The sequence below is a fragment of the Kitasatospora sp. NPDC090091 genome (assembly GCF_044747365.1).
Taxonomy (GTDB): Bacteria; Actinomycetota; Actinomycetes; order Streptomycetales; family Streptomycetaceae; genus Kitasatospora.
Window position 1 is genome coordinate 172,870 of sequence record NZ_JBIVDY010000003.1, and the last position, 57,671, is coordinate 230,540.

The window sequence follows — 57,671 nt, forward strand, 5'->3', positions numbered from 1 at the left end:
CGGTGCGCGATCGTGCCGGACGGCACGCCGAGGCGGCGCAGCTGTGCCCGGGTGACGATGTGCTGCTGGTCGGCGCCGAGCAGCAGCAGTGGGGCGATCGGATCGGCTCGGCTCATGCCCGGGTGCTTCCCGTCCGGGTCGGGAGTATGCGAAACATCGCCCGCCGGGGGAGCGGGCCGGTATCGAGGTTGACGCGGAGCAGCCCGCCCGCTGAGCTTGGGCGCGATGACGACTTCTCACTCCGGCCCCGCGCTCGACGCGCTCAACGGCCTCTCCGTCGGTGACGCCCTCGGCGCCCAGTTCTTCGTTCCCGCCACCGCCGCGGCCCACTTCGCCGCCCGTACCGTTCCGCCCGGCCCCTGGCCGTGGACCGACGACACCGAGATGGCCTGCTCGGTGTACGCGGTGCAGGCCGAGCGCGGCGCGGTCGACACCTTCGACCTCACGCACTCCTTCGCCCGCCGCCACGACTTCGACCGCGGCTACGGCCCGGCCGCCAACCGCCTGCTCCGGCTGGTCCGCGAGGGCGGCGACGCCAGGGCGCTCGCCGCCGAGCTCTTCGACGGCCAGGGCTCGTACGGCAACGGCGCCGCGATGCGGGTGGCCCCGCTGGGCGCGCTGTACTACGCCGATCCCACCAAGGCGATCCGGCCGGCCGCCGAGACGGCGCTGATCACCCACACCCACCCGCAGGCCGTGGACGGCGCGATCGCCGTCGCGGTGGCCGCCGCCTTCGCGGTGCAGGTGGGCAGGCAGGTCCGGATGACCCCGACCACGTTCCTGGACCGGGTCCGGGCCCTCACGCCGGCCGGCGCCGTAAGGGACGGCCTGACCGAGGCGATCGCCCTGCTGGGCGAGCCCGATCCCGCGGTCGCCGCGCGGGTGCTCGGCAACGGCAGCCGGACCAGCGCCGCCGACACCGTGCCGTACGCGCTGTGGTGCGCGGCCCGCCGGCTCACCGACTACCCGGCGGCGATCTGGGAGGCGATCGGCGCGGGCGGGGACATGGACACCGTCGCGGCCATCACCGGCGGCGTGGTCGCCGCGTGCACCGGCACCGCCGGCATCCCGGCCGCCTGGACGGCCGCCCGTGAGCCGCTCCCGGCCTGGGCGTTCCCGGAGCCGCAGAGCGTCCCCGGCGGCCGGGGCCGGGCGGAGATGCTGGTGCCGCGCCCCCACCCCGTCCCCGACCTGCGGTGGAGCGACGAGGAGTGGCAGCGGATCCGGAGCGGGCCGCAGGAGATCGGGCCGGACCGCCGGTGGTCCGTGCACACCCACGAGGGCACGGTCCGGATCTGCCGCTCGGGCACGCCGGTCTGGGAGCTGACGGTCGTCCACGGGCGGGACGGCCGGCGCGCGGTCTCCGCGGTGGCCGAGACGATCGACCGCCGGTGGTCGCTGTCCGACGGGGGCGAGCGCGATCCCGCCGTCCTCGTGCAGGTCCTGCGGGCGGCCGCCACCGGCGGGCGGCCCTGACCCCGGCCGGTGGGCCGGGGCGCGGGCCCGGGCCCACCGGCCGAACGGAACCCGGTCGGGACGGGGGCGCCCGGTGCGGACCAGCCGGTGGCCCCCACCCGGAGGCCCACCCGTCCGCCGCGGCCGTCAGGCCGTGATCAGCTGCCCGGCGCCGCCGCCGTGTCTAAGGCACTCCTGGTTGATCGCCCGGTCCGGGGCGCTCGGCGAAGTGGCGGCGGCGATCCGCAGCTCGATGATGTCCCGCACGGCGGGCCACTCGGCGTCGAGGATCGAGTAGAACGCGGTCGAGCGCACCACCCCGTCCAGGCCGCGCGAGTGCGCCCGGCGGACGCCCTCGGAGGTCGCGCCGAGCCGTTCGATCGCCGCCCGGGACCGCATGTTCCGGGCGTCCGCGCGCATCGAGATCCGCTGCACGCCCCACTCCTCGAAGGCGTACCGCAGCATCAGCAGCTTCGCCTCGGTGTTGATGCCGGTGCCCTGGGCGCGCGGGGAGAGCCAGGAGTTGCCGATCTCGGCGGCGTCCGGCACGGCCGTGGCAGGGTCGCCGAACGGCACGCCGGGCACCGGCGGCCAGACGACCGGGCCCTGCCAGTAGTCCAGTTCCAGGAACCGGGTGGAGCCGACCACCCGGCCGTCCGCGACGTTCACCGTCGCGAACGGCATCGACCGGCCCGCGGCCTGGTCGGCGAGGGCGCGCGCGATGTAGTCGCGGGCCGCTTCCAGGCCGTGCGGGACGGGGGTGAAGGCGTAGGTCGTACGGTCCTCGGCGCCGGCCTCGGCGATGGCCTCGGCGTGGTGCGCGGCAAGGGGCTCCAGCCGCACGGTGCGGCCGGTGAGGATGACAGGTACGGGCACGGAACCTTCGGTCCTTCATCGGTCGTAGGGCGCGCCCCGCGCCGGGGTGCGGCACAGGACACGGTGGACGTTCGCCCCGGTCCGGGGTCCGCCCGCCGGTACCCGTGCACGCCGGAGGTCCGGTCGGGCGGGGCGGGGGCGGCGGCCCGGAGGCGGGCAGCGCGGTGCCGGAACGGACGCGGGTCCACGGACCGGTCCGGCGGGATGAGCGAGGGGACAGTGTGCGTCCGCGAAATGGCCGAGGAGGAAACGAGAGCGCGAAGGGAAGCAGGCGGCCAGGTGAAGGCAAGATGCGTCGTGGGTGGCTGGCCGAGCACCGGTCCGGGACGTGATCGACGGCGTTACGGTACGACGTGACGACGACGCGACGATGCGAGGCAGCGAGAGGACGATACCCGCCAGAAGGCGGTGCGTCACTTCGCAGCACACGAATGGGCGCGCCGGGCTTTCGGACGCGGCCGCCGGAGGGCGTTCGGACGCCCGTGACCAGGGGGTTTCCGGCCGGGTGCGATCATGGTCGGGACGAGCCTCCGAAGGCGCTCCCAAGGCGCTCCCAAGGCGCTCCGAAGGCGCTCCCGAGGCCCTTCGCGAGCGCGACGAAGGCTCCCCGGCCCTCGACCGGGGGCCGCGTCGCGGCGCCGCCGGCCGGCGGCGGGAATTCCGGCGCGCCCCGGCACGCTGGACACGAGGAGAAGCAGGTACGAGTCGACGATCAGGGAACGGGGTTGGGTTCGCGGTGCGTGATCCCCAGGCGCTGTACGAGCTGGATCAGCAGGGCGTGGCCGCCGTGGCCGCGGCGAACGCCGCGTTGGCCGACACCGGCGCCGGGCTGGTGCTGCTCCACCACTTCGAGGGCTTCATGGACGCCGGCGAGGCCGGCGGCCAGGTGGTGGCCCACCTGCTCGCGGAGGGCTCGCCCCAGGTGGTGGCCCGCTTCGACCACGACCGCCTGGTGGACTACCGGGCCCGTCGCCCCGCGATGGTCTTCGACCGCGAGAGCTGGACGTCCTACGCCCCGCCGGAGATCCTGCTCCAGCTGGTCCACGACGCGTCCGGCTCGCCGTTCCTGCTGCTCACCGGGCCGGAGCCGGACGTCGAGTGGGAGCGCTTCATCGTCGCCGTGCGCGAGCTCGTCGAGCAGTTCGGCGTGCGGCTGACGCTCGACTTCCACGGCATCCCGATGGGCGTGCCGCACACCCGCCCGGTCGGCCTGACCCCGCACGGCAACCGGCTCGACCTCGCGGCCGGCTACCCGCAGTGGTTCGAGCAGGCGCAGGTCCCCGGCAGCGCCCAGGCCCTGCTGGAGTACCGGCTCGGCGAGGCCGGGCACGACGTCCTGGGCTTCGCCGTGCACGTGCCGCACTACGTGGCCCGCTCGGAGTACCCGGCCGCGGCGGTGCTGATCCTGGAGGCGGTGCAATCGGCCACCGGCCTGGTCCTGCCGGGCACCGGGCTGCGCACCCGGGTCGGCGAGGTCTACGCCGACATCGAGGAGCAACTCGCCCAGGGTGACGGCGAGCTGCGCTCGGCGATCCGCGGCATGGAGGGCCAGTACGACGCGGTGGCGGGCGCGGAGGGCCGGGAGAGCCTGCTGGCCGAGCCGGTGGACCTGCCCTCGGCCGACGAGCTGGGCCGGCGCTTCGAGCAGTTCCTCGCCGAGCACGAGCGCGGCCCCGAGTAGCCGCCCCGAACAGCCGCCGCGAGCACGGGCACGAGCGGCGCCCCGGGCAAGGCCGGGGCGCCGTGCCCATGGGGCGGGGCCGCGGGCCCGGGGGAGCGGGGCGGAAGAATCCCCGCCCGGGGCGGGAGTCATCCGGCGCGGTCCGTTCGTTGAGGCAGAGGTGCCCGGGGGACGGGCCGCCGCAGGGAGAGACGTCACCGTTCCGACCCCCGGGGGGATCCATGCCTGTGCCCGCACGCCCGACGACCACCGCCGTCCTGTCCGCCGCCCTCGCCGCGCTGCTGCTGGCCGGCTGCACCGGCGGCGGCTCCGAGGGCTCCGCCGCCCCGGCCCCGGACGGCCCGCGCCCGCTGCGGGCCACGCCGACGCCCACCCCGACGCCGACCCCCGCCGGCCCCTACGTCGCCCTCGGCGACTCCTACACCTCGGGCCTGAAGATCGCCCCGCAGGTGGGCGAGCCCGGCGGCTGCGCCCGCTCGGCGGTCAACTACCCGTCCCTGGTGGCCAAGGCGCTGGGCCTGGCGGCCGGGCAGTTCAAGGACGTCAGCTGCAGCGGCGCCCGCACCGGGGACCTCACCGGCTCCCAGGAGACCGACGGCGGCGCCAACCCGCCGCAGCTCGAAGCGCTCACCCCGGCGACCCGGCTGGTCACGGTGGGGATCGGCGGCAACGACGCCGGGTTCATGGAGGTCGTCGGCGCCTGCGCCCGGGAGAACCTGGTCGACGCGGTGAAGGGCCTGGTCGGCGCGGACCGGACGGAGGCGCCCTGCCGTGACCACTACGCCTCGGCCGGCGGCGCCGCCGACCAGGTCCAGCGCAAGGTGGACGCGGCCGGCGAACGGCTGGGCGGGATCCTGACGGACATCAGGCAGCGCTCCCCGCAGGCCAGGGTCTACGTGGTCGGCTACCCGACGCTGCTGCCCGCCGACCCGGCGAGCTGCCTCCCGGTGCTCGGCCGCGCCGTCGCCCCCGGCGACCTGGGCTTCCTGGTGGAGAAGGAGCAGCAGCTGAACGCCATGCTCAAGCGCCGGGCCGAGGCCGCCGGCGCGGTCTTCGTCGACGCGGCCGCACCCTCGGCCGGCCACGACATGTGCGCCGGCGAGGCCGCCCGCTGGGTCGAGCCGCCCTTCCCCGCGCCCGGCCTGGCGGCGATCCACCCCAACGCCAAGGGGCAGGAGGGCGTGGCCGCGGCGGTGCTCAAGGCGGTGCGCGGCTGAGCCGGGAGGCTGCCGGGAGGAGCCGCGCGCCGGGCGCGCGCGGGGCGAGGGTTCACGTCCCGGCCCGCGCCCCTTCGCGCGCGGCACACTTCCGGTGTCGTACGTCCGGCGTACCGTGAAGGTCATATGGACGACACCGCGCAGAGCCTCATCGCCGCCCCGAGCCCGTACGACCACGCCGCCGAGGCCCGCTGGGTGCCCGAGCCGGACAAGCGCCCCGGCCGGACGGCGTTCCAGCGCGACCGTGCCCGCGTGCTCCACTCCGCCGCCCTGCGCCGGCTGGCCGGAACCACCCAGGTGGTGGCCCCGATGCGCAGCGACTTCCCCCGTACCCGGCTCACCCACTCGCTCGAATGCGCCCAGGTCGGGCGTGAGTTGGGCGCCGCGTTGGGCTGTGACCCGGACCTCGTGGAGACCGCCTGCCTCGCCCACGACATCGGCCACCCGCCCTTCGGCCACACCGGCGAGGAGGCCCTCGACCAGGCTGCCGAGGCCTGCGGCGGCTTCGAGGGCAACGCGCAGTCGCTGCGCATCCTCACCCGCCTGGAGCCCAAGCGGTTCGCCCCGCAGGACGACCAGCCGGCCCGGCTTGCGCCCTGGCCCGGCCGCAGCGTCGGCCTCAACCTGACCCGCGCCGCGCTCGACGCCGCCACCAAGTACCCCTGGACGCACGGCTCCCACCCGGTCGACCCGGCCTCGCACAAGTACGGCGTCTACGCCGACGACCTCCCGGTCTTCCGCTGGCTGCGGGCCGGCTCCCCGGCCGGGCGCAAGTGCTTCGAGGCCACCGTCATGGACTGGGCCGACGACGTCGCCTACTCCACCCACGACGTCGAGGACGGCCTCCAGGCCGGCCACATCGACCCGGCCGCGCTGCGCGCCCCGAGCGAGCGGGCCGAACTGTTCAAGGTGGCCGAGCGCTACGCCCCGGACGCCGAGCCGGAGGAGCTGGCCGCCGCGCTGGACCGGCTGCTCGCCCAGGAGTGGTGGCCCGGCTCGTACGACGGCTCGGCCCGCGCCCGGGCCGGCCTGAAGGACCTCACCAGCCAGCTGATCGGCCGCTTCTGCCTGGCCGCCGAACAGGCCACCCGCGCCCGCTACGGCCCCGGGCGGCTCACCCGGTACGCGGCCGAGCTGGTGGTGCCGCGCGACGTCCGGCTGGAGTGCGCCGTGCTCAAGGCGGTCGCCGTCCGGTTCGTGATGCAGCGCGACGAGCAGGCCCAGCTGCGGGCCCGCCAGCGGATCGTGATCGCCGAGCTCGCCCACGTGCTCAACCAGCGCGCCCCGGAGGGGCTGGACCCGGTCTTCGCGGCCCTCTACCGGGAGGCGGAGGACGACCGCGCCGCCCTCCGCGCGGTGATCGACCAGATCGCCACCCTCACCGACGCCTCCGCCCTGGCCCTGCACGCCAAGCTGGTCGGCGCCGCCTGGAGGTGATCCCCGGGGCCGCGGCCACGCCGGACCCGCCCCGCCGGTGAGGCGCCGGTCACGCCGCCCCCGCCGGCCCCCGGGAAAGCCCCCGGGAAAGCCCGGCCGCCCCAGTAGACTTCCGGGGTGGCCGGGCGGATCAGGGACGAAGACGTACAGGCGGTGCGCAGCGCACTGCCGATCGACGTGGTGGTCGGCGACTACGTACAGCTGACCAACGGTGGCGGTGGCGAGTACAAGGGCGTCTGCCCCTTCCACGACGAGAAGTCCGCCTCCTTCTACGTGAACCCCGCCAAGGGCGTCTTCCACTGCTTCGGCTGCCAGGAGAACGGCGACACCATCGCCTTCCTGATGAAGATCGAGCACTTCACCTTCGCCGAGGCCGTCGAGCGGATGGCCGCCCAGGCCAACATCACGCTCCGCTACGAGGAGGGCGGCTACAGCCCCCGCCACCAGCAGGGCGAGCGGACCCGGCTGGTCGAGGCGCACAAGGTGGCCGCCGCCTTCTACCAGGAGCAGCTCGCCTCGGCGGAGGCGGAGATCGGCCGCCGCTTCCTGGCCGAGCGCGGCTTCGACGAGGAGGCCGCCCGGACCTTCGGCGTCGGCTACGCCCCGGCCGGCTGGGAGCACCTGGTCCGCTACCTGCGCGGCAAGGGCTTCAGCGACAAGGAGATCCTGCTCGGGGGCCTGGCCTCGCAGGGCCAGCGCGGCGGCCTGATCGACCGCTTCCGGGGCCGGCTGGTCTGGCCGATCCGCGACATCGCGGGCGAGGTGGTCGGCTTCGGGGCCCGCCGCCTGCGCGAGGACGACAACGGCCCGAAGTACCTGAACACCCCCGAGACGCCGATCTACAAGAAGTCCCACGTGCTGTACGGCATCGACCTGGCGAAGAAGGAGATCGCCAAGTCCGGCCGGGCCGTGGTGGTGGAGGGCTACACCGACGTGATGGCCTGCCACCTGGCGGGCGTCACCTCGGCGGTGGCCACCTGCGGTACCGCCTTCGCCGAGGACCACATCAAGATCATCCGCCGGCTGATGATGGACAACGCCAGCTACCGGGGCGAGACCGTCTTCACCTTCGACGGCGACGCGGCCGGCCAGAAGGCCGCCCTGCGCGCCTTCCAGGACGACCAGAAGTTCGCCGCCCGGACGTCCATCGCGGTCAGCCCCGGCGGCATGGACCCGTGCGACCTGCGGCTGGCCAAGGGCGACGACGCAGTCCGCGAGCTGATCGACAACCCGGTGCCGCTGTTCGAGTTCGCGCTGCGCTCGGCCGTCGCCCGGCACCGGGTGGAGAACCCGGAGGGCCGGTCCGCGGCGCTGGAGGAGGCCGCGCCGATCGTCGCCCGGATCAAGGACCGCTCGATCCAGCACGAGTACGCCGTCCGGCTCGCCGGGATGCTCGGCATCCTGGACGAGCAGTTCGTGGTGCGCCGGATCTCCCAGCTCGCCCGCTGGGAGCGCGAGCGCCAGCAGAACCCGCGCGCCAACGGCCAGCAGCGCCGCCCGGACCCGGCCCAGCCGGTCCGGCCCGCCCGTCCGGCCTTCGTGCTCAACCCGCGCGACCCGGCCCAGTTCGTCGAGCGCGAGCTGCTCAAGCTCGCCCTCCAGCACCCGGACCTGGTCGCGCCGGCCTTCGACCACTACGGCGAGGACGAGTTCCCGACCCCGCCGTACACCGCCGTGCGCCGCGCCATCGCCCAGGCCGGCGGTGCCGCGTACGGGGCCGGGCTGGCCGACTTCACCAGCGCCGTGCGCGAGGCCGCGCCCGACGACCAGGTCCGCTCGCTGGTCACCGAGCTGACCGTCGAGCCGGTGCGCTCGCGCCGCAAGGCGGACGCGGTCTACGCGGGGGAGTTCCTGGTGAAGCTGCGCCTCCAGGCGGTCGACCAGCGGATCGCGGAGGGCCGCGCGTACCTCAACCAGCTCCACGCCCGGGGCGCGAGTGAGGAGTGGCACGCCGTGAGCAACGAGCTCTGGCAGCTGCAGCAGTACAAGGAGCGACTGCGCAGCCAGGGTGCGGCAGGGTTGTAGGGCCGCGCGGCGATCCTGCGCCGGGGGAGAAAGTCCGCGCACGAGTCTCGGCCACGGAGTGTGGCGTGCCGCACACTGGAGGGCGTCCCAGCTCCGTACAGCGCGGGTCCGCCAGAGTCGCGCCCGCCCCGAGGGGATGCCCGTGGACCAAGGCTCTGCGACGACCGCCCGCCCGACCACCGACCAGCTCGCCCCCCACGACGACCACGGCCGGGCCGGGGCTCCGACCCCGGACGGGGCCCGGGTGCCTTCCCAGGGCCGCCCCGAGGCCCGCGACGGTGACGAGGAGTCCGGCGAGTCCAGACCCGGGCCCGACCAGGAGGCCGAAGCCGACGCCGAGGCCGCAGCCGAAGCCGCTGACTCCGAGCCCGACGCAGACGCAGACGCAGACGCCGGCGCCGACGCGGACGCCGACCCCGGCCCCGCGGCCGCCGGCGCGAGCGGCCCGGCCGCCGACCTGCTCCGCCAGTACCTGCGCGAGATCGGCCGGATCCGGCTGCTGACCGCCGTCGAGGAGGTGGAGCTGGCCCGCCGGATCGAGGCCGGCCTGTTCGCCGAGGAGCGGCTGCACCGCGAACCCGCGCCGTCCGACCCGTTGGCCGGTGAGCTGGACAGCCTGGTGGTGATCGGCCGGATCGCCAAGCGGCGGCTGATCGAGGCCAACCTGCGCCTGGTGGTCTCGGTCGCCAAGCGCTACGTCGGCCGCGGGCTGACCCTCCTCGATCTCATCCAGGAGGGCAACCTCGGGCTGATCCGGGCGGTGGAGAAGTTCGACTACGCGCGCGGCTACAAGTTCTCCACTTACGCGACCTGGTGGATCCGGCAGGCGATGAGCCGGGCACTGGCCGACCAGGCCCGGACGATCCGGGTGCCGGTGCACGTGGTCGAGCTGATCAACCGGGTGATCCGGGTCCAGCGCGCACTGCTCCAGGAACGCGGCCTGGAACCGACCGCGGCCGACATCGGCGCTGCCCTGGAACTGACCGAGGAGCGGGTGCGAGAGCTGCTGCGGCTCGCCCAGGAGCCGATCTCGCTGCACACCCCGGTCGGCGAGGAGGACGACGTGGCGCTCGGCGACCTGATCGAGGACGCCGACGCCGCCTCACCCGCCGAGTCGGCCGCCTTCCTGCTGCTGCGTCAGCACCTGGAGGCCGTCCTGGCCACCCTCGGCGAGCGCGAGCGCCAGGTCGTCCAGCTCCGCTACGGCCTGGACGACGGGCGCCCGCGCACCCTGGAGGAGATCGGCATGCTGTTCGGGGTGACCAGGGAACGGATCCGCCAGATCGAGTCCAAGACCCTGGTGAAACTCCGCGACCACGCCTTCGCCGAACAGCTCCGCGGCTATCTCGACTAGACCGGCGCCGCTGGACCGGCGCCGCTAGGGCGCCGCCGACTCGGGGGGCCCGGCCGGGGTGGTCGCCGTTGCCGTCGCCGCCGCCGCCGTTGCCGTGGCCGCCGGGGTCGAGGGGCTTGCGGCGCCGGGGGATGGGGAAATCGCGGGCGGGGAGGCCGGGCCGATCGGGATCGGGGTGGAGGCGACCAGCTGGGCGAGGTGCGAGACGCTCGCCGTGCAGTCGTCCCCGGCCGACTGGTGCCCGCAGACCCGGAAGGTGGTGGCCGGGTCGCCGGCGTTCACCATCATCGAGTAGTTGTCGTAGCCCCAGTGGATCAGCGCGGTCTCAACCTCGCCGGCACTTGTGGTGACGGTCGCGCTGTCGCCCGGCTGGCCCTCGGTGATGGCGGCCCAGGCGGCCTGGCACTTCTGGCTGTAGCGGAGGTAGATGACCACCTTGCCGATGTTGCCGGTCTGCAGCGTGCGGGCGTCGGCCCCGCAGCCGGTGGTCTTGGGGTCCTTGTGCGCGCAGCCCATCGCCTGGCAGCTCGGCCCGGGCGCGGCCGGGGAGGCGGGCTTTACGGGCGGGGCCGTACTGGCCGTCGCGGTCGGAGCGGGCTGCGCGTGGGCGGGCGACGCCTCGGCGCCGTCGCGGCTGTACCGGAATCCGGCCGCGCCCAGGAGGACCGCCAGCACCAGGCCGCCGGCCACGAGCGCGACCGGCCGCCGCCACCACGGCGCGGCCGTCCGGGCGGACGGCACCGGCCCGGCCCCGGGCGCCTCGGCGGAAGGCTCCTCGGCGGAGGGCTCTTCGACGGACGGCTGCCCGGCGGACGCCTCGTCGCCTGACGCCGCCTCGCCTGACGGAGCCTCGACCGGGTCCGCCTCGGCAGCGGGCTGCCCGGCCCCGGCGGCTGCTGCGAGGGGCCCGGCGGCGTCCGCGGACTCCTCCGCCGCAACGGCCTCCGCGGCCGCCGGCGCCTCCACCGCGTCCGGCTCGGCGCCGTCCTCGGCCGCGACGACGGCCACCGGCGCCGAGGCCTGCGCCCAGAGCGCCCGCAGCGCGGGACCGTCGCACTCGACGGTCCCGATCAGCGCCTCCAGCGCCTGCTCGGTGATGACCCGTTTGCCGTTCAGCCAGCGCTCCCAGGAGGCCCGGCTGTAGTGGGTCCGGGTGGCCAGCTCGGACAGCGAGAGTCCGGTCGCGTCCTTGACGGCGCGCAGCCGCTCCGTCAGGCGTGCAGCGGACTCGGACAGTTCGTCCGGCAGTTCTTTCCAGGCGGATGCCATGCGGTCTTCCCAACACGAGAGACGGGGGGACGCGGGGAGCGAACTGGGGTCGGGAGGTGCACCGGCCCGGCCCAGGGGCGGCTTCGCGTCTCCAACCTCACCGACCAGCCGTCTCAAACCCCAGGTCACCGCTCTGAGACGGACGGAAGTGTCTCACAACCCCGGTGATCGCTCGAACATTCACTGGTCAGTCGTGCAGAGTTCTCGCGTCGGCCCACTGCGGAGCCCGGATCCTTCGTCCGGTGACCGTCGTGGACCTGGCTCCCTGCCGTCCCGAATCCCCCACCGGCCGGGGCAGCCTCGCGGGGGGAGGCTGCCCCGGATCGCAGGGACGCGCGGCGGGGAGGGCGTTTCGTGCCGCCCTCCCCGCCGCGACCTCTTTCCCCTCCACGGTGGCGGGCCGTCAGGGCCGGACGGCCCTCGGACCCGGCACACCGTCCCCCTTCAGCGGGACGGGCGGGCGCCGCGCTCCCGCGGCCACCGCGACAGCTCGAAGACGCCGAGCCCGCCGAACAGACCGCACCCGTCGAGCATGTCGAACCCCGGCAGGACCGGCCGGACAGGGCCGAGCACGCCGAACGCCGTCCCACCCGTCGCCCGGCGCCGTCCCACGGCCGCCGGCCCGGCTCAGCCGGCCGTCTCCGGGTGGATCTGCTCGCGGGCGGCCCGGAACTGCTGACGCACCGCCGAGCCGACCGGCAGGTCCTGCTCGGCGTCCGGCGTGACGGTCTCCGCCCCCGGCAGCTCCCAGCGCGGCGGCTCCGGGGTGCCGGCCAGCGCCCAGGCGGCCTGCCGGGCCGCGCCGCGCGCCGCGTGGGCACCGGGCGGCGGCACCACGACCGGGACGCCGAAGACCAGCGGGGCGATCTGCCGGACGGCCGGCAGTCGCCCGGCGGCCCCGAGCAGGAAGACCCGGTTCACCGGCACGCCGCGGGCGCGCAGGACGTCCAGCGCGTCCGCGAGGTTGCAGAGCATGCCCTCGACGGCGGCCCGGGCGACGTGCTGCGGGGCCATCGACTCGGCCCGCATCCCGGTCAGGGTGCCGGCGGCGTGCGGCAGCGCCGGCGTCCGCTCTCCGTCCAGGTAGGGCAGTAGCACCAGCCCGTAGGCGCCGGGGCTGGACTGCAGGGCGAGGTCGCTCAGGCCCTCCAGGTCCTGCCCGAGCAGGGCGGCGGTGGAGCGCAGCACCTGGGCGGCGTTCAGGGTGGCGACCATCGGCAGGTGGCGGCCGGTGGCGTCGGCGAACGAGGAGACCAGACCGGTGGCGTCCACCACGGCCTCCTCGTGCACCGCGAAGATCGTCCCGGAGCTGCCGAGCGAGACCGCCGCGTCGCCCGGCCCGAGGCCGAGGCCGAGCGCGGCGGCCATGTTGTCGCCGGTGCCGGCGGAGATCAGCAGGCCCTCGGGGGTCTGCCCGGCGGGCTCGGCGGGGCCGAGCACGTCGGGGAGCTTGAGACCGTGGCCGAGCGCCAGCTCGATCAGGTCCTGGCGGTACTCGCCGGTGATCGGCGACCAGTAGCCGGTGCCGGAGGCGTCGCCGCGGTCGGTGGTGCGCCGCTTGGGGTGGCCGAGCAGCTGCCAGACCAGCCAGTCGTGCGGCAGCAGCACCTCGGCGATCCGGCGGGCGTTTGCCGGCTCGAACTCGGCCAGCCAGCGCAGCTTGGCGATGGTGTACGTGGGGCCGGGCACGGCGCCGATCGCCGCCGTCCAGGCCGCCGGGCCGCCGAGGGCGTCCACCAGCGCGGCGGCGGCGCCGCTGGAGCGCGGGTCGTTCCAGAGGATCGCGGGCCGCACCAGCACGCCGCCGGCGTCCAGGCCGATCATGCCGTGCTGCTGCGCGCTGACGCCGATCGCTCGGACGCCCTCCAGCAGCCCGCCCGCCGCGGCGTCGCCGAGCGAGTGCAGCCAGAGCTGCGGGTCGGCCTCGCCGGCCCGGGTCTCCGCCCGCTCCGGCGCGGGGTGCGGGGCCTTGCCGGACCGCAGCACCGCGCCGGTCTCCGTGTCGCACGCGACGATCCGGGTGCGACCGGTCGAGCTGTCTATCCCCGCGACGATGGCCATGTCGAGATCATGCCTCAGCGGGCGCGCCGACGCTGGCGACCCGGGCAAGTGTTGCCCGTACGGTTCCGCCGTACCGGCGCGGTGTACGGCCTGCCGTCACCTCCGCGTCACGGACGGAAGGTACCCCAGCCGTCGTCCTCCGTCCGGGGGCGGTTGAAGTACGGCACCCGGTCGGTCACCCGGTCCGGCAGCCGGTCGCCGACCCGGTCCGCCACGGCGCCGGCGGCCTTCCCGGCGACGGCCCCGGCCTGGTGCTTGGCCTTGTCGGCGGCGCTCTGCACCTTGGGGTTCTGGGCGACCTGCCGGGTGACCTTGGCGATCTGCTCGTACCGCTGGCGTCCGGCCCGCGAGCCCAGGACGTAGCCCGCCGCGAGTCCGACGATCAACGACAGCTTCCACATGATCGGATTCCACCCTCTCCTGGCGGTCATTGCCGCATTGCCCTACCCGTCCATCGGGGCGGCGAACCGTCCGTGCCCCCAGCATCCCCGGGTGGTGAGCCGGGCGCGCGGGGGGCACGCCGGACGGGCCCCCGGGGCGGCCGGGGAAAGCGATTGGCGGACCACCCCCCCGAGTGCGCTAATGTATGTCCCGCAGCGAGCGCCGAGGAGCCCGGGGAACCGGGGGCCGAAGCGGAAGCCCGATCCCCCATAGCTCAATTGGCAGAGCAGCCGACTGTTAATCGGCAGGTTATTGGTTCGAGTCCAATTGGGGGAGCTCAGGTGGACGGCCGTCGGGCCGTTTCTCCTGCCCGTGGTGCGGCAGTTGCCCACCGCGATCCCGCATAGCTCAATTGGCAGAGCAGCCGGCTGTTAACCGGCAGGTTTTTGGTTCGAGTCCAAATGCGGGAGCTGCACCGGGTGCGCCCGGTGACTGCTCAGAGCGAAGGCCCCTCGGACGACCGGGGGGCCTTCGTGTTGTCCCGGGGCCGCCGGTCCCGCCCGCCGGCGGTGTTGCGTCCGTCACGTCCTCGCCTCCGGGGCTGCTCCGCAGGACGGGCCCGGGGCGGCCCGCGCGAACCGGACCGGGCCCTGCGGCTCAGGCGATGGCCCGGCGGTAGAGCTCGGCGACCCGGTCGTCGAAGGCGACGCTGTAGGAGGTGCCGTCGGTCTCGCCGCCCTCCTGGTAGCCGCCGATCACGCCGACCACCGTGCCGGCCGAGGTGACCCAGGGGCTGCCGCTGGTGCCGTTGGTGTAGCCGCCGCAGTCGAAGCGCTCCTGGGTGGGACTCTGCGAGCTGGTCCGGGCCGAACAGGTGATCGGCTCGTCGCTCTCGTTGGGGTAGCCGGTCACCGAGACGGCCAGACCGACGCCCTGCCCGGTGGCGAGCGGGTTGCCGCCGACCGCGTCCTCGATCTCCCGGCCGCCGATCGCCCGGACCGTGACGAACGCCACGTCGTACTCGGGATCGTCCTCGGCCGCCCAGCGCGGGTCGACGGTGATCGACTGCACCGGCCAACTCCCGTAGGGCGAGTAACCGTTGCGGTAGCCGGGGGTGAACACCAGGCCGTCCAGCAGACCGATCCGGCGGCTCTGCACGCAGTGCGCGGCGGTCACCAGCAGGTTCCGCCGGGGGCTGTGCACCACGCTGGCCGTGCAGGCCCGCGGCCCCTGGGCGTCGCGGATCGAGAGGGTGCCCACCCGGTCGCCGGCCGGGTTCGGCGGTGCCACCGCGGCGCTCGGCGGCTGCTCCTCCCCACCGCCGCAGGCGGCGCCGGCGGCCAGCAGCAGGGCCGCCAGCACGGCCGCCTGGGCCGTGCGTGCGGGCCGTACCGGGCGGGGGGCCATCCGGGCTCCGTCTCGTCCTCCGGGGCGGGCTCTGCGGGTCGAGCGTTCCGCCGTTCGTGAGGAAGATCTACCAGGCCGGGCCCGGCGACGCCACCGCCGGGTCCCCGGCCGCCGGGTTCACCCGGTGGCGCGGTCGTACAGGGCCTGGACGCGGTCGCCGAAGTAGCTGCTGTAGGAGGTGTCCGGGGTGTTGCCGCCCTCCTGGTGGCCGCCGATCACGCCCACCACGGTCCCGGTCCGGGTGTCCGGGTCGAAGTCGGTCACCCAGGGGCTGCCGCTGGTGCCACCGGTCCAGTCGGGGCAGTCGATCCGCAGCTGGGTGGGGCTCTGCTCGGAGGTGGTGTTGCTGCAGGTGATCGGCACCTCGCTGGTGCCGGGGTAGCCGGTGACCTTGACCGGCAGCCGGTAGCCGCGGTCGATGCCGAGCCGGTTGGCGCCGAGCACCTGCTGCACCTGCTGTCCGTTCCGGGCCTGTACGACCGCGAAGGCGACGTCCACGTCCGGGTCGCCGCCGTCCTTCCAGGCCTGGTCGACGGTCACGGCCAGCAGGGGCCAGACGCCGCTCGGGGTCTCGCCGTCCCGGTAGCCGGGGACGAAGACCAGGTCGGAGCGGAGGCCGAGCTCCGGGTCCCAGACGCAGTGCGCGGCGGTGACGATCAGGTTGAGCCCGGCGCTGTCGACCACGCTGGCGGTGCAGAAGTGGTCGCCGTCCGCGTTGCGGGTGAACACGGCGCCGACCAGTCCGTTGAGCACGGTGGGCTTGGCGGTGCGGGTGACGCCGGTGTGCCGGCCGAGCGCCCCGCGCAGCCGTTCGGGGCTCCAGCCGTGGCTGTCCGCGGCGGCGGAGCCGGCCGAGGCGGGCTGCGAGCTCACCGTCGGGGTGGCGCTGCCGGGGCCCGCCGCCGTGGTGCAGCCCGCGGCCGTCAGGACCGCCAGGGCGGCGCCGAGCACCGCCGGCTTACGTGCCGTCATCCGCCCAGGCTGGCCGGAGGCCGGGCCGGGCCGCCACCGGGGCTGCGCCGCGCGGGGAGGCGTGCGTCCGCGCGTACCCATGTGCGCCCCCGGCGCGCACCACGGGTGATCGACCGGCTATGCTGCCCGGGACGGCCTCGCGGGGCCGTCTGCTGCTGCCGGACCGGGTTGCCGGTGCGGGCGGCGAACCGGGGCGGTAGCTCAGCCGGTTAGAGCAGGGGACTCATAATCCCTTGGTCGTGGGTTCGAGTCCCACCCGCCCCACCCTTCGCCCGGACGACCGGGCTTGACCAGGTGCGGTCATCTGCACGAACTCTAGTGACCGCGGGCCCCGGCGGACGTGCCGACAGGCCGGATGTCACTCGAACAGGTCCGCGCCGAGGGCGCGTTGACGCCGGACCGGTCCGGCCGCGCCGCAGCCCGGCCCGGGCCCTGCCGCTGCCCCGCACCGACCGCCCGGCGGCGGCTCCGTATCCTGGCCCGATGCTCGAACCCGCACTGCTGCCGACCCCCCTGCTGGACTGCACCGACGAGGTGCTGGAGCGGGCCGGCGTGGAGCTGCGGCTCAAGCGGGACGACCTGCTGCACCCGACCGTGCCGGGCAACAAGTGGCGCAAGCTCGGGCCCAACCTGGCGGCCGCGCTGGAGCAGGGGCACACCCGGCTGCTGACCTTCGGCGGGGCCTACTCCACCCACCTGCGCGCCGTCGCGGTGGCCGCCGGGGCGCTCGGTCTGGAGAGCGTCGGGCTGGTCCGGGGCGAGGAGCTGGCCGGCGCACCGCGCAACTGGTCGCTCCGGGCGGCCGAGGCGGCCGGGATGGAGCTGGTCTTCCTCTCCCGGTCGGCCTACCGGGAGACGGCCGCCCGCTGCGAGGCCGACGCCGCGGTGGCGGCGGAGCTGCAGCGGCGCTGGGGGCCCTGCCTGGTCCTGCCGGAGGGCGGCTCCAACGCGTTGGCGGCGCTCGGTGCGGCGGCGATACCGGGCGAACTCCCCGACCTCGGCGAGCGGGACGTGGTCTGCTGCCCGGTCGGCACCGGCGGGACGCTGGCCGGCATCGCGGCCGGGCTGCCGCCGGGTGCGCGGGCGCTCGGCGTGGCGGTGCTGCGCGGCGGCGAGGGCTATCTGGAGGGCGAGGTGGCCGGGCTGCACCGGGCCGCCTACGGGCGCGAGTTCGGCAACTGGCGGATCGACCACGGGCACCACGGCGGCGGCTACGGCCGGGTTCCGGCCGAGCTCGCCGCCTTCGCGGAGGGGTTCGAGCGGCGCCACGGTGTCGCGCTGGAGCGCCGGTACGTCGCCAAGCTGCTCGCCGGCCTGTACGCCGGTGCGCAGGCGGGGGCGTTTCCGGCGGGCACCCGGCTGACCGCCGTGGTCACCGGCCTGCCGGACCCGGACCGAGTCCCGGACCGGGCCTCGAAGCAGGAGCCGGACCAGGAGAAGGGCCCGGGCCCGGCTGCCTGAGCGTCAATGCCGTTGCTTCCGGCGGGCGGTGGGGCATCGGCGTCCGCACCTGGCCGACCGGCGGCGACTGTGCAAAATCGCTGTCCGATCACGGAGCACGGTGATAGACATCCGGCGTGGAAAAGAATCTTGAGTTCCCCGACCTGCTGCGACTGATCGATGAACGGTCGACCGCCTTCCGCGCCGCGGTCGCCGCCGCGCCCAGTCTCGACGCACAGGTGCCGACCTGCCCCGAGTGGACGCTGTTCGATCTGGTGAAGCACCTGGGTGGGGGGGACCGCTTCTGGGCCGCCATCGTCGGCGCGGGGCCGGCCGACGGTCCCCCGGCCGAGGCCGTTGCTGCGCGCGCCGCTCTGGAACTGCCGCGGGAGAGCGAGGCCCTGGTGGCCTGGCTGGAGGAGTCGACGCAACTGCTGCTGGACGTGCTGCGGGAGGCGGGCCCGGACGCCGGCTGCTGGGCGTGGTGGAGTGCCCTGCAGACGCCGCGGACCTCCGGCGGAGTCGCCCGGCACCGGGTCCAGGAGAGCGCGGTGCACACGTACGACGCCCTGCTCGCCGCGGGCGCCCCGCAGCCGCTGCCGGCCGAGGTCACCCTCGACGGTGTCGAGGAGTTCCTGTTCACCTGCGTCGCGTCGACGAGTGCCTGGCCGCACAAGCCCGCGACCTTCGACTTCCACGCCGCCGAGGGCCGCTCCTGGCGTCTCACGGTCGACGGCGACGGCGCACGCTCCGCCCGCATCCCCGCGCCCACTGCCGTGGCCGGCGAGGACTCGGACGCAGCCGGCGTCTCCGTCCACGGCACGGCCGGTGAGTTGATCCTCTACCTGTACGACCGTATCCGGGCCGAGTCCTTGCGCGTCGACGGAGACGCCGGGCTGCTCGACCTGCTCCGCGCCTGGGAGCCGGAGAACTAGAACGTAGCGGGGGCGGTCGGCCGCGCTCCGAGCCGGGAGGACACGACTCCCCGCCCGGTTCGTCGGCCGGCCACCACGCGCCACCGGGCGGTCCGGCCGTCGCCCCCGACCGGGGCGAGCGGCCCGCCCGGGCGTCAGCCGAAGGTCAGGTCGGCGCAGGGGTCGGTGTCCGCCCCGCGGGCGTTCTCGGCGATGCCGGTGGGCACCCCGCTCGGCGTCGCCGAGGGCTTGCCGGTCGGGCCGCCGGTGGGGCTGCCGGACGGGGCCTCGGACGGGGCTTCGGACAGGGCTTCGGACGGCCCTGCGGTGGGGCCGGCGGCGGCCGCGCCGAGGGAGTCGAGCCCGGTGGACGGCACCGGCCGGTAGTCGCGGCCGAGCGTCACGGTGATCCCGTCCGAGCCGGGCTCCTCGACCAGCCGCGCCCCCGGGAAGAGCGGGGCCAGCTGGTCGGCCGCCGCCTTCTGCGCCGGGTCGTAGGCGATCTCGGTGGTCAGCCGGCTGCCGTTGACGGCGCCCAGCTCGACGTTGGTGAAGCCCTTGCCGCGCACCGCCTTCGCCGCGCTGCCGGCCAGCCCGGGGGTGCCGACGCCGTTGACCACGGTGACCGGCACGGCCGCCTCCTCCGGGCTGAGCGCCGTCGGCGAGGCGGTGGGGGTCGGGGTGCCCGACGGGGAGGCGGACGCCGTGGCGCCGACCTGGCCGGTGCTCTGGCCGTCCAGGGTGCGGTCCTCGCGCAGCAGCTTCCAGAGGGTGTCCACGTCCGGGTGGACCAGGGCGACGCGGTTCCCGGCGAAGCGCCACGGGGTGGTGACGAAGGTGATGTCGGAGAGCTTGATGCTCTGCAGCGACTGGGCGAAGTCCACCAGCTTCATCGCGGTGCCGAGGCCCTCGTCCACGGTGAGCGAGCGGGTGGCCGCGTCGGCCAGCGGGAGCAGGGTCGGCAGTGAGAAACCGAGGCCCTGGATCTTCCTGATCATCGAGGAGAGGAAGGCCTGCTGGCGCTTCATCCGCCCGATGTCGGAGTTGTCGCCGAACCCGTAGCGGGCCCGCAGGTAGTCCACGGCCGGCTGGCCGGAGAGTCGCTGCATGCCCTTCTTGAGCTGGATGTTGTGCGAGTTCACGTCGTTGGGGACGCAGACGTCCACGCCGCTGATCGCCTCGGTCATCGCGGCGACGCCCTTGAAGTCCACCACGACGGTGTGGTCGATCCGCAGGCCGGTCAGCGTCTCGACGGTGTTCTGCGTGCAGGCCGGGTTCCCCTTGGGGAACTCGCCTATGGTGAAGGCCGAGTTGAACATCTGGCCGGTCTTGGGCTTCGTCCAGCTGCCGTCCGGCAGTCGGCAGGACGGGACGGTCACCAGGGCGTCGCGGGGTATGGAGACCCCGACGGCGTGCTTGTGGTCGGCGTAGACGTGCAAGAGGATCGCGGTGTCGGAGTGGCCGACGCCGAGGTCGCCGCCGCCGAGGTCGGCGTTGCCGTCGTCCCGGGTGTCCGAGCCGAGCACCAGGACGTTGACCGGGACCGAGGCGCCCGGGGTGACCGGGACGGGGGCCGGGGGCCGCTCGGTGGCGACGCCGCCCGCGTCGAAGGTGGTGATGTTGCTGTCCAGCCGGTGGTAGAACCAGGCTCCGGCTCCCGCGACGGACAGCACCAGAACGGCGGCGAGGCCCACAGCGATCCGTATGATGCGCCGACGTCGTGAGCTGCTGCTCATCCTGCCCCGGCCCCCCGTCTTCTGGTGTCGTTCTCCACACGCACCGGCCCAAGGGCAGGCCGGTGCCAAGTCTCGAACCTTAGACGTTTCGCGGGAGTGTTCGGTTACAGCCCCGGCCCGGTCAATTGCTCCGGAACGGCCCGGGGGGCTGTGATGCTGCTCACGCGAGGGCCGCGGACGCTCACGCTCCGGGGCCGGAGGCGCCCGCGAGCATCCTGCTGAGCAGGTCGCGCAGCACCGTCCGCTCCTCCGGACCGAGCGAGGCCAGCGGCTCCCGGGCGAAGTTCAGCGACTCGCGCAGCTCCTCGGAGGCGGCCGCGCCGGTCTCGGTCGCGGCGACCAGCTTGACCCGGCGGTCCTGCTGGTCGGCCTCCCGGGTGACGAAGCCGCGCGACTCCAGCCGGTCGACGATGCCGGTGATGTTGGACGGCTCGCAGCTGAGCGTCTGGGCGATGTGGCGCATCGGCATCGGGCCGCGCCGCAGCAGGGCGAGGACCTTGGCCTGGGCGCCGGTGAGCGAGCGGGCCGCGGCGGCCTCCTCGTACTCGCGGTGGAAGAGCCCGACCAGGTTGGCCATCAGGTCGACGACCTCGCGGGTGATCTCGTCGGGCTGGGAGGCGACGGTCGGGGCGGGCTGGGTGTCCATGCCTCCGAGTCTACCTGAACAGTTGACAACATGAACCTTTCATGCCCATCGTTACTTCAGTAAGTCAACCTTTCATGCGCAAGGAGCATCCCCGATGGCTGAGCAGGAAGCGCCCGTCACCGCCCGCGAATGGCACCTCGCCGCCCGTCCGCAGGGCTGGCCGGTGCCGGCCGACTTCGCGCTGGCCGAGGCCCCGGTCCGGGCCCCGGAGCAGGGCGAGATCCTGGTCCGCAACGCCTACCTCTCGGTCGACCCGTACATGCGCGGCCGGATGAACGACGTGAAGTCCTACGTCCCGCCGTTCCAGCTGGGCCGGCCGATGGACGGCGGTGCGGTCGGCTACGTGGTGGCCTCGGCGGCCGAGGGCTTCGCGCCGGGCGACGCCGTCCTGCACGGGCTCGGCTGGCGCGAGTACGCCACCGTGGCGGCCGGGCGCGCGGTGAAGGTCGACCCGTCCGTGCCGCTCTCCGCCTACCTCGGCGTGCTCGGCATGACCGGCCTGACCGCGTACGCGGGCCTGCTGGAGGTCGGCGGCCTCAAGGAGGGCGACAAGGTCTTCGTCTCCGGTGCGGCCGGGGCCGTCGGGTCGATGGTCGGCCAGATCGCCAAGCTCAAGGGCGCCGCGCTGGTGGTCGGTTCGGCCGGCTCGGCGGAGAAGGTCGGCAAGCTGGTCGGCGAGTACGGCTTCGACGCCGCGTTCAACTACAAGGACGGCCCGGTCGCCGAGCAGTTGGCCAAGGCGGCCCCGGAGGGCATCGACCTCTACTTCGACAACGTCGGCGGCGAGCACCTGGAGGCCGCGATCGGCGCGCTCGGCGTGCACGGCCGGGCGGTGCTCTGCGGCGCGATCGCCCAGTACAACGACACCTCCGCCCCGGCGGCCCCGCGCAACCTCGCGATGGCCATCGGCAAGCGGCTCCGGCTGGAGGGCATGCTGGTGGGCGACCACTCCGCCCTGCAGCCGCAGTTCGTCGCCGAGGTGGGCGGCTGGCTGCGCGAGGGCCGGCTGCGCAACGAGGAGACCGTGGTGGACGGCTTCGAGAACACCGCCCAGGCCTTCCTCGATCTGCTGCGCGGCGCCAACACCGGCAAGATGGTGGTCCGCCTCGACGGCTGACGGCGGCTCGGATCATGCGCAAACCGCCCCGCCGCCCCTCCGGGCCGGCGGGGCGGTTTGCGTACCGGGCGCAGGGGATCCGGCCGCACTACCGCATTCCGGCCGGATCCGACAGTGCGTCAGCCGCGGTGCGGGGAGGCGCGGTACGGTGGTCCCGCCCGGCGATGGGGCCGTTCGGGGGAGAGATCCGACCGAGGGGTGGACCTCGTTGGGGATTCGACTAGCATTGAGCGAAAGCCTGTCCGTTTTGCTCAATTTAGTGGCTTAATGTCGGCTAACGTGGGTAACTGTGGATCAACTGCAGGCACGAACGCGAGGCAGCTGGGGAAGGCGACCCTCGTCCACAGCCTGGAGGTCCCGGTGACGACACGTGGAGTCCTGTACATCCACTCCGCGCCCCGCGCGCTGTGCCCGCACGTCGAGTGGGCCGTCGCGGGGGTGCTCGGTGTGCGGGTGAGCCTGGACTGGATCCGCCAGCCGGCCTCGCCCGGGCACTGGCGTGCCGAGCTCTCCTGGCAGGGCGAGCCCGGCACGGCCTCGAAGCTCGCCTCCGCGCTGCGCGGCTGGCAGCTGATGCGGTACGAGGTCACCAGCGAGCCCTGCGCCACGGCCGAGGGCGAGCGGTACAGCAGCACGCCCACGCTCGGCATCTTCCATGCCGTCACGGGGATCCACGGCGACATCCTGATCCCCGAGGACCGGTTGCGGGCCGTCCTGCTGCGCGCCCGCAGCGAGGGCGCGGACCTGGAGGCGGAGATCTCCCGGCTGCTCGGCAAGCCCTGGGACGACGAGCTGGAGCCCTTCCGCTACGCGGGCGAGGGCGCCCCGGTGCGCTGGCTGCACCAGGTGGTCTGAGCCCGGCACTCCGACATGCCCGAAGGGGCCGGCGCTCGTCACGAGCGCCGGCCCCTTCGGGTACGGGATCAGACGGTGCGGAAGGCCAGCACCACGTTGTGGCCGCCGAAGCCGAACGAGTTGTTCAGCGCGGCGATCCGGCCCTCGGGCAGCGCCCGGGCCTCGTCGCGGACGATGTCCGCGTCCACGTCCTCGTCGAGCTCGTCGACGTTGATGGTCGGCGGGGCGACCCGGTGGTGCAGCGCCAGCACGGTGGCGACGGTCTCGATGCCGCCGGCGCCGCCCAGCAGGTGGCCGGTCATCGACTTGGTGGCCGAGACGGCGATGTGGTCCAGGTGCTCGCCGAGCTCCTTGCGCAGCGCCTTCAGCTCGGCCGTGTCACCCTGCGGGGTCGAGGTGGCGTGCGCATTGACGTGCACGATCTCGGCCTTGTCCAGCGGGTTGCGGTCGAACAGGTCGGCCAGCGCGCGGGCCACGCCGGCGCCGGTCGGCTCCGGCTGGGCGATGTGGTGGGCGTCCGAGGAGAGACCCTGGCCCACCGCCTCGCAGTAGATCCGGGCACCGCGGGCCTCGGCGTGCTCGATCGACTCCAGCACGACCACGCCGGCGCCCTCGCCGAGCACGAAGCCGTCGCGGCCCTTGTCGTACGGGCGCGAGGCGCGCTCGGGCTCGTCGTTGTTCTTGGACATCGCCATCATGTTGGCGAACGCGGCGATCGGCAGCGGGTGGATCGCGGCCTCGGTGCCGCCGGCCACCACCACGTCGGCGCGGCCGCTGCGGATCATCTCGATCGCGTAGCCGATCGCCTCGGCGCCGGAGGCGCAGGCGGAGACGGGGGTGTGCACGCCGGCGCGGGCACCGACCTCCAGACCGACGTTGGCCGCCGGGGAGTTGGGCATCAGCATCGGCACGGTGTGCGGGGAGACCTTGCGGGCGCCCTTCTCGCGCAGCACGTCGTACTGGTCGAGCAGGGTGGTGACGCCGCCGATGCCGGAGGCGATCACGGCGCCCAGACGCTCGGGCACGAGCTTGGAGGACTCGTCGGTGGCCGGGGTCTCGTAGCCGGCGTCGGCCCACGCCTCGCGGGCGGCGATCAGCGCGAACTGCGCCGAGCGGTCCAGCTTGCGGGCGACCGGGCGGGGGAGGATCTCGGCCGGGTCGACGGCGGTGCGCGCGGCGATCCGGACGGGCAGGTCGGCGGCCCACTCCTCGGTCAGGGCAGCCACCCCGGAGCGCCCGGCGACCAGGTTCTCCCAGGTGGTGGCGGCGTCGCCGCCCAGCGGCGTGAAGGCGCCGATACCCGTGACGACCACGGTACGGTTTTCAACGGTCACTGGATCTTCTTCTCTCACGTTCGTGCGGGACAACGACGGCGGGCCGGGGGGTGGGCCCGGCCGGGCGCCCGGTGGGGCGTCCGGCCGGCGGGTCGGCCGACTCGGGGAGCCGGCCGACGACGGGCGTCGAACGGGTCGGACGCTCAGGCGTTGGCGATGATGTAGTCCACCGCGTCGCCGACGGTCTTCAGGTTCTTGACCTCGTCGTCCGGGATCTTCACGTCGAAGCGCTCCTCGGCGGCCACGACGACCTCGACCATGGACAGCGAGTCGACGTCCAGGTCGTCGGTGAAGGACTTGTCGAACTCGACGTCCTCGGTCGGGATGCCGGCGATCTCGTTGACGATCTCAGCGAGACCTTCCAGGACCTCGTCCTTGGTAGCCATACTGGCTGCTCCTCTTCGGTGTTGAATGCGCTCGCCCGGCGGACGGACGCAGGTTTGTGATGAGTGGGGCGGAAGTGCCTAGGGGAGCGTAACGACTGCCGCCGCGTAGACCAGACCCGCCCCGAACCCGATGATCAGGGCGAGGTCGCCGCTGCGGGCCTCACCGCTCTCCAGCATGCGCTCCATCGCCAGCGGGATGGAGGCGGCGGAGGTGTTGCCGGTCTCGGTGATGTCGCGGGCGACCGGCACCGTCTCGGGCAGCTTCAGCGCCTTGATCATGGCATCGGTGATGCGCATGTTGGCCTGGTGCGGGATGAACGCGCCCAGCTGGTCGGCGGTGACCCCGGCGGCGTCCAGCGCCTGCTGGGCCACCTTGGCCATCTCCCAGACCGCCCAGCGGAAGACCGTCTGACCCTCCATCCGCAGGGTCGGCCACTTGGCCACCTCGCCGGCGCCGTTGACGGCGTCCTCCTTGGCGAAGGCGGTGTCCCAGGCCTGGGTCTGCGAGATGACGTCCTTGTGGGAGCCGTCGGAGCCCCAGATGACCTTCCCGATGCCGGGCGTGTCGGACGGGCCGACGATCGCGGCGCCGGCGCCGTCGCCGAAGATGAACGCGGTCGAGCGGTCCGACTGGTCGGTCATGTCGCTGAGCCGCTCCACGCCGATGACCAGCACGTACTCGGCGCTGCCGCCGCGGACCATGCCGTCGGCCAGGCCCAGGCCGTAGCCGAAGCCGGCGCAGGCGGCCGAGATGTCGAAGGCGGGGGCGGTGCCGCAGCCCAGCCGCTCGGCGATCTCGGTGGCGATCGCGGGGGTCTGCTTGAGGTGCGAGACGGTCGCGACGATCACGCCGCCGATCTGCGAGGGGTCGATCCCGGCCTGGGCGATGGCCTTGCCGGCGGCCTGCACCGACATCTCGGCGACGGTCTCCTCGGGGCCGGCCCAGCGGCGCTCGGCGATCCCGCTGCGGGTGCGGATCCACTCGTCCGAGGAGTCGATCCAGTTCAGCACCTCGGCGTTGGGAATCACCCGAACCGGGCGGTAGCCGCCGACACCGTGGATGCGCGCGTACTGCGCGCCGGTGACCGGCTTGATCTGGGGGGCGCTCATGCCTTGGTCTCCTGACCGCCGTGCTCCGCGACGATCTCGCGTGCCTTGTCCAGGTCGGCGGGGGTCTTGAGGGCAAGCGTCGCCACACCCTTGAGGTTGCGCTTGACCAGTCCGGTGAGGGTGCCCGCGGGGGCGAGCTCGATGACGGCGGTCGCGCCGAGCCGCTCCAGCGTCTCCATGCAGAGGTCCCAGCGGACCGGGTTGGAGACCTGCGACACCAGGCGGTCCAGCACCTCGGTGCCGGAGGTGACGACGCCGCCGTCCTTGTTGGAGACGTAGGCGACCTTCGGGTCCGCGACCGTGAGGGTCGGGGCCAGCTTGGACAGGCGCTCGACGCCGGGCGCCATGTGCTCGGTGTGGAACGCGCCCGCGACCTTCAGCGCGATCAGGCGGGCGCCGGCCGGCGGGTCGGCCCGCAGGGCGTCCAGCTGGGGCAGCGTGCCGGCGGCGACGATCTGGCCGCCGCCGTTGTTGTTCGCCGGGGTCAGCCCGTGTTCGGCCAGCTTGGCCGCGACGACCTCCGGCTCGCCGCCGAGGACGGCGATCATGCCGGTCTCGGTGGCGGCGGCGGCCTCGGCCATCGCCAGGCTGCGCTCGCGGACGAAGGTCAGCGCATCGTGGGCGGAGAGCACCCCGGCGCCGGCGGCGGCGGTGATCTCGCCGACGCTGTGGCCGGCCACGGCGCCGACCAGCTCGCGGGCGCGGTCCTCGTCCGGGAACAGCGCACGGGCGGTCACCAGACCGGCCGCGACCAGCAGCGGCTGGGCGACGGCGGTGTCCTTGATCTCCTCGGCGGAGGCCTCGGTGCCGGCATGCACCAGGTCGAGCCCGGCCACCTCCGACCAGCCGCGCAGGCGGTCGGCGACGCCGTCGAGCTCCAGCCAGGGGCTGAGGAAACCGGGGGTCTGGGCACCCTGTCCAGGGGCGACGATTACGAGCACGGTTCAACCCTCTCTCGCCGGACGCCCGGGGGCGGGTAGGCGACGGTAACGAAGAAAAGCATCGGGGATTGTAAGGTCCCTACATCGGGCTCAGCTCTGCTCGCCGGCCGCCGTGAGTCGGCCCAGCGCCAGTGCGATACGCAGCGTGAACGCCGAACGCACGTCCGACGGAGCGTAGCCCGTGACGTCTGTCACACGTCGGAGCCGGTAGCGCACCGTGTTGGGGTGGACGAAGAGCATTCGGGCCGCCCCCTCCAACGAGGAGGCCTGCTCCAGGTAGACACTCAAGGTCTCCAGCAGCGCCGAGCCGGCCTCGTCCAGCGGTGTGTAGATCTCCTCCACCAGCTGACGGCGGGCCGCCTGGTCCCCGGCGAGCGCCCGCTCCGGGAGCAGGTCGTCGGCCAGCACCGGGCGCGGCGCGTCCGGCCAGGCGGCGCAGGCCCGCAGGCCGGCCGCGGCGGCGTGCGCCGAGCGGGTCGCCGACAGCAGGTCGGGCACGGTGGGGCCGACCACCACCGGGCCGGGCGCGAACTGGCCGATCAGCGCCCGGGCGGCGTGCACCGGCTCCTTGTCGCCGCCGACCACGACCACCAGCCGCTTGCCCAGCACCCCGGTCAGCACGTGCAGCTTGGCGTAGCGGGCGGCCCGGCGGATCGCCTCCACCACCAGTTCGCTGTCGCCGTCAGGGGCGCTGCCCATCACCACCCGGACCTGGCTCGGCTGGCCCCAGCCGAGCGCGGCGGCGCGCGAGAGCACTCCCTCGTCGGCGTCACCGGAGAGCAGCGAGTTGACGACCAGCGCCTCCAGCCGCGCGTCCCACGCGCCGCGCGCCTCCGCGGCCTGGGCGTACACCTGCGCGGTGGCGAAGGCGATCTCGCGGGCGTAGACCAGCACGGACTCGCGCATGTCCGCCTCGTCGCCGGGGGCGGCCACCTCCTCGATGGCCTCCTCCATCACCTCGATCGTGGTGCGGATCAGCTCGACGGTCTGGCGCAGCGTGATGGCGCGGGTCAGCTCGCGCGGCGCGGTGCCGAACACGTCGGTGGAGATCGCCTGCGGGGCGTCGGGGTGGCGGTACCACTCGGTGAAGGCGGCGATGCCGGCCTGGGCGACCAGGCCGATCCAGGAGCGGTGCTCCGGCGGCATCCGCCGGTACCAGCCGAGCTGGTCGTCCATCCGCGCGATCGCGTTGGTGGCCAGCTTGCCCGAGGACTTCTCCAGCCGCTTGAGCGTCGCGGCCCGGCGCTCGGCCCGCTCGGCGGCGAGTCTGCGCTCCTGGGCGGTCAGCCGCGGCGCCGCGCGGCCGGGCCGGTCGCGGCCGGCCCCGGGGGTCGGGCCCGGCCCGCTCTGGTCGGGCTTGGCGGTGGGTTCGCTCTGGGAGTTCGCGGAAGCGGCTGGCACAAGGACAAGACTGCCTCACCGGAGTGACTGCTCGTGCACAACCCCCGGCGCAGCGACGCGGTGGCAACCGTCACACCCCCGCTCCGGAGGGCGCGCCGGGGCCGGCTCGGGAGCGCCCGGAACGCGCCCGGGGGCACGCTACCGTGGGCCCGTGACCGACGCCCCCGCCCGCCCCCGCGCCGACCTGCGCCGCACCGCCGAGCGCTACCTCTCCACCCCGGCCGAGGGCATCGAGACCAGACACGCGTTCTCGTTCTCGGGCCACTACGACCCGAGGAACACGCACTTCGGCGCGCTGCTCGCGTGCAACGAGGAGCTGCTCGCGCCGGGCGCGGGGTTCGACGAGCACAAGCACCGGGACACCGAGATCCTCACCTGGGTGCTGGAGGGCGCGCTGGCCCACCGGGACTCCCGCGGCCACAGCGGCGTGGTCCGCCCGGGCATGCTCCAGCACCTGAGCGCGGGCTCCGGCGTCACCCACACCGAGCGCAACGTCGGCGGCGCCGGGGGCCCGGTCCGCTTCGTCCAGATGTGGCTCCAGCCGGACGCCTTCGACGCGCCCCCGGCGTACGGACTGCGAAGGGTGGAGCGCACGCCCGGCGGGTTGACGCTGCTCGCCTCCGGGCTGGAGCGGGACGCCGATACGGACGCACTGCGGCTGCGCCGCAGTGACGCCGCGCTCTGGCTGGCGACCGCCGAGGCCTGGCAGCCGCTGCCCGAACTCCCGTCCGCACCCTGGCGCTACGCGCACCTGACGGCGGGTTCGCTCGGCTACCGGACGGTGCCCGGGCCGCAGGGCGGCGGGCGCTCGATGGTGCCGGGCGACAGCGTCCGGATCACCGGCGGCGCCTTCGCCGACCCGACGGCCGGCGGGACCGGGGCCGAGCTCCTGCTCTGGGAGATGCACTCGCCGGTCTCGTACGGCTGACGGGCTTCCCGAGCGGCCCGAGCGGCCCGACCCCGGGCGACCCGAGCGACCCGAGCGGACCGGCCGGGGCGCCCGCCCCGGGCCTCAGCCGCGCAGCTCCGCCAGGACGGCGTCGCTGAGCTGCGGCCAGACCTCGGCGGCCCACGGTCCGAAGCCCCCGTCGGTGAGCGCGATGCAGGCCGCGCCGACCTCCGGGTCGACCCAGAGGAAGGTCCCGGACTGGCCGAAGTGGCCGAAGGTGGCGGGGGAGTTGGTGGTGCCGGTCCAGTGCGGGGCCTTGCCGTCGCGGATCTCGAAGCCGAGGCCCCAGTCGTTCGGCCGGCGGTGGCCGAAGCCGGGCAGCACGCCGCTGGTGCCCGGGAAGGCGACCTCGCGGGTGGCCGCGCGCACGGTGGACGGGTCGAGCAGCTTGGGCGACTGCAGCTCGGCGGCGAACAGCGCGAGGTCCGCGACCGTGGAGAGGCCGCCGGCCCCGGCGGGGGACTTGTGCGCGGTGTTGATGAGCGTGTCGCGCATGCCGAGCGGCTCGAACAGAGCCTCGGCCGCGTACCGGCCGAACTCGATGCCGGAGGCCTGCTGGAGGGCCTGCGCCAGGACGTCGAAGCCGGCGTTGGAGTAGAGCCTGCGGTTGCCCGGCGCGGCCATCACCCGGTGCTCGTCGAAGGCGAGGCCCGAGGTGTGCGCGAGCAGGTGGCGGACGGTCGACCCCTCGGGCCCGGCCGGGTCGTCCAGCTCGAAGACGCCCTCCTCGACCGCGACCAGCGCGGCGTACGAGGTGAGCAGCTTGGTCACCGACGCGAGCGGGAACAGGTGGTCCTGCGGACCGTGCCCGCCCAGCACCGCGCCGTCCGCACCCCGTACCACGGCCGCCGCCGCGTGGGGGACGGGCCAGGTCTCGATCATCCGCAAGCTCTCCATGGGCCCGACTCTAACCGGACGCCGAAGGCCGGGTGCCGGGAGCACCGGGCCGGCAGGCTTGCTTTGAGTGCACTCCAACTCGCTAGCGTCTTGAACCGGCCCACCGGAACGTGGGCCGTTCACCACTGGGGGTTTCGACCATGGCCACGCTCGCGTCGATCGAGATCGACCTGAGGACCTGCTCCGAGGTCTTCAACGCACCCGTCGGCGTGGCCGACCGGACGCCGCGGCACAGCATCAGCGAGGTGGCGGCGGCCAGCGGGCTGAGCGCCCACACGCTGCGCTGGTACGAGCGGATCGGCCTGCTCGACCCGGTCGACCGCGCCGCCTCCGGCCAGCGCCGCTACTGCGACGCCGATCTGCACCGGCTGGCCTTCCTCGGCCGGCTGCGGCTGACGAGCATGTCGGTGGCCGACATGCTCCGCTACGTGGAGCTGGCCCGCGAGGGCGAGCGGACCGCCGAGGACCGGCGCGATCTGCTGGTCGCGCACCGCGAGGTGGTCCGGCAGCAGATCGCCGATCTGCACGCCACCCTCGCCGTCCTCGACCACAAGATCGATCTCTACGCGGGGAAGATCGCCGACTGCGGCGTGCCGGCGCAGACCCCCCGGACAACGCAGACCCCCCGGACAACGCAGACTTCGCAGAGGAAGCAGCAGAGCGCATGACGAACCCCATTCTCCCCACCGTCCGGCTCGGCAACGACGGCCCGGCCGTCGGCGTCCAGGGCCTCGGCTGCATGGGCATGAGCGAGTTCTACGGCCCGGCCGACACCGCCGAGTCGCTCGCCACCCTGGACGCCGCGCTGGAGACCGGTGTCACCCTGTTCGACACCGCCGACCAGTACGGCCTCGGCCGCAACGAGGAGCTGCTCGGCCCCTTCGTCCGCGCCAACCGGGACCGGGTCGTGCTGGCCACCAAGTTCGCCAGCGTGCGCAAGGCGGACGACCCGACCTACCGGGCCGTCCGCAACGATCCGCCGTACATCCGCTCCGCGGTGGACGCCTCGCTGCGCCGGCTCGGCGTGGACGTGATCGACCTCTACTACATGCACCGGCGCGACCCGGCCGTGCCGCTGGCCGAGTCGGTCGGCGCGATGGCCGAGCTGGTGGCGGCCGGCAAGGTGCGCCACCTCGGGCTGTCCGAGGTGACCGGGGCGGAGCTGCGCGAGGCGTACGCGGTGCACCCGATCGCCGCCGTGCAGTCGGAGTGGTCGCTCTTCTCCCGGGACGTCGAGCGCTCGGCGGTGCCGGCCGCCGCCGAGCTGGGCGTGGCCTTCGTGCCGTACTCGCCGCTCGGGCGCGGCTTCCTGACCGGGACGGTCGCCACCGAGGCGCTGGGTGCGGACGACTACCGCCGCAACCACCCCCGGTTCAGCGGCGAGAACGGCGCGGCCAACGCCGCACTGCTCGCGCCGGTCCAGGAGATCGCGCGGCGTCACGGCGTCAGCGCGGCGCAGGTGGCGCTGGCCTGGGTGCACCAGCGGGCCGAGGTGCACGGCCTGACGGTCGTGCCTATCCCCGGCACCCGCAAGCGGTCCCGGCTCGCCGAGAACACCGCCGCCGCGACACTGCGGCTCGCCCCCGAGGAACTGGCCGTTCTGGAGCCGATCGCCGACCGGGTGGCCGGGGAGCGGTACGCGGACATGGCCTTCGGCACCTCGGTCGGCCGGGAGTAGCGCGCGGGCCCGGTCGGGAGCGGGGCGGCCGGCCCCGCTCCCGACCGGGCGTCAGACCTCGCGGCCCAGGTAGGCGGCCAGCCGGGTGGTGGCGTCGGCGTCGGCCGGGGCGGGCCGCACCGCGCCGAACGGGACCGGCCCGCCGCGGTTCTCGGCCGGCAGCACGAACTCGGCGACGGCCAGCGCGGCCCGGCCCAGCTCCTCGTCCAGGACGAGATCGCTGCCGAGGGCGCGCGCGATGTCCCAGGAGTGGGTGACCGCCTCCATCACGTAGCCGCCGACCGCGGCCCGGCCGGGCACCTCGCCCCACGGCGCGAAGGACGGGCGGTCCAGCTTGGCGTCGTCCGCCCAGCCGGCCGTGACCCGGGCCCGGGCCCGCTCGAACGCCGCCGGCCAGGCGTCGTCGGCCAGGTCGCCGGTGGCCGCCACGACGTCCTCCGCCCGGCCGCCCTCGCCGATGTAGGCGAGCCGGTGCACGCCGCCGACCACGTGGCCCAGCAGCTGCCGCAGGTCGTACTCCTCGCACGGGGTCGGCCGGTCCAGCGTGGCCGGGGCGGCCTCGGCGATCAGCTTCTCCAGCTGGCCGAGCGCGAGCAGGTACAGCGGGCGGGGGTCCTGGGTGGTGTCCATGCGGGATCAACTCCGTCGTTGGAAGGGGGTTTTCGCTTCGGAGGCAATCTCCCGGCAAAACCTGACAACGAGCGTCATGATTTCTGTCATCCTCGTGGGCATGAAGGCCGACCGCCTGCTCTCGATCCTGCTGCTGCTCCAGACCCGCGGCCGGGTGCCCGCCACCGAACTGGCCGAGCGCCTGGAGGTGTCGGTCCGCACCATCTACCGCGACGTCGAGGCGCTCTCGGCGGCCGGCGTCCCGGTCTACACCGAGCGGGGCCGGCACGGCGGCATCGCCCTGCTGCCCGGCTACCGCACCGACGTCAGCGGCCTGACCGCCGACGAGGCGCGGGCCCTGTTCGTGCTCTCCGCCCAGGGCGCGCACAGCGACCTCGGGCTGGACGGCGCGCTCGGCTCGGCGCTGCGCAAGGTGATGGCCGCACTGCCCGCCCCGCACCGGCCCGCCGCCGAGCGGATCAGCGAACGGATCCTGGTCGACCCGGTCCGCTGGCTCCAGCCCGGCGGGAGCTCCGCCGGGCCGGACCTGGGCGAGCTGCAGCACGCCGTCTTCACCGACCGCCGGCTGCGGCTGCGGTACCGGCACAGCGGCGCGCCCGTCCCCGCGGAGTACACCGTCGACCCGTACGGCCTGGTCAGCAAGGCCGGGGTCTGGTACCTGGTGGCCGACCTGAACGACGAGCCGCGGCTGTTCCGGGCGGAGCGGGTGCTCGCGGCCGAGACCACGGAGGAGTCCGTGCGGCGGCGTCCGGGGGTGGGGCTCGGCGCGGTCTGGGTGGTGCTGCGCGACCAGGTCGAGCGGCTGCCCAAGGAGGTGCCGGTCAAGGTGCGGGTCCGGCGCGGGCGGCTGGACATGTTCGTCCGGATCCACTCCACCCGGCTCACCGCCCCGCCGCCCGAGTCGGGCGCCGGGGCCGCCGACGACTGGGTGGAGCTGGCGATGGGCTTCCAGGCGCTGCCGGCCGTCCGCGCGCTGCTCGCGTTCGGCGCGGACGCCGAGGTGCTCTCACCGCCCGCGGCCCGCCGGGAGCTGGCCCGCGCCGCGGCGGAGGCCGCCCGGCTCTACCGGGACTGACCGCCGGGGCCGGACCGGACCGTCCGGGTCGGACCGGCCCTACTGGGTGTCCGCGGGCGGGCGGACCACGTTCTCGTAGCGGCCGAGCGCGACGGCCGCGAAGTTGTGCAGGCTGTCGGTGCCCTCGGCGAAGTAGCCGTTGTGGCCGGAGGACCGGGCCGAGGAGATCTGCTCTGCCCCGAAGTCGGCCGAGGTCGGGTCGGCGCCGTGGCCGAGCCCGCCGACCTCCAGGTACGGCACGTTGCCGATCCAGTCGCTGCCGTTGCGGGTGGCCCAGACGTGCACACCGGTGCCCAGCTCGGCCGTGCTCTGCACGCCCATGCCGGGGCTGCCGAAGACCATCAGGTCGGTGATCCCCGAGGTGTCGGACGGCGAGGAGGCCGCCCGCGGGATCTCGGGGGCGGCGCTGCCGCAGACCACCGAGCCGTAGGAGTGGCAGAACAGGGACGGCGGCGCGTCCGGCCGGGTGGTCTCCTTGAGCCCGGCGAGCAGTCGCTCCAGCCGGGGCGCGCCGACGTCGGCGAGCCGGGAGGTGACGGCGTCCGGCCCGAGGCCGGAGGGGGTGACGTAGCCGGTCCAGGCGATCACCGCGGTCCGGGTGCGGGGCGCCTGGCGGTGCTCCTCGGCGTACAGCGCACGGGCCATGCCGGCGGGGGAGCGCAGCGGCTCGACCGCCTGGTCGAAGTGGCCGAGGTCGGCGTCCGAGCCGGGCACCAGCACGGCGACCCGGTCGGCGTTGCCGAGGTCGCCCCAGACCTCGGTGACCAGACCGCGCCCGCGCGGGTCGAAGGCGAGGATCTGGCGCTCGGGCGCCAGCAGGTGCTCGACGTCGTTGGCGCGGGAGACGGCCAGTGCGCGCTGCTCGGAGTCCAGCTTCCGGTCGGCGGCACGGGCCTTGGCGCGGTCGCGTTCGGCGGCCAGCGCGATCCGGTTGGCGCGGTAGCGCAGGTCGACCGGGGCGCCGTCGAAGTTCCCGACCACCAGCGGGTAGTCCCGGATCAGCCGGTCCAGCTCGGTGGGCGCCAACGAGGCGAAGAACTCGGCCGCGGCGGCCGGGGTGGTGGTGGCCGGGTCCGGCAGCGACCGCCCGAAGGAGTGGTCCTCGACCCAGGCGGCGCTGCCGGCCGGGGGCGTGGAGATCGCCAGCTGCTCGGTGGAGGCGGCGGCCTGGGCCGCGGCGGCGCCGGCATCGGCGAGCACGGCACAGCCCGCGAACGCGCCGATCAGAACACGCTTCCACCGGCGACGGCGCATCGCGTCAACTCCCTAGGGGCCCGTGACCGTTCCACGGGCGGGGCCCGGAGGGTGGTACGACTGCCAACTTCCTTGCGCAAGCCTAGGGGTCCGAAGGACTGTCGGCGCTGCGCCAAACTGTGGGATGGATCACATGAACCGCGGGTGTCCGGTCGGTGTCACCCGTTCGTGGCCGCGTCGAACTCGCGGACCATGCGCGCGGGGGCGGTCCGCCGCCACGCCTCGGTGAGCAGCTCCCGCAGCTCATCGGGGTCGATGCGGTCGAGCCGGATGCCGATCCAGCCGTGCCGGCCGACGTACCCGGGGTAGCTGAACACCTCGGGCTCGGCCGCGAGCAGCTCCGCCTGGTCCTCCTTGGACGCCTTCACGCTGACGCTCCCGCCCTCCGGCGAGCCCATCGCGAAGATCTTCGAGCGGACCCGCAGGGTCTCGATCTCCCAGGTGGGCTGCTGCTCCGCCCCGGGCAGGGAGAGGGCCATCGCCAGGAACTCCTCGAACGTCACCATGGCAGCAGCCTAGATCCTGGCCCGGCCGGCCGCGGGCCGCTCCCGGTGCGCGCCGGGCGCACCGGGAGCGGCTGTCGGCCCGTCAGAGCAGCGAGTTCCAGCCGCTGCAGGAGCGGTCCGCCGCGACCTGGCGGTCCGGGTGGCCGCTGCCGTCGTTGACCGCGATCCGGCGGTAGCTCTCGCCGTGGAACACCCAGTACTCGCTCCGGCCGCCGACCCGCTGGAGGTCGGGCACCGGCAGGAAGCAGTCCACCGAGGTGATCCCGCCGAGCGAGGTCCACTGGGAGAGCTCGCGGTCGGTGCGCTCGATCACATCGGTGTGGGCGGCGCCGTCGGCGATCGAGATCAGCCGGTAGCGCTGCCGCCCGCCGGTGGTGTGGAACACCCAGTACCAGCTCTTGCCGCCGATCCGCTGCTGGTCGGGCACCGGGAGGAAGCAGTCCACCCGGTCGACGCCGGCGAGCGAGTTCCAGGCCGTGAGGTCGCGGTCCGGGCGTTCGAGGGCGCCGGTGTGGCCGTTGCCGCAGGTGATGGAGAGCGCCCGGTACTGCTGGCGGCCGCCGGTGCTGTGGAAGGTCCAGTACCAGCTCTTGCCGCCGGGGTTCTGCAGGTCGGGCATCGGCAGCATGCAGTCGATCCGGCCGATGCCCTGGAAGCAGCCGTGGCCGCTCAGCATGGCGTCGCCCTTGACGGTGTGGTCGGTGTGGGCGGAGCCGTCGTCGACCGAGATCTTCCGGTAGCGGTCGCCGTGGCAGGCCCAGAACTGGCTCTGACCGCCCTGGCGCTGCCGGTCGGGCACGGCGACGAAGGTGTCGACCGGGTAGGCCCGGGCGGGCGCCGGGGCGCTCTGCCCGCCCTGCCCGCCCTGCTGCGCCCGGCCGACGAGCCGGCCGTCGGCGAGCGCCCGGAGCGTGCTGACGGACGGCGTGAAGGCGTAGACCGAGCCGGTGGTCCGGACGAACTGCGCGAAGCTCAGCGGGGTGTGCTTGATCGCGCCGTCCGGGCCGCGGCTCTCGAAGTCGACGTCCGGGGCCTCCTGGGTCACCGGGTCCTTGCCGGGCAGCGGGTTGCGCCTGGGCGGGAAGTCCGGCTGGTCCATCCAGTCGGCCTGGATGAACTCGAACTGCCGGGCGATGTCCGCCTGGTAGCAGACGAAGAGCAGGCCGCGCGGGTCGTCGGGGCCGCCGGGGCCCTCGGAGGCCGGGTCGAACGGGTGCCCGTACGGCGCGCCGCGGCGCATGATCCGGCGGCCGTCGAGGACCTTGGCGTCGAACGGCGGGTGCGCCGGGTCCTCCTGCAGCCCGGCGCGCGGGCTGGTCTTGCGCAGGTGCGACCAGAGCGGGGTGACCAGGCCCTCCAGGTCGTCCCGGAAGTCGAAGTCGTTGTCCGAGGCGGCCTTCGGGTCGTTGGGGACGTCCCGGTCGGGGTGGTGGCAGACCGGTGCGCCGGAGCGCCAGCGGCCGACCATCCGGGCGGCCAGCCACTCGCTGGTGGCGCTGTCCGGGACGGCCTTGGCCTGCTTGAGCTCCTTGAGCTTGACGGAGACCTGCGACCACCAGCCGGGGACGTCCTGGGCGAGGCGGCGGACCACCTGGAAGGAGCCGTTCCTCGCCCACTCGGGGAAGTCGGTGAAGCTGCCGGGCGCGGGCTGCTCGCCGCAGACGAACTCGCCGGCGGGGATGATCCGGCTGCCGGGGTGGCCCTCGACCTCCTCGGGCCTGGCCGGGTCCGGCCGGTCGAAGAACCGGACCCCGGGCTCGCTGATGCCGTCCTTGAAGCCGAAGTGCTCCTTGCCGCGCCGGCTGCCGAGCAGGGTCTTGGCGGTCTGCTCGTAGACGATGACGATCCTGGACTCGGCCGCCGCCAGCCGCTGGGCGTCGACGGCCGTCCGCAGGTCGTCCTCGGTGTCCGAGGCGATGGTGAGCACGGCGTGCACCGGCTGGCTCCGGCCGTTGCCGAAGAGCCAGAACTCCGGGGAGTTGTCACCGGTGTCGCCGAGGGCGCCGGCCCGCTTGGCCGAGCCCTCCATGAACGCCTCCAGGCCGCTGCCGACCGGCGGGGGCTGCTCGAACGGGTCGGTGGCGGAGAGCTCGCGCATGCCCGGGTAGGTGAGGCTGATGCTGAGCCAGGTGGCCTTCAGGGTCCTCGGGTCGTCGCCGCCCGAGGTCTTCCGGGCCTCGCTGAACGCGTCGTTGAACGAGGCGACCTGGCGGGTGGTGGCGATCTGCGGGGCCAGCCCGCGCAGCCACTCGCGGGCCCTGGCCTGGTCCTCGAACTTGAGGAACAGCAGGCTGACGTTGTCCTTCTTGAAGCCGGCGACGATGTCGCCCTGGATCTCGTCGCTCTCGCGCAGTCTCAGATCCGTTGCCATGGGGGTTTCCTCCGGGTGGGTTTCGGGGGGATCAGGCCGAGGAGCTGAGCTGCACCCACTGCGCGACGCTGGGCACGCCCTGGTCGTTGAGCAGGAAGAGCATGTACCAGCCGGGGGGCGCGGCCTTGGCGTCCGGCGGGGCCTGGAACTCCAGCCGGTTGCCGGCCCGGCTGCTGAGCCGCAGTTCCAGGTGGCGCTGGCTGGTGTTGACCGAGTGGGTGGAGGTGGTCGGTGCGAGCAGGACGGCCTTGGCGGCGCGTTCCGGGGTGCTCGTGGTGACCAGGAACTTCTTGTCGTAGCCGATCGCACCGGTGGGCGCCCGGTCCAGCGAGGGGCGGTTGCCCTGGTGCAGGTAGGCCGGCTCGTAGATCTCGATGGTGCCGTTCATGTCGTCGTTGATGTCCGGGTCGTTGGCGAGCTGCTGGAGCTCGTCGCCGGTCACCATGACGCGGCCGTCGGGCAGGACCACGGCGTTGGAGTGGTAGCCGCGGGGCAGCCGCTGGACCGGGCCGAGCTTCCAGTTGCCCTGGGCGTCGCGCAGCTCGGTCTGCCGGTACTTCAGGTCGGCGTTCGGGTTGTAGGGGCCGTTGCCGTAGTCGCGGATGTCGTACGCGCCGTTGACGGTCATCAGCGTGCCGTCGGGCATCAGCAGGGTGTCGTCCTGGGTGCGGCCGAACGCGCGGGACTTCTCGGCCGTCCAGTTGCCGTTCGAGAAGCGCAGGGTGCTCGGGTTGTCGCGGTCGCCGCCGAGGATCAGCGCGGAGTCCGGGCCGTTGACGCCGCCGGGGAGCATGACGGCCGAGCCGTAGTTGCGCTTGTGACCGTCCGGGCGGGCCGTGAGGTCGCTGCGGGACTCCGCGACCGGGTCGAAGCTCCACTGCTCGTTGGCCTGGCGGCCGAAGCCGTAGACGTTGCCGTCGCGCAGCGAGAACAGGTGCGGGTAGTCCAGGCTGAACGGGGCGTCCGCCTTGAACCGGTCGACGGGGGTGTCCCTGGGGACCTGGGTCTTGGTCTGCGGGACGTCGTAGCCCTTGGCGGGGAAGCGCTCGACCACCGGGGTGGGGGTGCCCCAGCCGAGCTCGGACTGGCCGGACATGATCAGCTGCCGGCCGTCGGCGCCGGTCACCACGGACGGGTACCAGCGGCCGACCGACATGTCGGGGTTGCGGGTCCAGGTCTCGGTCCACGGGTCGAAGATCAGCGACAGCTTGGCGCCGGTGCCGCCGTTGCCGCCGAGGTTGCCGCCGAAGACGCCGAGCATGCCGTTGGGCAGGAAGGAGTGCCCGGCGCAGAAGAACGGCGCCGGGCGCGGCTGGTTGAGGCCGTCCGGCATGTCGACCACCGGCGGGGTGACCTTGGTGAAGGCGTCCGCGCCGGAGCCCTTGGCCGGGTCCCAGAGGTAGGCGCGGCCGGCGTTCTCCTTCCCGGTGGTCTGGGTGGGGGCGGGCTCCTTCTCGGGGTTGCTCTCGATCCGCTCGAACGAGAACACCAGCACCTTGCCGGTCGGCAGCAGGGCGATGTGGTCGCCGAAGTCGGGCGAGGGGAAGTACTCCTTGAACGCGCCGAAGACGGTGGGGTCGAATCCGGCGTTGGTGCGGGTCTGGGAGTCCGTCAGCGCATTCAGCCGGTTGACCCGGGTGGTCTGGGGGTAGTCGCCGATGCCGCGGACGGCCGCGCGCATGCGGGCGTGCTCCTCGGCGTGCTCCGGGCCGAGCGCCGCCACCTCGTCGTCCCGGATCTCGGCCAGCACGCGCGGGGCGGTGACGTGCGGGGCGGTGTCGTCGCCGCCGTGGGTGCGGACCAGCGCGGAGGCGGGGGTGACGGCGGCCAGCAGGGTTCCGGCGGTGAGGGCGACGACGGCGGCGGTGGCGACGGCCGACAGCCGGCTGGAGGACCGCGGCCGGCGTCGTGGCCGCGGTGTGGGCAGGGACATGGGGCTCCTCGGAGGGGGGACGTCGGGAGGGGCCGGCGGGGTCACGGGCGAACGGACCGTGGGCGGGCACAGGGGCACCGGGTGGTTGCCGACCGTCACAGGACATCACAGACAGTGGTGGTTCGCATGCGGATTCATCGCTTCGGCGGATGCGTGTCGCAGGCGAACGGGGGGGGGGGGGGGGGGGGGGGGGGGGGGGGGGGGGGGGGGGCCGGCCGGCCCCCGGGGGCCCCCCCCCCCCGGCCCCCCCCCCGGCGCCCCCCCCCCCGCGCCGCCGCGCCCCCCCCCCGCCCCGCCGGGGCGCCCCGGGCGCCCCCCCCCCCCCCCCCCCCCCCCCCCCCCCCCCCCCCCCCCCCACCACCGATCTCGCGGCCATGGCCGTCGTCAGCTCCCGTGTACCCCCGACTCCCTGAGCCAACGTCTCCCCCACTGCTGCCCGCATGGGCCGGGCACTAACAACTCACTGGTGCCGGAAAGCACATGGACGAGTCGGATCGGGGCAGTCGGCAGCTCACACAGATCGTGTTCTTCCATCGTGAGGAGTCCTCGTGCTCGCGCTCGTCCTCGTCCTGCTGCTGGCCCTTCTGTTGTTCGGCTTCGGCTTCGCCTTGAAGGTGCTGTGGTGGGTCGCTCTCATCGTCTTCGTGCTGTGGCTGCTCGGCTTCATCGCGCGCGGCACCACCGCCGCAGGCTCTCGCGGTCGCTGGTACCGCTGGTAGGGCCGCTGCGGCACCCACCCAGCCGCTGCCGTGCCGGCTTCCCGACGACATCCGCTGAAGCACCGTCACATCCCGGCGTGCTCGGCCCGAGCAGCCCGGCGCCAGCGTGTCTGGACCGTCGCCCGTCTGCACCCCGACGTCGAACTGCGACCGCGCCCAGCTGGTTCACAGGCTCCCCTGTCAACCGTCACATTTCATTCCCCAGCGGCGAGTTCAGAAGGTCGGTGGACATCACCGCCGACCTGGCACCGGTTCGGGCAAACATCTGCTGCCGCGGTGAATGAAAGGCCGGATCCCGGCCAAACGAACCACGACATGCTCCTGTCCGCCCGCAGAAAGGACACCGCCGATGAGGGACGTTTCGCGCTTGCCCGGAGCCTACGACCACCATTGGGAGTGGCAGCTGGAGGCCGCCTGCCGTCAGGTCGAGAACACCCTGTTCTTCCACCCCAGCGGTGAGCGGAGAGCTGCACACAAGGCCCGGGAGGAAGCCGCGAAGGCGGTCTGCGCCGACTGCCCGGTTCGCATCGAGTGCCGGCGTCATGCCCTCGCCACACGCGAGCCCTACGGGGTCTGGGGCGGGCTGAGCGAGGACGAGCGGTACCTACTGCTCGCGCCGCGACACCGCCAATCGGCAGCCTAGCTGCACATGAATCTCCAACTACGGCGGAATTCCTGTCATGCCCCCGGTGCGCGCCCCCGTCAACGACGAATGGCACGCCGTCACGGAGATGATGAGGTCGTCTCCGCCTAGCGGAGACGGCCCAGCCGGCGGTCCACCGCCGCGTTCCACCGCCAGGGCTGGACCGGAAATCCTTCGGCTCGGGACGGTGAGCCACCGTCATTTCAGAGGGTCCGAACCGAAGAATTTCCTGTCACCGCCATCGCCATCGCCGCTGGTCGCGAATCCGTACCCCCGGCAGGATCCGCGGGCACCAGGGCCGTCAGGCGGGGCGCAGCGGGCCCGCCGAACGGGTAGGCCGCTCGAAGAGCGGGGACGGCCCGGCGGCAGGGATCCTTCGACAGTCTCACGAGCCGGCTCTCGGGGTTCCGCACGCACACGTCTCCGGGGGCGCCGGACCGGCGCCCCCGGAGGCCGGCGTCAGTAGACCAGGATGTCCCAGTGGCTGCCCTCATTGCAGTACAGGTTGCCCGAGGCGGCCTTCCACTGCGGGTAGCCGTCACCCCGGTAGCCGATGTAGGTGAAGCTGTTCTGGATGTAGCCGTCGATGCAGGAGTTGCGGGAGATGTCGACCTTGTAGCCGTTGTAGTGGCTGTAGGTGCCGGAGGCGTGGCCCACCTCGGTGCCGCCTGTGATGTTGAGGGCACAGCCGCTGGCCTGCTTCAGGGTGATGATCGTGTTCACCGTGCCGGAGTTGATCTGCTCGAACGATGTGCAGGTGGAGTTGGACCGGGTGGTGCAGCCGCCGCTGGAACTCCAGGTGATGCCCGCGTTCCTGAACTGGGCGGCGGCTGTCGACTGCGACAACTTGGTGCCGCTGGCACCGGCCGGGGGCGCCGAGACGGCGAGCCCGACCAGGGCCAGGGCGATGACGGTGGGTACGGTGCGCAGCTTCATCTGCTCTCCCGGTGAGGGTGGTGGACCTCGGGCCGGGGGGTGAATGATCCGCCCGGCCCTGATCGAGTTCGCCGGCTTCCCGGCAGCCCGCGTCAGCGGGCCTGTTCTCATCGGTGGGTGACGGGACGACAGGCGGATCCCGCGCCGTACAGGCTCTACTGACGTGGAGACGGGTACTGCGGTGCGCACGGGGAACTGCGCGGGAAGCGGTACGGCACCAGGATGACGCGATGCCTTCTATGCGAGTAGACCCCGGCCTGTGAATTTCGCGTGACGGACATGTATCCGACAAGCATGGGCGGGGTTCGACCCTCGCGAACCTCCCGCGAACCTCCCGCGACCCGGTCCGGCCGGGCCTCGCCCGGAGGCCGTTCGGAGGTCGCCGCTCGGGTCGGTCGGCTGCGGCCATCGGGTACGCGGCGATCACTCGTGCAGGTGAGTTTCCCCGGGCGGGGGTGAGCCGAGCCGGAACGGGGCGATCGGATGATCCTCGCTGGTCGCCGGGCACGACGTGTGCAGCGGGCCGCTCGGCGAGCACCGGGTCACTCTCCTACCGGCCATTCGGGCACGAAACGTGTTCTTGACGATGCGTCACACTTCGCTCACGTTTGACTTCCACGACCCGGTCCTCATCGGCGTGCCCGGCCGACAGCGGCTCCCACGTGGTCCCGCCCTCTGTTCCGCGATCCGACTCTCTGACACCGAGATCCTTCGAGGAGTTTCCTTGTCCGGCGAGCAGCACCTGCTCAAGGTCTACAGCGACCGCACCTACGTCCACACCACCACGGTCCGGCACCAGGGCACCACGGTGGCCCTGGCCATGGATGACCAACGGCGGATCGTCTACAGCGTGCTGGACCTGTCCCGGCATGACGAGACCAAGGGCGAGCTCGACACCGCCTACTGGTCGGAGAATCCGCTCCCGCTGCGATTCCCCTCCGAGGTCACGGACACCGGATACGCCGTCGCCGGAGCCACGGCACTGCCGGTCGTCAAGAACGGCGGACGGATCGAGGCGGCTCCGGGAGAACGGCTGGACGAGGAGGAGGTGGACCCATTCCTGTCCACCACGGCCCGCCTCACGGCCCCCGTCCCCTTCCACGCCGTGTCGGACGGCACGCACCTCGTCGTACTGCGCCAGTCCATCGGCGCCGACCACCCGGATGCCGTCCACCGGTTGGCCGGGGGCGGCACCTCCGGCGACCGGGGCCGCGGCGACCACGCCAAGGACAGTGCGGGCGCGATGGTGCCGCTGGTGGCCGACACGCTCCTGTGCGACCGGTTCCTCCTCGTGTGCGGGGAGCTCAAGCCCGTCCTGGAGGCTCGCTTCCGCCGCAGCCGCCACCGGACCCGCCCTGACTCGGCCAAGGACAGCCTGGGCACGACCGACATGGAAGGTCACCCCTTCCACGAACCGACGCAGGTGCTGTCCTTCGTCCGGAGGCTGTCCGGCGGACGCTTCACCGCCCTGCTCGTCCCCACCGCCGTGCACGGACAGCAGCGCTGGCAGATCTTCGCGCACAACGACGCCAGCGGCCGCATCGACTCCTTCAGCGTCGAGCAGGGCCGCGACGGCCTGTTCAACCTCCAGGGCACCCGGGCCTGGACCAGCCCCGACCCGGCCCACCGCGACGCCGTCCACGAACCCGCCCCGGGCACCTGCCCGTTCACCGGGCAGCCGCTGGTCCCCGCGACGAGCGCCGAGGGCCACGCGGAGACCGCACTCGCCTTCGGCCAGGGCGACGCCCACGTCCGCGTCACCGACGCACCGGGAATGCTCCGCCGCGACTTCACCGTCGAGCTCTGGGCCCGGCGCACCGCGACCGGGCGCGAGGAGTACCTCGTCGGCCACGGCGACCCGGCCGGCACGGTCCGCGGCTCGCTGCACATCGGCTTCCGCTCCGACGACCGCTTCACCTTCGCCTTCTACGGTGACGATCTCAACTCCGACGCCCGGACCGGCGGCACCGGCTGGCACCACTGGGCCTGCGTCTTCGAGCACGCGACGCGCCGCCAGAGCATCTACCGCGACGGTGAGCAGGTCGCCACCCGCACCACCGACGGCGGCTACGCCGGAACCGGACCGCTGCTGCTGGGCAAGGCCCTGCTGTTCGGCAGCGCCCGCGCCGAACTGGACGAGGTCCGGATCTGGGACCGTGCCCGCACCGCCGAGGAGCTCAAGCGCGACCAGGGCGTGCGCCTCATCGGAAACGACCCGGGTCTCGTCGCGTACTACCGCTTCGACGAGGGGTCCGGCACCCGCCTGCACGACCAGACCGATCACGCCCGACACGGCGAACTCGTGGGCGGCCCGAGGTGGGTGACGTCCGAGGCGCCCGTCGGCGACCACCCGGGCGTGCGCCGGGACAGCTTCGCCGTGACCGGACGGACGGCTGTCTCGGGGCTCTCCGCCGTCCTCTACCACCAGCAGGAGTCCACCAGCGCGGGTTACGACAGGGATCCCAAGCCGGCGAAGCGCCAGGCCCGCGTACTGCTCTCGTACGCGACCACCGGGCCGGACCCGAGGACCGGTGGGACGAGTGACCAGGCGTACCTGGTCACGGTGGACTTCGGGGTGGGGCGCGACGGGCGGCTCGCCGACGTCCCGGACGAGCTGGCGCTGCCGGTGCTCACCGCGCCGGACGGCACCGCCGACGTCGAGACGATCAGCGAACTGGACACCCGGATCCGCCAGCTGGTGCAGGACGTCACGGCCAAGGAGGCCGAGGCGGCCGACCTCGCCCGGCAGAGCACCGACCTGCCGGAGCTGGAGCGTCAGCGCGAGATCTACCACGCCAGGTCGCAGGACATCACCGGCTGGGCGTTCCGGCTGCGCTTCAAGAACGCCCGGGACGGCAAGCCGCAGTACCTCGCCGTGCGGGGTGACGGGACGGGCGACGAGACGCCGCTGGTGCGGACCTCCGACCCGGAGGCGAAGTCCGCGCTGTGGGCCTCCGTGCTGTACCCGGGGTCGTCCTGGAACGGCTCCATGCTCCACTACCTGCAGAACCTGAACGCGGGCAGGGACATGAACGTCGCCGGCGATCGCCGGGACGACGACGCCCCACTCATCATCTGGCCGCGCCTGCCGAACCACTGGAACACGTTGTTCGGCATCCACGAACGCGCCGACGGCTACTGCACGTTGGTCAACCGGCACAGCGAGCGGGCCGTCTGCGCCCCCGACCGGCTCGGTGACCGAGTGGTCCAGTACGAGGCCGACAGGGCCGCCGAGTCCGGCGAAGGCCTGATCGCCGTCGAGCGGGTGTCCCTCCACGACCTCGGGCACCCCGACATCCGCGACGCGGCCCAGCGGGTGGCCGCGCTCGACCGGCAGCTCGACGAACTCCGCCCGAAGAACGAGCTGTTGGAGCAGCGTCGGCGCGAGATCGCCGCGCACCGGGCGGAGCTGACCGCGAAGCGGGAGGAGCTGGCGCGGCTCACCGGTGGTCTCCAGGGGGCGAACGACGTCGCGCTGCCCGTACCACGGCTCTCCCTCGACCGCACCGGACTGAGCTGCTCCGGCGCGCTGCTGGCCTTCGCCCGCTCGGCCGACCGCCCGTACCTGCTCGACAGCGCCACCGGCAACGTCGTGCTGTACTTCCGCGGCGCCAACGGGCAGTTCTTCGCCGCCTACTACGTCACCACGGTCGCCCGCTCCTCGCGCCGGCTGTCGGAGGGACCGGGCAAGGCGATCACCTTCACCGCCCGCGACGCCGGCACCCCGCTGGACTCCGTCACCATCCGCATCACACCGGGCACCCGGCCCGACCTGTGCGACCTCACCGTGGAGCACGGCCAGGAGGTCGAGACCTGGGAGCGGCTGCCCCGCCGCGCCGCGGACTTCGCCGCCATCGTCAACGGCACAGCACAGGAACCCGTCCGGATCGGCGCGGTGAAGTCCTTCGACGCGACCTTCCGGATGCTCTCCGGCGGTCGCTCCGGCAACATCGCCGGCGGCGTCCTCGAACTCGCCGAACCCCTCCCGGTCGCCCTGCCGGCAGGGACGCCCGTCACGGTCGGCGGCCACCTCTACCTCACGGAGAAGGACCACGCGGCCGGGGCGGTCACCGTGCGCCTGGACGACGGTGAGGGCGGGCCCCAGCCCCAGCCGGGCGAGGTCGTCCAGCGCCTGCGCTACGACCACCGGCAGGCCTACTCCAACCTTCCGGGCAGCCCGCCCTACGCGGGCTCCCGGCTGGTGGTCGCGGACCCGGCGGGGGCCCACGAGATCCCCCTGGGCGAGGCGGCGGACCTGGTCACCGGGCAGGGCTGCCGATGGCGCGCGGACTCCCCGGGCCGGGCCTACTCCTTCGACGGACAGGCAACCGTCCTCACCCTGCCGCCGGCCCAGCTGGACCGGGTGACGACGAACCGTGACCTGACTTTGGAGGCGTGGGTCAGCCCCGAGCAGGCCTCCGGCGCCACCAGGATCATCCACGCCGGCGCCGGTGACGCCCCCTACACCCTCGGGCTCCTCGCACCGGCCGCTCCCGTCGTGCCCGCCCTCGCCTTCGACGGCAGGAGCGGCGTCGCCCTGACCGAACACGGGTTCAGCCTCGCCCGACAGGACTTCACGGTGGAGTTCTGGGCCCGGCGCACGACGGCGTGGGACGGCCGGGCACAGTTCCTCGTCGGGCATGGCACGTCACACGGCAGCGCCAGGGGCAGCCTGCACATCGGCTTCCGCCAGACCAGTGCCTTCACCTTCGCCTTCTACGGCGACGACCTCACCACCCCGCACGGCTACGACGACACCGACTGGCACCACTGGGCCTGCGTCTTCGATGCTGCCACCCGGGAGCAGGTGATCTACCGGGACGGCGTCGAGGAGGCCCGGCGCACCGCGACCGGCCCCTACCTCGGAGACGGGGTCTTCAGCTTCGGAAGCCACTTCGCCGGCTGGGTCCCCGACTACGCGGCCGTCGAGATGGACGAGGTCCGGCTCTGGGAGACCGCCCGGACCGCCGCTCAGGTCCGGGAACTGAAGAACCGCCGGCTGACCGGCGAGGAGACGGATCTGACGGGCTACTGGCCCTGTGCCGGCCCGGTCGACCAGGTGAACGGCCAGCCGGGGGTCCTCGACCGCTCCGGCCGGGAGCGGCACGTCGTCCTGCGCGGCGGCGTCACCACGACGCCGGCACCCGCGGCGCTCGACACCGCGGGTGCGGCGGCCTACCACGTCGTCGCCGGCGTCGGCGACCGGCTGGTGGCCACCCGGGCCGCCTTCCCTCTCCACGAGTGGGCGCACCTCGCCGTCGCCTACGAACAGTCCTGGGCCGTCGAACTGAGCGACGGCGCCCACCTCGACGTACCCGACGACGACGCCCTCGACATCACCGACGACCTCACCCTTGAGGTCTTCTGCCGCGTCGACGCCCTCGGCGCGCCCCAGGGCCTGGTCTCCAAGGGCCGTGCCGCCGACGGTTCCGGCGGAAGCGTCCCCTACCGGCTGCTGCTCCTGCCCGACGGGAAGCTGGAGTTCGGCTTCGAGGAACCCGACGGCAGGCTGGTGCGGTTCGTTTCCTCCCAGGCCGTGCGCGCCGGGGCGTTCCACCGCCTTGCCGTCGTCCGCAAGAGCGGCCGGTCGATGCAGGAGCACAAGGGCGGCAAGGAGATCACCACCACGGGGGCCGACGGCAAACCCGTCCAGCAGAACGTCGAGCTGGTGGAGTCGGTCGACGTCCGGCACTGGCAGGACATCCGCTTCTTCGTCGACGGCCGCGAGGCCGGCACCGCCCGCTACGAGGGGCTGGGCGCCCGGGGCAACTCCGGCACGCTCGACATCGGCCGGGCCCGCGAGGGCCTGGAGACCCACGCGCTGACCGGTGTCGTCTCCGAGGTCCGACTGTGGAGCACGGCACGGGACGCGGCTCGACTGGGCTCCTCCGTCTCCGCGCATGACCGCGGCCTGACCGCGCAGTGGCGCTTCGAGGAGAACGCGGGCAGCACCGCGGCCGACACCAGCGGCTCCCACCCGGCGCGGCTGCGCGGCGCCCGCTGGACCCGCAACCCCGACCCCCGCGGCAGCCTCTTCCGCCTGTACCGCAACGGGGTCTCGGTGGCCTGTGACCCGCTGGAGAACGCGGCCTTCGCGGGCTACGGCGACCGGGCGTTCACCCTCGGCGCCCGACTCGAGGACGGCCGGGCCACCCAGGCGTTCCACGGCGTCCTGGAGGAGGTCCGGGTCTGGCGCACCGCCCGTACCCAGGAGCAGGTCCTCGACAACCTCTTCACCCGTCTCAAGGGCGAGAAGGAGGACCTGATCGCCTACTGGTCCTTCGACGACGCCTCCACCGACGGGAGCACCCGGCTCGTCCAGGACGAGGGCCTGCGCGGCAACCACCTGACCGTGCCCGAGGCCCCGCGCCGCCCGGCGGCCGTACTGTCCACGGCACCCGTCTCCAGCGACACCGCGCAGGTCCGGTCGGCGCTCGCGGCCATGCGCACGCCCTTCCACGAGCGGATCACCGGCGCCCCGTCCGTCGCCGAGTACGCCGACATGCAGTACTCGGCCAAGGGCGAGGCCTTCGGCGTGCTCAAGCGGGCCTACGGCTACCTGCGCGAGGGGCGCTGGCACCTGGTCACCGGCTACAAGGTCGGCAACCTGGTCAGCGAGTGGGTCGGCCAGGTGCAGTTCGACCCCCAGCTGATCGGCTACGTCGAGGGCGCGCCGCCGGTGCCGTCGGAGAACCTCACCCCCAACACCGTCGACCCCGACAGCGCCGGCTACGACAGCGTCTCCTCGGTGGAGTTCACCGAGGCGGAGGAGGTCGTCCACTCCCTGTCGTCGGCCAAGGAGCGCAGCGTCGACGCGGCCTTCGGTTTCGCCCTGTCGAACGAGGTCGACGTCGACATGTGGATGATCACCGCGCCGTTGGGCTTCGGCGTCGCCAAGTCCATGGTCAAGGCCAAGGTGTCGGCGGGGGTGCGCGGCACCCTCGAGTTCTCCAACAGCTGGGCCGAGGAGACGAGCGTCTCCCAGGGCGAGAACACCGCCCGCGCCATGAAGGTGGAGCTCGCCGGCAGCTGGGAGGACCCGCTCAAGCCGCTCAACGCGGCGCTCGGCCGCCGCTACGTGCCCGCCAACACGGGCTTCGCCCTGGTCCAGTCCCAGACCGCCGACGTCTTCGCCCTGCGCCTGGCCCACAGCGGAGCCCTGGTCTCCTACCGCATCCAGCCCAACCCGGACATCCCCAGGGACTGGAACGTCGTCCCCTTCCCCCTCAACCCCCGCTACACCAAGCAGGGCACGCTCGACGGCGCCGTCGGCTTCGACGAGCGCGGCAAGGTCCTCGACCCGGACTACGCCGGCACCCGGGACAACGGCGAGTACAGCTACTACAAGCCGCGCGAGGCGTACGCGATCAAGCGCCGCATCCAGCGCGAGCAGCAACGGCTGCGCAGCTACTACGAGACCGTCTCCACCGAGACGCACGCGCCCGACCCCACGGCCGAACGGGCGGGCCGGGTGCTCGGCGGCGCGATCGGGAGCGACGCCTCGCCCGGCCGGGGCAGGGACACCGCCGACAGCAGCACCGGCGCCGGCTTCTCCCGCCGCGACCTGGTCAACACCTACGTGTGGACGGCGGACGGCGGATTCTTCGCCGAGACCACCGAGACCACCGACGCGGTGAGCGAGACGACCTCCGGTTCGTACTCGTTCTCCGGTTCCGTGGGCACCTCCATCGGCACCTCCTTCGACGTCATGGGCGTCGGCGTCAACGCCCAACTGGACGCCTCCATCGGCGGCGGCATGACCGCCACCAGGGCCCGCGGCCGACAGGCCACCCGTTCCTTCGGGCTGACCGTGGTCTGCGCGCCCTCCGGGAACCTCCAGAAGTACGACACCAGCCGCAAGCCCGTGTACGACGCGGACGGCAAACCGGTCAACACCCCCGGCAAGGTCGACGCGTACCGGTTCCTCAGCTTCTACCTCGGCGAGGACACCGAGCACTTCGACACCTTCTTCCACAAGGTCGTCGACCCGCGGTGGCTGGACCACGGCACGGACCCGAACGCGAGCGCACTGCGCGAGGTCCGCCGAACGGACCGCAAGCCGCCGTGCTGGCGCGTCCTGCACCGCGTCACGTTCGTCAGCAGGCTCCTGCCCCCCGTGCCGCCCGTCGGCGCGCCGCCGCTCCAGCGCGCCATGCGGGAGCTCGACCTGGAGAGCAACTACGAGCTCGTCCGCCACCTCGACCCCTACGTCAAGACCGCGGCCACCGGCCGTACCGAACTCGCCGACGCCGTGCGCACCGCCCTGTCCACCCACCTGCCGCAACTGACCCCGCACGCGGAGGGGGTGATCGAGTTCCTCGCGCAGTACTACGGCGTGGAGGGCTGACACTCCGAGAGCACCACCACGCGCCGTCCGGTCGAGGGCCTGCCCCTCGACCGGACGGATCCGGCTGCGCGCCGGGGATCCGGCCTGTTGCGCGACGAACGGGACGAACGCGACCGGTGCGCGTGGTCAGCGCCCCTCCGCCAGCGCCGCGCGCACCGCTGGTACCACCTCCTGCGCGAACACGGTCAGCTGGCGCAGGTGGTCGGCCTCGGGCCAGTACACGAACCCGTTCATCCCGTGATCGTGGACGAGCGCGACCAGCCGGCCGGCCCACTGCCGCGCGTCGCCCTGGAAGGGCTCGGTGGACTCGGCAGGTCCGATCAGGCCGTTGAGGTTGTAGACCTTGCGCAGCGACGCCGGGTCCCGGCCGGCCTCGTGCGCGGCCGCGTCGATCCGCGCGACGGCGTCCCCGAGCCGGTCGAGTCCGAGGAATCCGTACGAGGCTGTCCAGCCGTCCGCCTTGCGACCCGTGAGCGCGAGCATGCGGGGGCCGTAGGCACCGAGCCAGATGCCGAGGTCTGGCGAGGGGGCGGGCCCGGGATGGACGCCGGCGAGGGTGTAGTGCTCGCCGGGGAACCGCACCGAGCGCTCGCCGCTCCACATGAGCCGGATGACGTCGATGGCCTCGTCGAGCGCCGCCACGGCCTCCTTCGCCGGCCGACGTGGCCCGCCCATGGCCACGATGGCGCTCCAGAAGGCGCCGGCGCCGAGGCCGAGCTGGATCCGGCCGGGAGCGAGCACGTCGAGGCTGGCCGCGGACTTCGCGAGCATCGCGGGCGGTCTGAGCGGCAGGTTGGCAACGGTGGGCACGAGAGTGATGCTCCGGGTGGCGCCGACGAGGTAGCTGATCAGCGTCCACGCGTCGTAGAACGCGGACTGGTAGGGGTGGTCCTGGACGGTGACGAGGTCGAGGCCGTCCTGCTCCGCCTGCCGGGTGATCCGGAGCGGCTGCCCCGGGTCCGCCCAGACGGGGTCGACGTTGGCTCCGAACAGCACGGGAAGGGACATGGCAGTCTCCCTGGCGACCCGCCGTTGGGCCGGTCCGAGTGTCCTGGCGCCGCGTTGGCGCACCGCTCCCTCCACCATCGCCGCGGATCGGCTTCCGGGCACCTCACGCCGCCGTCGGGCGTGTCGTCACCGGGGCGCTGGTGACAGCCACGCCGGGGCGCAGGCCCGAGCGTGCGCCCCGGCGTGGCTGTCAGGGGTTGGATCGGCTGTTCGGGTTGCGGAGCTCGATGTCGTCGGCGTCCACCCAGTAGCGGTGACCGCCGCTGGTGTCGGTGGTCTCGTAGAAGGTCTTGCGGGTGGAGCCGCCGCGTTGCCACTTGGCCTGCTTGAGCACGGTGCGCAGGCTGTACGAGTCCTGGGCACCCTGGTGGGTGAGTTTGACGCCGTGGCCGAGGGTGAAGTGACCGTCGAGGTCGCTGTGGAGGAAGCCGTCGATCTCGTTCCAGACCACGACGTAGACCTTCATCGACAGGTCGGGCCAGCCGTAGGCGCGCACGTCCGCGCGCCAGCGCAGGGCGCCGGGTCTGACGATCTCCGCGTCGAAGTCGGCGTTGGCGACCAGGTCGCACAGCGCGTCGGCGTCCACCCAGCCGGCCCGCCGTCCCGCCGTGGCCCGGTAGAAGGTCTTCAGGACCGCGCCGACCTCGTCGGGCCTGGCCGGGAGCCAGTCGTCGCCTCGCACCGTGAACCAGCCGCGGACCGGCTTGTTCTGATCCACCGTCTTCAGACCGGTGCCGGCCGGGAGGACGTGTTCTTCCAGGACCTGTCCGCCAGTGGTCGAAGCGGTCTCCATCCGCCAGCCGCCGCTGCCGGAGACCTGCCGGTACACAGGCGTCGCACGGGCGGTGCGGGCCTGGAACGCCTCCTCCGGCGCTTCCGGTCCGATCGCCGGCGGCGTCCACAGCGCATCGGCCAGTTTCGGGTCGTCGACCGGCGGAAGCCAGGCGGTGGCCGACTCCTCCTGCGCCCTGGCCAGGACCACGTCCCTTCCCCGCACGGCGACCTGGGAGCCGGAACCCAGATGCAGGAGTTGGCAGCGGTCCACCAGGCTCCCGTCGAGTGTCTGGTCCCAGGTGTGCCGGGCGAGCGTCCACAGCTGCAGCCCCCACCCGGGCTCGCCCTCACGCCGCGCCGGGGCGAGGCGCAGCCGCGCCCCGGTCGCGGCGTCGTCGGCGGTCAGGCACAGCCCGCTGGCCGCGTGCCGTACGAGCACCTGCCGTGAGGAGACCGGGTCGGCGTACCAGCGCTGCTGCTCGTCCACGCCGCGGTCCGGGGAGAGGGTCACCGGCAGGCCGTCGGCCGTCGCGCCGGCCAGCAGATCCAGCCGGTTCTCGTACTCCATCAGCCGCAACTCGAAACGGCCCGTGGGCCAGCGCTCGTCCATGACACGAACCTCCCACACGCCCGGCCCCACCGGGGCGCACCACGCGAGAGTCTCCCGCGCCGGCACCGTTCCCGGGCGAATTCGCCTCGGTGGCGTGAGGCAGGTGCGCCACGTGGGTGTGCCGTGGGGGGCAGAGTGCCGGGCTTTCGTGTGGCCGGCCGCAACCTTTCGGTTCTGTGAGGGTTGATCCGATGTCATGTCGGTTTGTGTCACGTTGGGGTGTGTATGAAGGTGCATAGGTTCTTCGCTTCCGCTGTGGTGGGTGTCGCTGTCGCGGTGGCGGGGGTGCCGGCAGCGGCGGAGACCGCCGGGCCGGGCGCTTCCAGGGCGGAGTCGCCGCAGTGCGAGGCGTGGACGGGAGAGGAGGCTGCGAGCTATCTCGTCGGCAGTGGTGAATTCACGACGGCGCGCGGCAGGGTTGCCAAGGACACGTGCCTGATCAGTGTCGATCAGAACCGCTTCGCGCCGGGCTGGTACGTCGGCAGTAGGGGCGGTGACTGGTACAAGACGAAGCAGGACAACCCGAAGGCGGTCTACAAGCAGTTCGTGTACGGGGTTGTGCGTCGGGAGGCGAGCGGCTTCGAGGAGGGGTACGTACTGGACCGCGATCAGCTGCGCGATGTTGCGGCCAACCGGGCGTGCGACGCGAAGGTGACCACGGACGGCGCGCACGCCTATCGGGTGGACGTCCGTAGCTACGGCAGGCCCGACGTGGGGCACACGACGTTCGTCGAGTCCTGGAACGAGGTCAGCGGCGTCACGGACCTCGGCTCGTTCTGGCCCAAGGACCAGTGCCTGCAGCTCACGCACCGGGCCACGAAGTGGAACGGCCACACCTACTACGAGACCACCGCCGGGGACGGCGGCGGCACCATCTACTACGTGGACGCCTCCGACGTCGAGCTCCAGCCCAAGACGTCGCCCAAGGAAGCGGGAGCCTGACCCCGCCAAGCCTGGTTCCGGAGTCGCTTCGCAGAACGGTTCGGCGGGCCCGACATCACGGGCCCGCCCGCACGTCCTCGCGACGAACCAGCAGGCCCAGTCGCTTCTTCGCACGGGTGTCCAGTAGGGCTTGGTCAGGTTCGCTGTGGTGTGGCGTGTCCGTTCGTGGGTTGTGTCCTCGAGGGTGTGCGCCACCTGGGGGGATGGCCGAGGTCCGGGCGGGCATGGCGGCGTTGCATGGCGGCCCAGGCCATAACGGCACCAGTTGGCGACCAGAGCCCCGAAGCGGTGTTCGACCGCCTCCTCGACCGCGTGATCAACGCGATCGCACCGGGAGCCTGACCAGCACAGCGGCCATCGAGGCGCTGAGGGACCATCCGGCGATCAGCGGATGACGCCGGCTCTCCCTCCGGCGGCGGTCCCGGGGTGCGTGCCGTTCCTTGCGTCGCGATGGTGGGACGGTGAGCCTGATCGTGCTTCTGGAACCCGAGCTTCGGCGGGTGGACCATCTCGGCAGTAGCGGCGAGGAGTATGTCGAGAGTGTGCGTGCCGTGCACGCGGCCGAGGCGGATCCGTCCGCGCCTGGCAGCCCCGGTGGCCACACACTGTGCGGTACGGACACCCGGCGCATGCAGGTCGTGGACTACCGGCCGTCCGCCCCCGGGGACCCCTGGTACCCGCCGAGATGGCACGGGACCGGGACGGTCTGCCAGGCCTGCGACCGGGCCGCCCACTCAAGGTGACCAGTCGGATGCCCCCCCCGAGCGGCCTCCTCATGCAGACTCTCGGGTTCGTCGTGGCACGCGCGCCGGAATTCGCACGATGATCGTTGGCGCACTGCCGTTCTGAGGGAATTGCACGGTCATGATGCAGTGGTGGCCCGGTTGCCCCGCCCCGGGATGGGTGCTCGCATGGAGGTAGCGCGGCCGACGGGGCAGCCGCCGAAGAGTCCTCGATCGGGGAGCGGCCATGCCCGATATCGAGATCGACACCTCCCGGCTGACATCGCCCCGGTTCACCGTCCCGGAGGCCGGTACGCACGACGTCCTGGACGGCTCCACCACGCCACCGCCGACGGTCTCCCTGTCTGCTGGAACCGGCTTCCACCTTCAGCAGGACGATCTACCGGCGGCCGACTTCGTCTTCACGGTGCGGAGCGACGGTACGGTGGACTTCGATCCGGCCCTTGACGCCTTCCTGAGCGGGCGCGGCACCCGGCGGCTGACCGTCCTGGGTCTGCCCGTCACGCTGGACACCACCGTGCTCGGCCACCCCCTGGTACTGACCCCCGGTGGTGTGAGCCTGGCGGCCGACGTGCACCGGCTCGCACTGCTGCCCGGGTCCGGGTACCGCCTCAAGATGTCCCCCGGGCCCGCCGGGTTCACCTTCGGTCTCACCCCTCTGGGCGACGTCGCCGTCGACGCGGCGACCTCACGCTTCGCCACAGCAAGCGGCCCGACTCTGTCAGTGCAGGGCTTCGCCATCACCATCGACGGCCACCAACTCAGCCACGACCTCAACTCCGTCTGGCCGCCACTCCCCCTCCCCCGCACCGGCCCGCCCCACCAACTCCGCCTCATCCCCGCCACCGGAGCCGACGCCCACGATCCCGCCGACGGCGTTGAGCGTGAAGGCCAGTCCCAGCTCGACCGGCGGGTTGAACTCGGCGCTGAGGACCGCGAGGAGCGAGAACGGCGAAGTGTGCAGCACACCGAACGCCTTGACGTCCACGACGCCCAGGCCCAGGCTCATCGCCCCCGCGTACCGGTCGCCGTCGTGCTTGAGGTAGCCGGCGCCCTTGGCCGGGCCGAGCGCCAGCCGCAGACCGATGCCGTCGGCCGGAACGGGCGTGGCGGTGACGCCCGTTCCGGAGACCGCGACCTCGGCGCCCACCCCCTCGACGGTCGCGTCCGCCAGGCCCAGCAGGGACGCTCCGAAGGAGAGCGTCAGCCGGATCGCCGCGTCCCGGGGCGCGAGGTAGAGCGCCGGGGCCTTCAGCATCGGCGGGACGGTCTTCAACGGCAGCGAGACGCCGCTACGCCCGCCCCCGTCGAAGCTGACGCCCCTGGCGTCGGCCCGCGCCGTGACGTCGCCCTCGAAGAGCGGGCCGCCGCCGGGGACGAGGAGGGCGAGCAGCGCATCGCCGGGTGGTCTCAGGCGCAGTCCGCCGATCGTGACCACCAGGGCCGCCTTCGTCACGTCGGCGGGGACGGTGAGTGCGAGGTCGATCCCGCCGTGCACCTCGACGCCGGTGGTGATCGGGACGGCGCCCACCCGGAGCCCGAACAGAAGCTCCGACGGCAGCGCGGGAGCCAGTACCTCGACGTGTGTGGCATCCACCCGCAGCGCGCCGGGGATCTCCAGATGCCAGTCCGGAGCGGCCTCCAGGACGGCCCGGGCGACGATGGTGACCAGCGTCGGGAGGAGTTGGCCGGCCTGGTCGGCACCGAGCGCCGTCAGCCGTCCGAGCAGGGCTCCGGGCGTCACGTCCCCGAGCGCGGTCTTCAGGGCCTCGCGCCGCTGCTCGTCGGTGGCGAGTCCGGCGAGAGTACCGAAGACGTCCGTCAGGGCCTGCCGCAGCCCGGTGGCCAGCTCGACGACTGAGTCGGTCACGGGCGGTCCCCCTCGGGCGGCGGCGGAACACGGGTTCGCCGGTTTCGACGGCCGGTGGTACTCGGTGAGCCGTACACGGGCGGGTCCCCCGGACGGGGCGCCACGGCCCCGGGCCTGCGGGGACCGCGTGGCAACCGCATCGTCCACGCCCCCGCCACGCCGGCCCGACACACCACCGGCTCACCCTGACGGCCCATCGGGCCCCGCCGTTCGGCCCAATCGGCCGCGGCCCAGGCGTCGTAGTCCGCCGAGTGCCCGCGCAGCGCGAAGGTCGCGTTCACCGCCGACGAGCCCCTTCCGCCCCGGGGCGGTGTTCACGGCCTGATCCGATCACGTTGAACGGCTATCTGTCAGATCACTTCTGGCGTAACGTTTTCCGCCATGGGGCGGGAGGATCCTTGGCTGGCGCGCATCGAGGACACCCGGGGACGCGTGCACGGGGCCGGGACGATGCTCGACGGCGAGTACGTGCTGACGTGTGCACATGTGGTCGAGGAGGCCCTCGACGCCGGGCATGAAGCCGATCGCGAGGTCCGGGTCCGGATCGCCGGCCGTCCCGACGACGCCTACCCGGCGACCGTTGTCGAGAGCTGCTGGCAGCCGCCCTTACCGGACCAGCGCGGGGATGTGGCGATCCTCGCCCTGCGGTCCGCGGTGCCGGGCGCGCCGCGCGCGAGGATCCGGCGGACCTGGCAGCACGACGAGATCGTGCGAATCTTCGGCTTTCCGGCGGGTACCGACAACGGCCAGCTGGTCAATGCGAAGATCGCCTCGTACGACTTCACCGGGGAGCGGGTACAGCTCGACGCGGTGTTGGAGCAGCGCGTCGACCGTGGGTTCAGCGGTGCGGCGGCACTCGCCGCGAGCGGTGAGATCCTCGGCGTGATCGCGGTCGTCCGGGCACCGCTCGCCGAGAGCAGCTGGATGATCGCCGTCCGGACGCTGTACAAGTACGCGAGCGCGGTGCTCGACGGGCATCTGACGAGCCGGCCCTCGCGGGTACTGCCGAGCGACTGGCCGTCGCCGCAGGTCCCGGAGATCCTGGACGACCCGGTGCAGCTTGCGCTGACCCGGCACCTGATCGGCTGGCTGGCGTCCGGCGGGCCGGGCGGGGTCTGTGCGATCGGCGGTGACGGCGCGGTCGCGCTGACCTCCCGCCTGGTGGGCCTGACGGTGCCGGGCTACCGTCGGGCGGCCCCCGACGAAACCGTCAGCGGCGCCCCGCCCGGCACCGTCCCACAGCTGGGCGAGGTGGACGCCGCCGTCGACGCGACCGGGCGGACGACAGAGCAGGTCGCCGAGCAGCTCGCGGAGAGTCTGAGCCTGCTGACCGACCGCGTCACCGATGATCTCTCCCACCAGTTGGAGGAGTTGGGCTCGCCGATAGTCGTCGTGGTGAACGCGGTCGATCTTGCGGCCGACCCCGGCGAACTGTACTACCGGCTGCTCGAACCGATCGCCGCGCGGGCGCCGAGCATCGGCGTGCGCCTGCTGCTCGCCTACCACGGCGCCCCTCCGCGCTATGTCCGCAGTGCGGTCGCGGCGAGCCTCGGGCAGCCCGCCGCGCTCGCCTCGCCGAGCGGTCGGCACGGCGGCAAGACGCAGTTCGACAACCGACTCGGCCGGCTCGACCGGTTGGTCGAGGAGGTCGAGGCGGCCGAGCGCGACGCCCGGGTGTGCCGTGACCACGTCGCGCCGCGGATCCTCGGCGCGCCGCCGCCACAGGTCGCCGGCGCGGCGGCGCTCGCGGTCCGCCTGCGGGTGCTGCGGG

The 57,671-nt window shown here is 73.5% G+C and carries 44 protein-coding genes and 3 tRNA genes (2 of these 47 only partly in view); 22 read left to right on the forward strand and 25 right to left on the reverse strand.

The genetic code is table 11. From position 1 onward, the window contains the following. A protein-coding gene (locus tag ACIPSC_RS06465; protein WP_400823608.1) for a hypothetical protein crosses the window boundary here: on the reverse strand, window positions 1–116 show its start. Its footprint begins 880 nt before the window's first position; the window shows 116 of its 996 coding nt (coding positions 1–116); its start codon is at window positions 114–116; its stop codon lies beyond the left edge, outside the window. Window positions 117–225: 109 nt separating this feature from the next. On the opposite strand from ACIPSC_RS06465, the gene ACIPSC_RS06470 reads away from it, so the two are divergent. Next, complete coding sequence (locus ACIPSC_RS06470) at window positions 226–1,476, forward strand: ADP-ribosylglycohydrolase family protein (protein ID WP_400823610.1); 1,251 nt, start codon at window positions 226–228, stop codon at window positions 1,474–1,476. Window positions 1,477–1,602: 126 nt separating this feature from the next. Here the strand turns inward: ACIPSC_RS06470 and ACIPSC_RS06475 are convergent, their stop codons facing one another. Beyond that, complete coding sequence (locus tag ACIPSC_RS06475; protein ID WP_400823614.1) at window positions 1,603–2,331, reverse strand: GNAT family N-acetyltransferase; 729 nt, start codon at window positions 2,329–2,331, stop codon at window positions 1,603–1,605. 736 nt (window positions 2,332–3,067) lie between these two features. On the opposite strand from ACIPSC_RS06475, the gene ACIPSC_RS06480 reads away from it, so the two are divergent. The 5 genes from ACIPSC_RS06480 (at window position 3,068) to ACIPSC_RS06500 (ending at window position 10,045) form a co-directional block, all read left to right on the forward strand. Further along, window positions 3,068–4,012 carry a PAC2 family protein gene (locus tag ACIPSC_RS06480; RefSeq protein ID WP_400823617.1) on the forward strand — a complete coding sequence of 315 codons (945 nt, stop codon included), beginning with the start codon at window positions 3,068–3,070 and terminating at the stop codon, window positions 4,010–4,012. 221 nt (window positions 4,013–4,233) lie between these two features. Then, window positions 4,234–5,229 (forward strand): SGNH/GDSL hydrolase family protein, encoded by a 996-nt coding sequence (locus tag ACIPSC_RS06485; protein ID WP_400823619.1) that lies wholly within the window; start codon window positions 4,234–4,236, stop codon window positions 5,227–5,229. Between the two features lie 126 nt (window positions 5,230–5,355). Next, a complete protein-coding gene (locus tag ACIPSC_RS06490) occupies window positions 5,356–6,666 on the forward strand; it encodes a deoxyguanosinetriphosphate triphosphohydrolase (RefSeq protein WP_400823621.1) in 1,311 nt (436 codons plus the stop codon). A gap of 117 nt (window positions 6,667–6,783) precedes the next feature. Continuing rightward, window positions 6,784–8,691, forward strand: a complete 1,908-nt coding sequence (dnaG, locus tag ACIPSC_RS06495; protein WP_400823623.1) for a DNA primase — start codon at window positions 6,784–6,786, stop codon at window positions 8,689–8,691. A 136-nt stretch (window positions 8,692–8,827) separates the two neighbouring features. Continuing rightward, window positions 8,828–10,045, forward strand: coding sequence for an RNA polymerase sigma factor (locus ACIPSC_RS06500; protein ID WP_400823625.1), 1,218 nt, complete (start codon window positions 8,828–8,830; stop codon window positions 10,043–10,045). A gap of 24 nt (window positions 10,046–10,069) precedes the next feature. Here ACIPSC_RS06500 and ACIPSC_RS06505 read toward each other — a convergent pair whose 3' ends face one another. The 4 genes from ACIPSC_RS06505 to ACIPSC_RS06520 all read right to left on the reverse strand — a co-directional run bounded on the left by ACIPSC_RS06505 (window position 10,070) and on the right by ACIPSC_RS06520 (window position 13,776). Then, window positions 10,070–11,314, reverse strand: coding sequence for a DUF2690 domain-containing protein (locus ACIPSC_RS06505; RefSeq protein WP_400823627.1), 1,245 nt, complete (start codon window positions 11,312–11,314; stop codon window positions 10,070–10,072). Between the two features lie 444 nt (window positions 11,315–11,758). Next, a complete protein-coding gene (locus ACIPSC_RS06510; protein WP_400823629.1) occupies window positions 11,759–11,887 on the reverse strand; it encodes a hypothetical protein in 129 nt (42 codons plus the stop codon). Window positions 11,888–11,941: 54 nt separating this feature from the next. Beyond that, complete coding sequence (locus tag ACIPSC_RS06515) at window positions 11,942–13,375, reverse strand: FGGY family carbohydrate kinase (RefSeq protein ID WP_400823631.1); 1,434 nt, start codon at window positions 13,373–13,375, stop codon at window positions 11,942–11,944. Window positions 13,376–13,482: 107 nt separating this feature from the next. Continuing rightward, a complete protein-coding gene (locus ACIPSC_RS06520) occupies window positions 13,483–13,776 on the reverse strand; it encodes a hypothetical protein (RefSeq protein ID WP_400823633.1) in 294 nt (97 codons plus the stop codon). A gap of 243 nt (window positions 13,777–14,019) precedes the next feature. Here ACIPSC_RS06520 and ACIPSC_RS06525 point away from each other — a divergent pair. Together ACIPSC_RS06525 and ACIPSC_RS06530 are read left to right on the forward strand one after the other, a co-directional pair. Beyond that, a tRNA-Asn gene (locus ACIPSC_RS06525) sits at window positions 14,020–14,092 on the forward strand. 61 nt (window positions 14,093–14,153) lie between these two features. Further along, window positions 14,154–14,226 (forward strand) — tRNA-Asn (locus ACIPSC_RS06530). A gap of 187 nt (window positions 14,227–14,413) precedes the next feature. Here the strand turns inward: ACIPSC_RS06530 and ACIPSC_RS06535 are convergent. Beyond that, window positions 14,414–15,163, reverse strand: a complete 750-nt coding sequence (locus ACIPSC_RS06535; RefSeq protein ID WP_400823635.1) for a trypsin-like serine peptidase — start codon at window positions 15,161–15,163, stop codon at window positions 14,414–14,416. A gap of 117 nt (window positions 15,164–15,280) precedes the next feature. After that, window positions 15,281–16,135, reverse strand: a complete 855-nt coding sequence (locus ACIPSC_RS06540; protein ID WP_400823637.1) for a trypsin-like serine peptidase — start codon at window positions 16,133–16,135, stop codon at window positions 15,281–15,283. Window positions 16,136–16,325: 190 nt separating this feature from the next. On the opposite strand from ACIPSC_RS06540, the gene ACIPSC_RS06545 reads away from it, so the two are divergent. From ACIPSC_RS06545 to ACIPSC_RS06555, 3 genes are all read left to right on the forward strand, one after another. Beyond that, window positions 16,326–16,399 (forward strand) — tRNA-Ile (locus tag ACIPSC_RS06545). 219 nt (window positions 16,400–16,618) lie between these two features. Then, window positions 16,619–17,596, forward strand: coding sequence for a 1-aminocyclopropane-1-carboxylate deaminase/D-cysteine desulfhydrase (locus ACIPSC_RS06550; protein ID WP_400823639.1), 978 nt, complete (start codon window positions 16,619–16,621; stop codon window positions 17,594–17,596). Between the two features lie 116 nt (window positions 17,597–17,712). Further along, complete coding sequence (locus ACIPSC_RS06555; protein ID WP_400823641.1) at window positions 17,713–18,510, forward strand: maleylpyruvate isomerase family mycothiol-dependent enzyme; 798 nt, start codon at window positions 17,713–17,715, stop codon at window positions 18,508–18,510. 134 nt (window positions 18,511–18,644) lie between these two features. Here ACIPSC_RS06555 and ACIPSC_RS06560 read toward each other — a convergent pair whose 3' ends face one another. Beyond that, window positions 18,645–20,183 (reverse strand): LCP family protein, encoded by a 1,539-nt coding sequence (locus ACIPSC_RS06560; protein ID WP_400823643.1) that lies wholly within the window; start codon window positions 20,181–20,183, stop codon window positions 18,645–18,647. 223 nt (window positions 20,184–20,406) lie between these two features. Next, window positions 20,407–20,871, reverse strand: coding sequence for a MarR family winged helix-turn-helix transcriptional regulator (locus ACIPSC_RS06565; protein ID WP_400823645.1), 465 nt, complete (start codon window positions 20,869–20,871; stop codon window positions 20,407–20,409). Window positions 20,872–20,965: 94 nt separating this feature from the next. Between ACIPSC_RS06565 and ACIPSC_RS06570 the strand changes: the two genes are divergently transcribed. Together ACIPSC_RS06570 and ACIPSC_RS06575 are read left to right on the forward strand one after the other, a co-directional pair. Next, the gene (locus ACIPSC_RS06570; RefSeq protein WP_400823648.1) at window positions 20,966–21,988 is read left to right on the forward strand and encodes an NADP-dependent oxidoreductase; all 1,023 of its coding nucleotides are present in this window, start codon (window positions 20,966–20,968) and stop codon (window positions 21,986–21,988) included. A gap of 360 nt (window positions 21,989–22,348) precedes the next feature. Beyond that, on the forward strand, window positions 22,349–22,843 hold the full coding sequence (locus tag ACIPSC_RS06575; protein WP_400823650.1) for a DUF3145 domain-containing protein: 495 nt from the start codon (window positions 22,349–22,351) through the stop codon (window positions 22,841–22,843). Between the two features lie 68 nt (window positions 22,844–22,911). Here the strand turns inward: ACIPSC_RS06575 and fabF are convergent, their stop codons facing one another. The 5 genes from fabF to ACIPSC_RS06600 all read right to left on the reverse strand — a co-directional run bounded on the left by fabF (window position 22,912) and on the right by ACIPSC_RS06600 (window position 27,901). Beyond that, window positions 22,912–24,177, reverse strand: coding sequence for a beta-ketoacyl-ACP synthase II (fabF, locus tag ACIPSC_RS06580; protein ID WP_400823652.1), 1,266 nt, complete (start codon window positions 24,175–24,177; stop codon window positions 22,912–22,914). A 143-nt stretch (window positions 24,178–24,320) separates the two neighbouring features. Further along, entirely contained in the window at window positions 24,321–24,563 is a 243-nt protein-coding gene (locus ACIPSC_RS06585; RefSeq protein WP_238740950.1) for an acyl carrier protein, read from the reverse strand. Between the two features lie 78 nt (window positions 24,564–24,641). Beyond that, entirely contained in the window at window positions 24,642–25,673 is a 1,032-nt protein-coding gene (locus ACIPSC_RS06590) for a beta-ketoacyl-ACP synthase III (protein WP_400823655.1), read from the reverse strand. After that, window positions 25,670–26,614: an ACP S-malonyltransferase gene (locus ACIPSC_RS06595; protein ID WP_400823657.1), complete on the reverse strand. Its 945-nt coding sequence runs from the start codon at window positions 26,612–26,614 to the stop codon at window positions 25,670–25,672. The genes ACIPSC_RS06590 and ACIPSC_RS06595 overlap by 4 nt, the downstream gene beginning before the upstream one ends. A gap of 90 nt (window positions 26,615–26,704) precedes the next feature. Next, entirely contained in the window at window positions 26,705–27,901 is a 1,197-nt protein-coding gene (locus ACIPSC_RS06600; RefSeq protein ID WP_238741507.1) for a CdaR family transcriptional regulator, read from the reverse strand. A 265-nt stretch (window positions 27,902–28,166) separates the two neighbouring features. Between ACIPSC_RS06600 and ACIPSC_RS06605 the strand changes: the two genes are divergently transcribed. Next, window positions 28,167–28,943 (forward strand): pirin family protein, encoded by a 777-nt coding sequence (locus ACIPSC_RS06605; RefSeq protein WP_400823659.1) that lies wholly within the window; start codon window positions 28,167–28,169, stop codon window positions 28,941–28,943. A gap of 84 nt (window positions 28,944–29,027) precedes the next feature. Here ACIPSC_RS06605 and ACIPSC_RS06610 read toward each other — a convergent pair whose 3' ends face one another. Continuing rightward, on the reverse strand, window positions 29,028–29,861 hold the full coding sequence (locus ACIPSC_RS06610) for a serine hydrolase domain-containing protein (RefSeq protein WP_400823661.1): 834 nt from the start codon (window positions 29,859–29,861) through the stop codon (window positions 29,028–29,030). Between the two features lie 140 nt (window positions 29,862–30,001). On the opposite strand from ACIPSC_RS06610, the gene ACIPSC_RS06615 reads away from it, so the two are divergent. Together ACIPSC_RS06615 and ACIPSC_RS06620 are read left to right on the forward strand one after the other, a co-directional pair. Then, a complete protein-coding gene (locus ACIPSC_RS06615; protein WP_400823663.1) occupies window positions 30,002–30,529 on the forward strand; it encodes a MerR family transcriptional regulator in 528 nt (175 codons plus the stop codon). Next, the gene (locus tag ACIPSC_RS06620; RefSeq protein WP_400823665.1) at window positions 30,526–31,539 is read left to right on the forward strand and encodes an aldo/keto reductase; all 1,014 of its coding nucleotides are present in this window, start codon (window positions 30,526–30,528) and stop codon (window positions 31,537–31,539) included. Before ACIPSC_RS06615 ends, ACIPSC_RS06620 begins: the two co-directional genes overlap by 4 nt. 51 nt (window positions 31,540–31,590) lie before the next feature. On the opposite strand, the gene ACIPSC_RS06625 is transcribed toward ACIPSC_RS06620, so the two are convergent. Beyond that, window positions 31,591–32,169 (reverse strand): TIGR03086 family metal-binding protein, encoded by a 579-nt coding sequence (locus tag ACIPSC_RS06625; protein ID WP_400823667.1) that lies wholly within the window; start codon window positions 32,167–32,169, stop codon window positions 31,591–31,593. A 100-nt stretch (window positions 32,170–32,269) separates the two neighbouring features. Between ACIPSC_RS06625 and ACIPSC_RS06630 the strand changes: the two genes are divergently transcribed. After that, on the forward strand, window positions 32,270–33,244 hold the full coding sequence (locus tag ACIPSC_RS06630; protein ID WP_400824094.1) for a helix-turn-helix transcriptional regulator: 975 nt from the start codon (window positions 32,270–32,272) through the stop codon (window positions 33,242–33,244). Between the two features lie 39 nt (window positions 33,245–33,283). Here ACIPSC_RS06630 and ACIPSC_RS06635 read toward each other — a convergent pair whose 3' ends face one another. The 4 genes from ACIPSC_RS06635 to ACIPSC_RS06650 form a co-directional block, all read right to left on the reverse strand. Beyond that, window positions 33,284–34,498 (reverse strand): alpha/beta hydrolase, encoded by a 1,215-nt coding sequence (locus ACIPSC_RS06635; RefSeq protein ID WP_400823670.1) that lies wholly within the window; start codon window positions 34,496–34,498, stop codon window positions 33,284–33,286. A gap of 158 nt (window positions 34,499–34,656) precedes the next feature. Further along, complete coding sequence (locus ACIPSC_RS06640) at window positions 34,657–35,004, reverse strand: MmcQ/YjbR family DNA-binding protein (RefSeq protein WP_400823671.1); 348 nt, start codon at window positions 35,002–35,004, stop codon at window positions 34,657–34,659. 82 nt (window positions 35,005–35,086) lie between these two features. Further along, window positions 35,087–37,375 (reverse strand): Dyp-type peroxidase, encoded by a 2,289-nt coding sequence (locus tag ACIPSC_RS06645; RefSeq protein WP_400823672.1) that lies wholly within the window; start codon window positions 37,373–37,375, stop codon window positions 35,087–35,089. Window positions 37,376–37,406: 31 nt separating this feature from the next. Further along, entirely contained in the window at window positions 37,407–39,308 is a 1,902-nt protein-coding gene (locus ACIPSC_RS06650; protein WP_400823673.1) for a galactose oxidase-like domain-containing protein, read from the reverse strand. Window positions 39,309–39,856: 548 nt separating this feature from the next. On the opposite strand from ACIPSC_RS06650, the gene ACIPSC_RS06655 reads away from it, so the two are divergent. Together ACIPSC_RS06655 and ACIPSC_RS06660 are read left to right on the forward strand one after the other, a co-directional pair. Next, the gene (locus tag ACIPSC_RS06655) at window positions 39,857–40,027 is read left to right on the forward strand and encodes a hydrophobic protein (protein WP_400823675.1); all 171 of its coding nucleotides are present in this window, start codon (window positions 39,857–39,859) and stop codon (window positions 40,025–40,027) included. A 349-nt stretch (window positions 40,028–40,376) separates the two neighbouring features. After that, window positions 40,377–40,670, forward strand: a complete 294-nt coding sequence (locus tag ACIPSC_RS06660) for a WhiB family transcriptional regulator (protein WP_400823676.1) — start codon at window positions 40,377–40,379, stop codon at window positions 40,668–40,670. A gap of 459 nt (window positions 40,671–41,129) precedes the next feature. On the opposite strand, the gene ACIPSC_RS06665 is transcribed toward ACIPSC_RS06660, so the two are convergent. Then, window positions 41,130–41,606, reverse strand: a complete 477-nt coding sequence (locus ACIPSC_RS06665; RefSeq protein ID WP_400823677.1) for a hypothetical protein — start codon at window positions 41,604–41,606, stop codon at window positions 41,130–41,132. Window positions 41,607–42,330: 724 nt separating this feature from the next. Here ACIPSC_RS06665 and ACIPSC_RS06670 point away from each other — a divergent pair. Further along, the gene (locus ACIPSC_RS06670) at window positions 42,331–49,953 is read left to right on the forward strand and encodes a LamG-like jellyroll fold domain-containing protein (RefSeq protein WP_400823679.1); all 7,623 of its coding nucleotides are present in this window, start codon (window positions 42,331–42,333) and stop codon (window positions 49,951–49,953) included. A 126-nt stretch (window positions 49,954–50,079) separates the two neighbouring features. Here the strand turns inward: ACIPSC_RS06670 and ACIPSC_RS06675 are convergent, their stop codons facing one another. Both ACIPSC_RS06675 and ACIPSC_RS06680 read right to left on the reverse strand, forming a co-directional pair. Continuing rightward, window positions 50,080–50,961, reverse strand: a complete 882-nt coding sequence (locus ACIPSC_RS06675; RefSeq protein WP_400823681.1) for an LLM class flavin-dependent oxidoreductase — start codon at window positions 50,959–50,961, stop codon at window positions 50,080–50,082. 190 nt (window positions 50,962–51,151) lie between these two features. After that, entirely contained in the window at window positions 51,152–52,345 is a 1,194-nt protein-coding gene (locus ACIPSC_RS06680; protein ID WP_400823682.1) for an RICIN domain-containing protein, read from the reverse strand. A 255-nt stretch (window positions 52,346–52,600) separates the two neighbouring features. On the opposite strand from ACIPSC_RS06680, the gene ACIPSC_RS06685 reads away from it, so the two are divergent. Next, a complete protein-coding gene (locus tag ACIPSC_RS06685) occupies window positions 52,601–53,287 on the forward strand; it encodes a hypothetical protein (protein ID WP_400823684.1) in 687 nt (228 codons plus the stop codon). 1,464 nt (window positions 53,288–54,751) lie between these two features. On the opposite strand, the gene ACIPSC_RS06690 is transcribed toward ACIPSC_RS06685, so the two are convergent. Beyond that, on the reverse strand, window positions 54,752–55,900 hold the full coding sequence (locus ACIPSC_RS06690) for a DUF6603 domain-containing protein (RefSeq protein WP_400823686.1): 1,149 nt from the start codon (window positions 55,898–55,900) through the stop codon (window positions 54,752–54,754). 381 nt (window positions 55,901–56,281) lie between these two features. On the opposite strand from ACIPSC_RS06690, the gene ACIPSC_RS06695 reads away from it, so the two are divergent. Continuing rightward, window positions 56,282–57,671 carry the 5' portion of a serine protease gene (locus ACIPSC_RS06695; protein WP_400823687.1) on the forward strand. Its footprint extends 335 nt past the window's final position, so 1,390 of the gene's 1,725 nt are visible here — the first part of the coding sequence; it begins with the start codon at window positions 56,282–56,284; its stop codon lies off the right edge, out of view.

Excerpts from the sequence above, each read along its gene's own strand:
- ACIPSC_RS06470 (WP_400823610.1), top strand. The coding sequence starts at position 226 with ATGACGACTTCTCACTCCGGCCCCGCGCTCGACGCGCTCAACGGCCTC.
- ACIPSC_RS06485 (WP_400823619.1), top strand. The coding sequence starts at position 4,234 with ATGCCTGTGCCCGCACGCCCGACGACCACCGCCGTCCTGTCCGCCGCC.
- ACIPSC_RS06490 (WP_400823621.1), top strand. The coding sequence starts at position 5,356 with ATGGACGACACCGCGCAGAGCCTCATCGCCGCCCCGAGCCCGTACGAC.
- ACIPSC_RS06500 (WP_400823625.1), top strand. The coding sequence starts at position 8,828 with ATGCCCGTGGACCAAGGCTCTGCGACGACCGCCCGCCCGACCACCGAC.
- ACIPSC_RS06505 (WP_400823627.1), bottom strand. The coding sequence starts at position 11,314 with ATGGCATCCGCCTGGAAAGAACTGCCGGACGAACTGTCCGAGTCCGCT.
- ACIPSC_RS06515 (WP_400823631.1), bottom strand. The coding sequence starts at position 13,375 with ATGGCCATCGTCGCGGGGATAGACAGCTCGACCGGTCGCACCCGGATC.
- ACIPSC_RS06520 (WP_400823633.1), bottom strand. The coding sequence starts at position 13,776 with ATGTGGAAGCTGTCGTTGATCGTCGGACTCGCGGCGGGCTACGTCCTG.
- ACIPSC_RS06535 (WP_400823635.1), bottom strand. The coding sequence starts at position 15,163 with ATGGCCCCCCGCCCGGTACGGCCCGCACGCACGGCCCAGGCGGCCGTG.
- ACIPSC_RS06540 (WP_400823637.1), bottom strand. The coding sequence starts at position 16,135 with ATGACGGCACGTAAGCCGGCGGTGCTCGGCGCCGCCCTGGCGGTCCTG.
- ACIPSC_RS06550 (WP_400823639.1), top strand. The coding sequence starts at position 16,619 with ATGCTCGAACCCGCACTGCTGCCGACCCCCCTGCTGGACTGCACCGAC.
- ACIPSC_RS06565 (WP_400823645.1), bottom strand. The coding sequence starts at position 20,871 with ATGGACACCCAGCCCGCCCCGACCGTCGCCTCCCAGCCCGACGAGATC.
- ACIPSC_RS06570 (WP_400823648.1), top strand. The coding sequence starts at position 20,966 with ATGGCTGAGCAGGAAGCGCCCGTCACCGCCCGCGAATGGCACCTCGCC.
- ACIPSC_RS06585 (WP_238740950.1), bottom strand. The coding sequence starts at position 24,563 with ATGGCTACCAAGGACGAGGTCCTGGAAGGTCTCGCTGAGATCGTCAAC.
- ACIPSC_RS06590 (WP_400823655.1), bottom strand. The coding sequence starts at position 25,673 with ATGAGCGCCCCCCAGATCAAGCCGGTCACCGGCGCGCAGTACGCGCGC.
- ACIPSC_RS06610 (WP_400823661.1), bottom strand. The coding sequence starts at position 29,861 with ATGGAGAGCTTGCGGATGATCGAGACCTGGCCCGTCCCCCACGCGGCG.
- ACIPSC_RS06615 (WP_400823663.1), top strand. The coding sequence starts at position 30,002 with ATGGCCACGCTCGCGTCGATCGAGATCGACCTGAGGACCTGCTCCGAG.
- ACIPSC_RS06620 (WP_400823665.1), top strand. The coding sequence starts at position 30,526 with ATGACGAACCCCATTCTCCCCACCGTCCGGCTCGGCAACGACGGCCCG.
- ACIPSC_RS06625 (WP_400823667.1), bottom strand. The coding sequence starts at position 32,169 with ATGGACACCACCCAGGACCCCCGCCCGCTGTACCTGCTCGCGCTCGGC.
- ACIPSC_RS06630 (WP_400824094.1), top strand. The coding sequence starts at position 32,270 with ATGAAGGCCGACCGCCTGCTCTCGATCCTGCTGCTGCTCCAGACCCGC.
- ACIPSC_RS06635 (WP_400823670.1), bottom strand. The coding sequence starts at position 34,498 with ATGCGCCGTCGCCGGTGGAAGCGTGTTCTGATCGGCGCGTTCGCGGGC.
- ACIPSC_RS06640 (WP_400823671.1), bottom strand. The coding sequence starts at position 35,004 with ATGGTGACGTTCGAGGAGTTCCTGGCGATGGCCCTCTCCCTGCCCGGG.
- ACIPSC_RS06645 (WP_400823672.1), bottom strand. The coding sequence starts at position 37,375 with ATGGCAACGGATCTGAGACTGCGCGAGAGCGACGAGATCCAGGGCGAC.
- ACIPSC_RS06650 (WP_400823673.1), bottom strand. The coding sequence starts at position 39,308 with ATGTCCCTGCCCACACCGCGGCCACGACGCCGGCCGCGGTCCTCCAGC.
- ACIPSC_RS06660 (WP_400823676.1), top strand. The coding sequence starts at position 40,377 with ATGAGGGACGTTTCGCGCTTGCCCGGAGCCTACGACCACCATTGGGAG.
- ACIPSC_RS06665 (WP_400823677.1), bottom strand. The coding sequence starts at position 41,606 with ATGAAGCTGCGCACCGTACCCACCGTCATCGCCCTGGCCCTGGTCGGG.
- ACIPSC_RS06675 (WP_400823681.1), bottom strand. The coding sequence starts at position 50,961 with ATGTCCCTTCCCGTGCTGTTCGGAGCCAACGTCGACCCCGTCTGGGCG.
- ACIPSC_RS06680 (WP_400823682.1), bottom strand. The coding sequence starts at position 52,345 with ATGGACGAGCGCTGGCCCACGGGCCGTTTCGAGTTGCGGCTGATGGAG.